General features: G+C 35.9%; 37 protein-coding genes, 1 tRNA gene and 1 pseudogene. 19 read left to right on the top strand and 20 right to left on the bottom strand.

What is annotated here, in order from left to right; all coding sequences use genetic code 11:
- From PKC55_RS16430 to PKC55_RS16415, 4 genes are all read left to right on the top strand, one after another.
- Positions 1–2930, top strand: a 2930-nt coding sequence (locus tag PKC55_RS16430) for a SusC/RagA family TonB-linked outer membrane protein (RefSeq protein WP_324373581.1), incomplete at its 5' end; no start/stop codon positions are given.
- A 12-nt stretch (positions 2931–2942) separates the two neighbouring features.
- A complete protein-coding gene (locus PKC55_RS16425; protein WP_283687731.1) occupies positions 2943–4586 on the top strand; it encodes a RagB/SusD family nutrient uptake outer membrane protein in 1644 nt (547 codons plus the stop codon).
- 128 nt (positions 4587–4714) lie between these two features.
- Positions 4715–7342 carry a glycosyl hydrolase 2 galactose-binding domain-containing protein gene (locus PKC55_RS16420; protein WP_324373580.1) on the top strand — a complete coding sequence of 876 codons (2628 nt, stop codon included), beginning with the start codon at positions 4715–4717 and terminating at the stop codon, positions 7340–7342.
- A gap of 230 nt (positions 7343–7572) precedes the next feature.
- Positions 7573–8493 carry an AraC family transcriptional regulator gene (locus PKC55_RS16415; protein ID WP_291128369.1) on the top strand — a complete coding sequence of 307 codons (921 nt, stop codon included), beginning with the start codon at positions 7573–7575 and terminating at the stop codon, positions 8491–8493.
- 129 nt (positions 8494–8622) lie between these two features.
- Here PKC55_RS16415 and rhaD read toward each other — a convergent pair whose 3' ends face one another.
- The 14 genes from rhaD to prfA form a co-directional block, all read right to left on the bottom strand.
- Positions 8623–9423, bottom strand: a complete 801-nt coding sequence (rhaD, locus tag PKC55_RS16410; RefSeq protein WP_291128370.1) for a rhamnulose-1-phosphate aldolase — start codon at positions 9421–9423, stop codon at positions 8623–8625.
- A 10-nt stretch (positions 9424–9433) separates the two neighbouring features.
- Positions 9434–10462, bottom strand: a complete 1029-nt coding sequence (rhaT, locus tag PKC55_RS16405) for an L-rhamnose/proton symporter RhaT (protein WP_291128372.1) — start codon at positions 10460–10462, stop codon at positions 9434–9436.
- Between the two features lie 33 nt (positions 10463–10495).
- Complete coding sequence (locus PKC55_RS16400) at positions 10496–11755, bottom strand: L-rhamnose isomerase (RefSeq protein WP_291128375.1); 1260 nt, start codon at positions 11753–11755, stop codon at positions 10496–10498.
- A 10-nt stretch (positions 11756–11765) separates the two neighbouring features.
- A complete protein-coding gene (locus PKC55_RS16395) occupies positions 11766–13244 on the bottom strand; it encodes a rhamnulokinase (RefSeq protein ID WP_291128378.1) in 1479 nt (492 codons plus the stop codon).
- Positions 13245–13372: 128 nt separating this feature from the next.
- Complete coding sequence (locus tag PKC55_RS16390; RefSeq protein ID WP_291128381.1) at positions 13373–14053, bottom strand: response regulator; 681 nt, start codon at positions 14051–14053, stop codon at positions 13373–13375.
- Between the two features lie 5 nt (positions 14054–14058).
- Positions 14059–16728, bottom strand: coding sequence for a DUF4118 domain-containing protein (locus tag PKC55_RS16385; protein WP_291128383.1), 2670 nt, complete (start codon positions 16726–16728; stop codon positions 14059–14061).
- Positions 16725–17300 (bottom strand): potassium-transporting ATPase subunit KdpC, encoded by a 576-nt coding sequence (gene kdpC, locus PKC55_RS16380; RefSeq protein WP_283687723.1) that lies wholly within the window; start codon positions 17298–17300, stop codon positions 16725–16727. The genes PKC55_RS16385 and kdpC overlap by 4 nt, the downstream gene beginning before the upstream one ends.
- A 6-nt stretch (positions 17301–17306) precedes the next feature.
- Complete coding sequence (kdpB, locus tag PKC55_RS16375; RefSeq protein ID WP_283687722.1) at positions 17307–19382, bottom strand: potassium-transporting ATPase subunit KdpB; 2076 nt, start codon at positions 19380–19382, stop codon at positions 17307–17309.
- Positions 19383–19395: 13 nt separating this feature from the next.
- A complete protein-coding gene (kdpA, locus tag PKC55_RS16370) occupies positions 19396–21087 on the bottom strand; it encodes a potassium-transporting ATPase subunit KdpA (protein ID WP_291128389.1) in 1692 nt (563 codons plus the stop codon).
- An 11-nt stretch (positions 21088–21098) separates the two neighbouring features.
- Entirely contained in the window at positions 21099–21188 is a 90-nt protein-coding gene (gene kdpF, locus PKC55_RS16365) for a K(+)-transporting ATPase subunit F (RefSeq protein WP_006844131.1), read from the bottom strand.
- A 304-nt stretch (positions 21189–21492) separates the two neighbouring features.
- Positions 21493–23133 carry a RagB/SusD family nutrient uptake outer membrane protein gene (locus PKC55_RS16360; protein ID WP_291128391.1) on the bottom strand — a complete coding sequence of 547 codons (1641 nt, stop codon included), beginning with the start codon at positions 23131–23133 and terminating at the stop codon, positions 21493–21495.
- A gap of 73 nt (positions 23134–23206) precedes the next feature.
- Positions 23207–26350: a SusC/RagA family TonB-linked outer membrane protein gene (locus tag PKC55_RS16355; RefSeq protein WP_414647306.1), complete on the bottom strand. Its 3144-nt coding sequence runs from the start codon at positions 26348–26350 to the stop codon at positions 23207–23209.
- Positions 26351–26853: 503 nt separating this feature from the next.
- Positions 26854–27678, bottom strand: coding sequence for an orotidine-5'-phosphate decarboxylase (gene pyrF, locus PKC55_RS16350; RefSeq protein ID WP_135107302.1), 825 nt, complete (start codon positions 27676–27678; stop codon positions 26854–26856).
- Between the two features lie 56 nt (positions 27679–27734).
- Positions 27735–28820 (bottom strand): peptide chain release factor 1, encoded by a 1086-nt coding sequence (prfA, locus tag PKC55_RS16345; RefSeq protein ID WP_135107300.1) that lies wholly within the window; start codon positions 28818–28820, stop codon positions 27735–27737.
- Positions 28821–29058: 238 nt separating this feature from the next.
- Between prfA and PKC55_RS16340 the strand changes: the two genes are divergently transcribed.
- Entirely contained in the window at positions 29059–29400 is a 342-nt protein-coding gene (locus PKC55_RS16340) for a hypothetical protein (protein ID WP_324373579.1), read from the top strand.
- Between the two features lie 784 nt (positions 29401–30184).
- On the opposite strand, the gene PKC55_RS16335 is transcribed toward PKC55_RS16340, so the two are convergent.
- Complete coding sequence (locus PKC55_RS16335) at positions 30185–31132, bottom strand: M28 family peptidase (RefSeq protein WP_291029853.1); 948 nt, start codon at positions 31130–31132, stop codon at positions 30185–30187.
- Between the two features lie 400 nt (positions 31133–31532).
- Between PKC55_RS16335 and pheS the strand changes: the two genes are divergently transcribed.
- The 4 genes from pheS to PKC55_RS18230 all read left to right on the top strand — a co-directional run bounded on the left by pheS (position 31533) and on the right by PKC55_RS18230 (position 34239).
- Positions 31533–32552 carry a phenylalanine--tRNA ligase subunit alpha gene (pheS, locus tag PKC55_RS16330; RefSeq protein ID WP_291029851.1) on the top strand — a complete coding sequence of 340 codons (1020 nt, stop codon included), beginning with the start codon at positions 31533–31535 and terminating at the stop codon, positions 32550–32552.
- A gap of 185 nt (positions 32553–32737) precedes the next feature.
- Positions 32738–32811, top strand: a tRNA-Arg gene (locus tag PKC55_RS16325).
- A 64-nt stretch (positions 32812–32875) separates the two neighbouring features.
- Positions 32876–33433: an RHS repeat-associated core domain-containing protein gene (locus PKC55_RS16320; RefSeq protein ID WP_291126624.1), complete on the top strand. Its 558-nt coding sequence runs from the start codon at positions 32876–32878 to the stop codon at positions 33431–33433.
- A gap of 497 nt (positions 33434–33930) precedes the next feature.
- Positions 33931–34239, top strand: coding sequence for an RDD family protein (locus PKC55_RS18230; protein ID WP_414647292.1), 309 nt, complete (start codon positions 33931–33933; stop codon positions 34237–34239).
- Positions 34240–34754: 515 nt separating this feature from the next.
- Here PKC55_RS18230 and PKC55_RS16315 read toward each other — a convergent pair.
- Both PKC55_RS16315 and PKC55_RS16310 read right to left on the bottom strand, forming a co-directional pair.
- Positions 34755–34973, bottom strand: a complete 219-nt coding sequence (locus PKC55_RS16315; RefSeq protein WP_524536948.1) for a DNA translocase FtsK — start codon at positions 34971–34973, stop codon at positions 34755–34757.
- Between the two features lie 6 nt (positions 34974–34979).
- Positions 34980–35366 (bottom strand): annotated as a pseudogene (locus tag PKC55_RS16310) (DUF4494 family protein); the annotation flags it as partial.
- Positions 35367–35772: 406 nt separating this feature from the next.
- Here PKC55_RS16310 and PKC55_RS16305 point away from each other — a divergent pair.
- Positions 35773–36261 (top strand): Ivy family c-type lysozyme inhibitor, encoded by a 489-nt coding sequence (locus tag PKC55_RS16305; RefSeq protein ID WP_291126610.1) that lies wholly within the window; start codon positions 35773–35775, stop codon positions 36259–36261.
- A 46-nt stretch (positions 36262–36307) separates the two neighbouring features.
- Here PKC55_RS16305 and PKC55_RS16300 read toward each other — a convergent pair whose 3' ends face one another.
- The 3 genes from PKC55_RS16300 to PKC55_RS16290 all read right to left on the bottom strand — a co-directional run bounded on the left by PKC55_RS16300 (position 36308) and on the right by PKC55_RS16290 (position 37671).
- Positions 36308–36709 (bottom strand): hypothetical protein, encoded by a 402-nt coding sequence (locus PKC55_RS16300; protein WP_283687710.1) that lies wholly within the window; start codon positions 36707–36709, stop codon positions 36308–36310.
- Between the two features lie 336 nt (positions 36710–37045).
- On the bottom strand, positions 37046–37219 hold the full coding sequence (locus PKC55_RS16295) for a hypothetical protein (protein WP_167755472.1): 174 nt from the start codon (positions 37217–37219) through the stop codon (positions 37046–37048).
- 65 nt (positions 37220–37284) lie between these two features.
- Positions 37285–37671 carry a group III truncated hemoglobin gene (locus tag PKC55_RS16290; protein WP_283687708.1) on the bottom strand — a complete coding sequence of 129 codons (387 nt, stop codon included), beginning with the start codon at positions 37669–37671 and terminating at the stop codon, positions 37285–37287.
- 902 nt (positions 37672–38573) lie between these two features.
- Here PKC55_RS16290 and PKC55_RS16285 point away from each other — a divergent pair.
- From PKC55_RS16285 to PKC55_RS16245, 9 genes are all read left to right on the top strand, one after another.
- Positions 38574–41561 (top strand): SusC/RagA family TonB-linked outer membrane protein, encoded by a 2988-nt coding sequence (locus PKC55_RS16285; RefSeq protein WP_324373578.1) that lies wholly within the window; start codon positions 38574–38576, stop codon positions 41559–41561.
- A gap of 19 nt (positions 41562–41580) precedes the next feature.
- The gene (locus PKC55_RS16280) at positions 41581–43098 is read left to right on the top strand and encodes a RagB/SusD family nutrient uptake outer membrane protein (protein ID WP_291126615.1); all 1518 of its coding nucleotides are present in this window, start codon (positions 41581–41583) and stop codon (positions 43096–43098) included.
- Between the two features lie 30 nt (positions 43099–43128).
- Positions 43129–44634 (top strand): endo-1,6-beta-glucanase, encoded by a 1506-nt coding sequence (locus tag PKC55_RS16275; protein WP_291126617.1) that lies wholly within the window; start codon positions 43129–43131, stop codon positions 44632–44634.
- A gap of 22 nt (positions 44635–44656) precedes the next feature.
- Entirely contained in the window at positions 44657–45979 is a 1323-nt protein-coding gene (locus PKC55_RS16270) for a DUF5125 domain-containing protein (protein ID WP_291126619.1), read from the top strand.
- 318 nt (positions 45980–46297) lie between these two features.
- Positions 46298–46825, top strand: a complete 528-nt coding sequence (locus tag PKC55_RS16265; protein ID WP_283687703.1) for an RHS repeat domain-containing protein — start codon at positions 46298–46300, stop codon at positions 46823–46825.
- A 37-nt stretch (positions 46826–46862) separates the two neighbouring features.
- Positions 46863–47369 carry a JAB-like toxin 1 domain-containing protein gene (locus tag PKC55_RS16260; RefSeq protein ID WP_324373582.1) on the top strand — a complete coding sequence of 169 codons (507 nt, stop codon included), beginning with the start codon at positions 46863–46865 and terminating at the stop codon, positions 47367–47369.
- Positions 47370–47387: 18 nt separating this feature from the next.
- Entirely contained in the window at positions 47388–47870 is a 483-nt protein-coding gene (locus PKC55_RS16255) for a hypothetical protein (protein WP_283687702.1), read from the top strand.
- A gap of 322 nt (positions 47871–48192) precedes the next feature.
- Entirely contained in the window at positions 48193–48594 is a 402-nt protein-coding gene (locus PKC55_RS16250; RefSeq protein WP_283687701.1) for a hypothetical protein, read from the top strand.
- A gap of 3 nt (positions 48595–48597) precedes the next feature.
- Complete coding sequence (locus PKC55_RS16245; protein ID WP_291126622.1) at positions 48598–48924, top strand: hypothetical protein; 327 nt, start codon at positions 48598–48600, stop codon at positions 48922–48924.
- The last annotated feature ends 207 nt before the right edge of the window (positions 48925–49131 follow it).

The following is a 49131-nucleotide window of genomic DNA, read 5'->3' as shown; positions in this document are numbered from 1 at the left end:
CTTTGATTGGTGCCAGCGTGTCAGAAAAAGGCACAACAAATGGAACGATGACAGGGGTAGATGGCGATTATAGCTTGACAGTTCCGGCAAATGCTACTCTTGTAATCACTTATGTTGGTTACCATCCACAAGAAGTCGTATTGAAAGGACAAACAATAATGAACTTTACATTAAAGGAAGATTCTCAAGTGCTTGATGAAGTAGTTGTAACAGCATTAGGTATTAAAAAGAAAGAAAAATCTCTAACTTATTCTACTCAAGTTGTCGGAGGTGATGAGCTGACAAGGACTAAGGATCCTAATATGATTACAGCTCTTGCCGGTAAAACTGCAGGAGTTCAAATTAATAGGAGTGCTTCAGGATTAGGAGGTTCAGCCAAAGTTGTTATTAGGGGTAATCGTTCCGCATCAGGAAATAACCAGCCTCTTTATGTAATTGATGGTGTTCCGATGAATAATGCAATTACAGATCAAACTTCTACTTCCATTGGTGGTACTAATGATGCCGGAAATCGTGATGGAGGTGATGGTATATCTAATCTAAATCCAGATGATATTGAATCAATGAATATACTGAAAGGGCCATCAGCCGCAGCTCTCTACGGAAGTCAGGCTGCTAACGGTGTTATCGTTATTACAACAAAGAAAGGAAAAGTGGGACGTACATCGATTAGCTTTAACTCTAATACAACATTTGATAATGCAGCTTATGGTATTCCTGATTTTCAGAATACTTATACCGGAGCAGAAAAGAGTTGGGGAGATAAGATTACAAAAGGTTCAAAGTCCGACTACACGGGGGAATTCTTTAATACTGGAATAACAACCATAAACTCAATTGCTTTAAGTTCTGGGTCGGAAAAAATGCAGACATATTTCTCTTATGCGAATACTTATGGTAAAGGAGTTATTGAGAATAATACTCTGAATAAACACAACTTTAACTTTCGTGAAACAGCAAACTTTTTCGATGATAAACTGACGCTTGACGCTAATATCAATTTATTATATCAAAGGTTAAATAATGGGTCTACACCAGGAGGATATTATATGAATCCATTGGTCGGTCTATACCATTTCCCAAGAGGTGGCGTTCAGGGAGGCGAGTCGTTCGATTATTATAAAAATAATTATCAACGTTTTAACGAAAGTCGCAACCTATATGTACAGAATTGGTATGGTGGATTTTCAGATATGGATCAGAATCCTTATTGGTTAGTGAATAAAACCCCAAGTGAAGATGTTCGATTACGTACTATTGCAAATCTATCTGTAAATTACAAGATAACTAAAGATTTAAATATTCAGGCAAGAGGTACAGCTGATTATATATCAGATAAATATAATCAGAAGATGTATGTAGGGACTCATAACAATCTGGCTGGAGAAAATGGTAGGTATATAACTTACGAAGCAACAATGTTAAGTACTTATGCGGATTTATTAATGACTTATCAGAAAAAATTAAATGATAAATTTTCAGTATCTGCATCCTTAGGTACAAGTGTTACAGATCAACGAAATAAGTCGCTTCGATTAGACTCTCGTCCGAGTACCTTGTTCTTCCCCAATGTATTTACAGTTGCAAACATCGACCTGAATGGAGGTTATATTACAGAAGAGGATTTACATACTCAATCGCAATCTATCTTTTTTGCAGGACAAGTAGGTTTTGCAGATTGTTTATTTCTTGATGTTACAGCTAGAAATGATTGGACTTCCACATTAGCATATACCAAAAGTGTAGATAATGGTTTCTTTTATCCTTCAGTAGGTTTGACATGGGTTATAAATGAAGCTGTTAAGCTACCAGAATTTATTAGTTTTGGAAAAGTCAGAGGTTCTTGGGCTAAAGTAGGAAATGGTTTACCTCCATATATTAGTCATCCAATCAATTCGATAGGAGCTGGTGGGTCTCTAATTCAAAATGGTTATGCCCCATTTACTGAATTGAAACCCGAGATGACAAAATCCTGGGAGTTTGGTACAGAATGGAAATTCTTGAATAACCGAATTGATTTTGATTTTACATTCTACAAAACTAATACAACAAATCAGTTGTTTACGATGCCCGCACCTTCAGGATCAGGTTATTCCTACTATTACATTAATGCAGGAGACATCGAAAATAAAGGTATAGAAATAGTATTAGGAGGTAGTCCGATAATGACGAATGATTTTCTTTGGAAAACTTCAGTAAATTTCGCAAAGAATAGTAATAAGGTTAAAGAACTTGCTGAAGATCTAGATTTCTTTAAGTTTGGAGATCAAAATTCAAATAACTATCAGATGCGTTTATATAAAGGGGGAGCTTTTGGTGATATATATGGTAGAACATTTGCTAGAGACGATAAAGGGAATATCTTGTATAACGATAAAGATCTTCCTTATGCATCAACAGGCGATTTTGAAAAAATAGCAAATAGTGCCCCTAAATTCAATTTAGGTTGGAGTAATACATTCAAATATAAAGACTTCACATTGTATTTCCTTATAGATGGACGTTTTGGAGGCGATGTATTATCAATTACTCAAGCTGATCTTGATCTGTATGGTGTGACTAAAAGGACAGGAGATGACAGAAATATAGGTTATGTAAATTTTGATGGTAAAAAAATTGAAGATGTGAAAGGATTTTATGATGCTGTTGGCGGACGTAGTGGTATTACTGAATATTATGTGGAAAGTGCTACGAATATAAGATTGAGAGAGTTATCTTTTGGCTATAAATTTCCTGCAAAATTATTTGGTAATAAATTTATACGAGGCTGTGAACTTTCATTTGTTGGAAAAAATTTATTCTTTTTTAAAAATAGTGCATCGTATGATCCCGATGCATCTTTATCTACCGGAAATAACTTGCAAGGTATAGATGTTTTTGGCATGCCATCGCTAAGATCATTTGGATTTAATTTAAAATTAGACTTCTAAAATCTAGAAAATATGAAAAAGATATTAAAACATACAATTGTCGGGCTTTTATTATTGGGACTAATCCCGTCCTGTACTGATAATTTTGATGACCTCAATAAAAATAAAATAGGAATAGATGAGGAGCAACTTTCCTATGATTTTAATCAAATAGGAGCTTATTTCCCGGGAATGCAACAAATGATATATTGCAATTTTAACTGGGGTTGGGGAACCGATTGGACTTTTCAGGTGATGCAGAATCTAAACGCGGATATATTTTCTGGCTATCTATGCCCGGCAACAGCCTTTGGTGGTGTTACAAGTGATAACAGAACATATTCCTATAAGCCGGGATGGAGTGATCCTGCTTGGGATTATACATATGCTTATATGATGCCCAGTACCCTTATTGTTAAAAAAGAGTCGGAGAAAGATTATGACTTTTATGGACATTTTGATGCTATCAATAAAATACTAAAGGTAACAGCATTGGCTCGTTTATCTGATATATATGGACCTGTTATCTACTCTACTTATGGAGATTCAAAAACAGGAGGTACATATGATTCTGTTGAAGAACTGTATAAAAATTTCTTTAAAGATCTAGATACAGCTGTTCAAGTACTTAATGCATATGTAAATGCAGAAGAGACTCGTACTGCAAAACCTTTTGCTAAATTTGATATGGCATACGGAGGAGATTATGTTAAATGGATACAATATGCAAATACATTACATCTTCGTTTAGCTATGCGTATTGTTAAAGCTGATCCTAATTTAGCTAAAACAGAAGCAGAGAAAGCTGTAAAAGCGGCATATGGTTTGATAGAAGATAATAGTGGTAATTTTACTATTAGTGGAAAAGGATATTTTCATCCACTTACAGCAATTGCTAAATGGGGAGATACCTCTATAAGTGCTAATGTCGAATCAATTTTATCCGGATATCAAGACCCTCGTTTACAAGCCTATGCTTTACCGGTAAATGCAGGAGAACATATTGGTCAAATAAAAGGAATGCGTCAGGGAATTCATAATTTGGCCGAGAACAAGTATGTACCTGGTGGAGATCCATTGCTTTATAAGATTTCTCCTCCTATTCATATGAATGATAACTCTATGCCTGCAATATTACTGGTTGCCGCAGAAGCAGATTTTCTTCGTGCAGAGGGTGTCTTGAGAGGATGGAATATGGGAGGTGGTACAGCCAAGTCTTATTATGAATCAGGAATAACAAAATCTTTCAGTCAATGGAAAGTTTCTCTTAGCGATTACCTTAATAGTGATAAGCTTCCGGTGGCATTTACGGATCAATTACAACCTGCTACAGAAAGTAGCCCGGCAGTATCTAAAGTTTCTCCAAAATGGGATGATGCTGCAAGTAATGAGATTAAACTAGAAAAAATTATTACTCAAAAATGGATTGCCGGATTTCCTGAGGGATATAATGCTTGGGCTGAATATCGCCGCACAGGCTATCCTAAATTATTCCCTATTACTAATAACACGAGCGGAGGTGCTGTTCCAACAGAAACGGGATTCCGTAGAGTTGAATTCTCTGAATCAGAAGTAAGTGGTAATGCAGAGGGAGTTGCTGATGCAATTAAAAAATTAGGAGGTCCAGATTTACCTATAACTCGTATTTGGTGGGATGTGAACAAAGCCAATTTCTAATCAATTTTAATGTTTTTGGGGATAGAAGAATGCAAGATATAATCTTGCATTCTCTTTCTCAATATTTACAATTTTCTGTATATTTTCATCTACTAAGAAAAACAGATAAATTACTCAAGTCAAATGCCATGATTTACAAAAAACTATTATCAGTATTTATATTACTATGTCTTCTTTTTTCGGCAAACTCTTGCCGTGAACAAGAGGAGAATATACATCAAAAAATTAATCTAGCTACTAACTGGTATATTCAATCGTCTGATAGCATAGAAGGTAAAGGAGACTTTGTATCTAGTTCTCAACAGTCGATAGAGAATTGGTATAGAGCAACAGTTCCATCTACGGTGATGGGTGTTCTTACTGCAAATGGAGTTTTTCCTGATATTTTTGTAGGAGCAAATATTAAAGATATAGATAAAACCCAGTTTGATAAAGCGTTCTGGTATCGTAATGAATTTGCATTGCCTGAGTTGAATAATAATCAGCATGTATCTCTTTGTTTCGATGGAATATCATATTATGCAAATATTTGGTTGAATGGAGAATTAATAGCCTCAAAAGATTCTATATATGGAACATACCGTCATTTCTCTTTTGATGTAACCCCACATGTAAAATCAGATAATAATGTTTTAGCTGTAGAAGTTTTTAGAGCCCGCCCCGGAGATCCTAATACAGGATTTGCCGATTGGAATCCTCGCCCGGCTGACGAAAGTATGGGAATATATAGGGATGTATATCTATCTATAACAGGCAATGTAAGATTGAATAATACATATGTGAAACCTGAGGTAAATACTGAAACGTTAGAGGAAGCGTGGCTTACAATAGAAACTGAAGTTGAAAATCTTACAGATCAGGAAATTTCAGGAGATTTGGTTGGAGAAATAGAATCGAAAGAATTTTCTTATTCGGTTACTTTGGCTCCTTACGAAAAGAAAAAAGTAAAGATAACATCGGTTGAGGCGGCAATGTTACACATCAAAAATCCTCGACTTTGGTGGTGCAATAATATGGGCAGCCCCGAACTTTACAATCTGGACTTAAAATTTAAAACAGATAATACTGTATCAGACAGAGAAGATATAACCTTTGGTATACGTCAAATAGAATCTTATCTGACAAAAGAAGGATATAGAGGTTTTAAACTAAACGGAAAGAACATTTTGCTAAAAGCAGCCGGATGGACAGACGATATATTCCTGCGCGATACTCCTGAGAGTAACGAAATACAGGTGCAGTATGTCAAAGACATGAATATGAACATGATTCGCTTCGAAAGTTTTTGGGGTACAAGCTCTAATATATATGACTTGTGTGATAAATACGGAATAATGGCTGTTGTAGGTTGGAGTTGCCAATGGGAGTGGGAGGCATATTATGGAAAACCATGTGATGAAATGTATGGTTGCATACTCACTGATAAAGAAATCGACCTTATAGCAGAATCCTTCGCCACACAAGTACTATGGTTGCGCAATCATCCGAGTATTATATCTTGGATGCCGGGAAGCGATATGCTTCCTATACCAAAATTGGAAGAAAAATATTTAGCATTCTTGAAAGAATCAGATAACAGAATCTATGTAGGTGCAGCAAAAGAAAGAACAAGCGAACTGTCTGGAAAAACAGGAACTAAAATGGCCGGACCTTATGAGTATGTGGGACCAAACTATTGGTATATTGATACTCTTTATGGCGGTGCATTTGGCTACAATACCGAAACAGGAATAGGAGCACAACTTCCCGTTTTAGAATCGATTAAAAAATTTATACCCGAAGACAAATTGTGGCCGTTAAATGATACTTGGAATTCCCATTGTACGACCTCTACTGCAGCAATGAACTCGTTGAAAGAACTCACAACTGTCATAAATAATAAATACGGACAGGCTAAAAATCTGGAAGATTATCTGATGAAGGCTAATCTTGTCAATTACGATGGCACTCGAGCTATGTTTGAAGCATTTAGAGTAAATATAGGCAAAACCACAGGCATTGTTCAATGGATGCTAAACTCAGCATGGCCATCTTTGTATTGGCAAATGTACGATTATTACAAAGTGCCTACGGCTGCTTATTATTCTGTGAAGAAAGCGAATCTACCGCTTCAGCTAATCTATAATTATGGAAATAATAGTATATATGCCGTTAATGAACAGCTAAAAGATATAAGCGGATACAAGGCTATTGTACAGGTGTTTGATATAAACTCTACCGTTAAAGAGAAAAAAGAAATACCATTAGATATCAGAACAAATACATCTGTCAATATTTTACAACTAGCCCCTCTAAAAGAAAATGTATTTCTTGCTTTAGAAATATTGAATCAGCAAGGTGAGGTGGTCGCTGATAATTTCTATTGCCTATCTTCTAAGCCAGATGAATATTTGTGGGATAAAACCGACTGGGTGCATACTCCTGCTAAAAGTTATGCGGATTTCAAGAGTTTATCTACTTTAAAAACAGTTGAGTTAGATATTCAGACAAACAAGTCAGAAGAGCAGGATAATATAATTTATACTGTAGAGATAAAGAATCCATCAGGTAAAATAGCATTTATGGTAAATCTGAAATTAAAGGATAACAGAGGAGTGATGATTACCCCTGCTTTCTGGTCCGACAATTATATAAGTATATTACCCGGACAAAAGAAAATCCTGGAATGTAAGGTAAATAAAGGCTCTATTAGTAACAATAATATAAAATTGGATATTAAAGGATGGAACAGCCCGTTGTTGGAGGTTAATATTTAAGGCGCAATTGAATGTAAATTGAAAAACCACGATTATTCGAGAGAACCCTAAAAGCTATCAACTTTTAGGGTTTATTTATATACATGGGGTTCTGATACATTAGACAAATTGATATATAGATTGTAAGAAATGATATTTTTACCATTATTCATACTTAAATGTGCCTCAATCTAAATGTTTTGCTTTTAATTTGTACTCATAATCTTTGCCTTATTCTTTTTTGATATTACATGAAAAATTCAATTCATCTGAAATATTTAATAGTGAATGAAAGCGACCAGCTTTGGGGCCTGACAATTAATTCTGTGGGGTATCAGTCTATTACGCCTCAGACGGTATACCCTCCAAGAAATCATCCTACACACTACTTGTTTTCAACAGAAAGGGGGCGTATTCTGGATGAATATCAGTTATTATATATAACAAAAGGAAATGGCAAATTTATTTCTAATAGCATCGAAACAAAAAAATTCCAATCGGTAAAGGACGGAACTATATTTTTACTGTTTCCCGGAGAGTGGCATAATTATATGCCGGACAAGAACACCGGTTGGGACGAATATTGGATTGGTTTTAACGGAATAAATATTCATAACAGGGTTGCTAATGGATTTTTCAATCAAAAGAAACCAATTTTTCAGGTCGGCTTAAACGATCAGATAGTAGCTTTATACAAACAGGCAATTGAAATAGCAGCAGAACAAAAATCAGGGTTTCAACAAATGTTGGCTGGAATAGTCAATCACTTGTTAGGGTTGGCATATTCTTTAGATAAGAATTATTCCTATGAAGGTTCCGAAGTTATAAATCACGTAAACAAAGCAAAAATACTGATTCTTGAAAATTTCAGAGATATAAAACCGAAGGATATTGCAAACGAATTGAATATGAGCTATTCCAGTTTTCGTAAGGTTTTTAAAGAATACACAGGATTTGCACCTTTGCAATATATTCAGGAACTAAAAATACAAAAGTCGAAAGAGCTATTGACAAATACCGCTATTCCTGTGAAAGAAATCGCTTATCTGATGGGATTTGAAAATCAAGAGTATTTTTTTACTGCATTCAAAAAGAAAACAAATATTACTCCCTTAGAGCATAGAAGATTTACTCAGGGAGTATGGGAAGATAAAACGAATAATGGGTTTTAGCCTTCGACCTGTCATAATAATCCTTGTATCATTTTTTTATCCCTTAAAATAGAATCCATCCAGATTTTTCTTTTTCATATTGTTATGTAAGAAAGTCCGGATGGATTCATTATTAGTCTTATAGCTGTATCAAATCTGTATATTAAAAGGTTCTATCAGGCCTTTTATTTGTTCTTTGGTTAATCCCTCAGGTGTGTATCCGCAAGTTTTGGCAAATGCATATATCTGTGCCGATTTCGAAAGTGTGTCAATCAAATCGAACGTATCTGTCAGATTCTCACCCACGGCAAATACTCCATGCTTTTCCCAAATTACAATATCATGTTTATCGAGTACAGGAAGTGTTATCTGCGCTATAGCGGTAGTTCCGGGTACTTCGTAAGGCACAAGACCTATACCTCGAGGTACAACGATAAACGTTTCAGGGTGCATTCCCCATAATAGATCGTTCAAAGCCTCGCTGCTTTTCAGCTCAGGAATGTGAGACAATGCAATAAGGTCTGTTGGATGAGTATGTAATACCAACCTGTTCTTTGATCCTTGTTTCTTGAATGAAGATAAAATAGAAAAATGTGAGGCTAACTCGGATGTCGGTTTTACGTTTTCTACTGCGATAACATCATAAGAGTTGCCATCTTTTGAAACTCTCACGATAGAGCCATTTTTTAATGGGTCTTTTGCCACATCTCGCATTCGTTTTCCTGTTCCTGTTACGTAGAAAAAGTCACCGGACAATTCTATCATATTCTTAGGAAGCTGAAAACTAGACAAAGGCGGTATGTCTTTGTTTTCATCTCCGACAATATCAGTTATATTTATTGAAATATTTCCGGCATTGCGTTCTGCCCATCCTTTTTGCCACAGATAACCCGCAATTTCGGCTACTTCATCAAGCTGTTCTTTCAGCTTATCGTTAATATTAAAAATCATTTTCTATTATTTAAAGTTGTGGATAAATTATCGAAAATATCAAAATCGCTAGTCCTGTTACAAGTATTACAATCGTCTTTTTCTTTACACCTTGCCATTCTTTGAGTATGATACCCCAAATATTACTAAACAAGACATTGAGCGACATCAGGATGCTCCACGAAAAAGCCATCATAACACTTCCCGGCTCGAAGAAGCTTTGTCCTACTCCTAATCCGAAAAACTGAGAATACCATAATAGCCCTGCCAATGCGCAGAATAGAAGATTATTAATCCAGTTGGATGCTGCGATTGTCGTATAATCTTTGAAACTCTTATTCTTATAGTTTTGGAACAAGCAGTAACATGCATTTGTAACAAATCCTCCAATAGTGACAAGTAATATAATGGGGTTCAAAGTCAACAAGCTTTCTGAGCCCAATGAGAGGATGTGAGCCTTAATAGGTGCCCCGGCTTCGAGTCCTAGATTGAAGCAGGCACTCATTACTCCGGCTAATATTGCAATGAGTAAACCTTTCTTTAAGGCAAAATCTTTTACAGCTTTTTTCTTTTCATCCTCACTCATGTTGCTCGACTTCAATGCACCGGCATACCCGATAACGGCTATCCCTGCAATGGCAATACTCACTCCGGTAAGTAGAACCAATCCTTCGCCACTAAACAGATCTTGCCCTTTGAGCAAAGCCGGAATTAACGTTCCGAATGCCGAACATGTACCCAAAGCGAGAGACTGCCCTAAAGCAATTCCCAGATAACGCATACTCAGACCAAATGTTAAACCTCCAATTCCCCAAAGAATTCCATAGCCGACAGATTTATAAACAGCGACGCTTTCCTGTAAATAAACATCGAAAAGGGACAGCCCGTCCGGCATCGCCAGGAGTGCTCCGACAAAAGGAAAAACAAACCAAGCAAAAATACCTTGTATCAGCCAAAAACACTCCCATGACCAATTTTTTACTTTATTGATCGGAACATAAGAACTGGACTGCCCCAAGCTCCCTATTGCAATTATAACCAAACCTATTATTGTATTCATACTAAGAATGCTTTTTTCGCTTTACAGATATTTTCATATCCTTTTAGCTGTTACATCTTTTTCATATTGTTGTACTTCCCTAATATAGTTTTCTCCTACAGCGATGTTATTCTTGAGACAGAAATAGTCCCAAACAGCATTCCAAGGCAGAGCTTTAGCTTCTTCAAGAAGTGCAAGACGTTCAAAATATTGTCCGTTGGCTTCGTAGTCCCGTAATGTTGCTATTGGCTCAAGCAAAGCTTGTAATAGAGCTTTTTGTGTGGCTCGTATGCCGATGACGTATGCGCCTATACGGTTGATAGATGCATCGAAGAAATCGAGACCTATATGTACACGATTCAATGCATCTGCCCGGATAATTTCTTTTGCCAGTTCGATAACATCATCATTCAGTATAACTACATGATCCGAATCCCAGCGAATAGGACGACTTACGTGTAGCATTATCTCGGGAGTATATAATAGTAATGATGAGATTTTGTCTGCCACATTTTCGGAAAGATGGAAGTGACCTGTATCTAATGTTACTATTTTTTGTTTCTTTGCTCCATAACCCAGGTAGAAATCATGAGAGCCTACTGTATAACTTTCCAGTGCAATACCAAAAAGTTTAGATTCTAGACAATCTTTCATATTGAGATATTCTGTCGCAAAGATCTCATCTAATGATTGTTCCAATATCTGACGATATTTGTAGCGGTTTACTGTCAGGTCTTTCATACCATCATGTATCCACAAGTTCATTATACACGGATCGTTTTGGAACTTACCCATTTCCTCAGCCACAGCACGACAACGCTTTGTATGTTCAATCCAGAAGTCGCGAATAGCTTTGTCAGGATTCGCAAGTGTTAAATCTCCGCTTTTAGGATGACCGAATGAGGTAGAGTTGAAATCCAGTTTTAAAGAATTTTCTGTAGCCCATTGCATCCAACCCGTAAAATGAGAAGGTTCGACCTGATCTCTGTCTACTGCTTTATTGCCAAATTCGCCATATATCTCATGTAAGTTTAAACGATGGTTTCCTCCTACTAGGGTTAATACTTTTTCAATATCGGAACGTAACTCGTCAATATTACGAGCTTTACCGGGATAATTTCCCGTAGCCTGAATACCGCCGCCTCCTACATTTGTCAGATTCTCAAACCCCGTTACATCGTCAGCCTGCCAACAGTGAATAGAGATTGCAACATCTTGTAATGTCTTAATTGCAGCTTCTACATCAACGCCTATTTCCGAATAGCGTTCTTTTGCTATTTCAAAAGACTTTAATACTAATTCATTTTTTTTCATGGTCACTTCTTTATTTTTCTATTAATTTCAAAAATTTTTCGTAAGCGTTATTCCACAATTCAGTGTCTTGTGGTTCATAAGATTCAAGGGTAAATGACTCGTTGATTATAGTTCTTATTTCTTTAAGAGACTTTACCAAGCCCAATCCTTTCGCTTGCATCATTATATTTCCTATGGCTGTAGCTTCGTATGGGCCCGCCACAACGGGAAGACCTGTTGCATTAGCTGTAAACTGGTTTAATAATTTATTTTGTGAGCCGCCACCTATAATATGCAGAACTTCGATAGTGTGAGGAGATAATTCACAAAGGCAACTTAATACATATTTATATTTTAAAGCAAGGCTTTCAAAAATACAACGTATAAATTCAGCATCTTCTTTTGGTGTACTTTGTCCGGTGTCGGTACAGAATTTTATAATAGATTCTATCATACTCTCCGGATTAGCAAAGACGGCATCGTCCGGATCAACAAAGCATTGAAAGCCTTTTGCTGTTTTTGCCATTTTTATAATCTCATCGTAAATGTAGGTGCGCCCTAGCTGTTCCCATTCTTTGCGGCATTGCTCCAGCAGCCACATGCCTGTGATGTTTTTTAGAAAACGAATTGTACCTTCAACCCCACCTTCGTTTGTGAAGTTCATTTTATATGATTGCTCATTTATAATGGGCTCATCTACTTCTATGCCCATCAACGACCATGTGCCGGAACTTATATATGCAAATTTTTTATTCTTTGCAGGTATTGAAACAATGGCAGACGCAGTGTCATGACCTGCTACTGCAATTATCGGAATTGGATTTAATCCACACTCTTTAGCTATTGAGTCTCGAAGCAATCCGACTACTTTCCCCGGTTTTATTAGCGGAGGAATGACAGAGGGATGTACTTCAATCGCTTCTAGTAGTTTATTTTCTATCTTTTTTGTTAACGGATTAAGAAACTGAGACGTAGAAGCTATAGTATATTCGCAGGCTTTGTTTCCACTCAAAAGATAAGACAATGCATCGGGAAGAAACAATATCTCTTTTGCAGATTGTAATGCCGCCGATTTTTCCATCTTGGCAGCATACAGTTGGAATAGACTGTTAAAGTTCATGATTTGTATTCCGGTAAGCTTATATACTTCTTCTTTGGGGATGAGTTTGAAGTATTTTTCAGGACTTCTTTCTGTATATGGATCTCGGTAAGAACGAGGAAGATTCAATATTGTTCCGTCTTCGGCCACATAGACAAAGTCGACTCCCCATGTATCTATGCCTATTGCATTAATTGCTATATCCAAAGATGCTGCTGCTCGCATGCCTTCCTTTATGGAGTTGTATATAGAATATATATTCCAGTAGTACTTTCCTTGTATCTGTAATATATCATTGCCAAACCGGGTCAACTCTCGCAATTCCAATTTTCCATTATCAAACGTTCCGAGTATAGAACGTCCGCTAGTTGCTCCCAAGTCAAAAGCTAAAAAGTTGAAAGTGTTATTCATGTTTTAAAATTTCTATTCATCACAAAAGTAGATTATAGAAATTTCAAAAAATTACACAATATGATTTTGATATTTTACAATATGATTTAAATAATGAATAGTGGTAGTTGTAAAGGCGGGGCTTATATTTATAACCCGAACCGATATCCTATACCTGATTCGGTAACTAATAGAGTAGGTTTAGTGGGATTATCTTCTATCTTTTTTCTCAATTGGGCAACAAACACACGCAGATATTGGGTTTGCTCTACATAACCATATCCCCATACTTCTTTGAGGATATACTGATGGGTGAGTACACATCCTTGATTTTTAACAAATAAACTTAGTAATGAGAATTCCGTTGGCGTTAGGTCTAATAATTCATCTTTTTTCTTCGCAATGTGGTTTGCTACATCAACAGAGAGGTCTCCGATCTGAAATATAGGAGTGTCGTTTGCTGTTTGTCCCTGTCTTAGTGATGCTCGTATGCGGGCAAGCAGTTCTCCTGTTCTAAAAGGTTTTGTGAGGTAATCATTTGCTCCCTTATCGAGAGCATGTACAATATCTTCTTCCGAATTGCGTACAGATAAAATAATTATTGGCTTATAGAACCACTCTCTCAGATTTTTCAACACATCTATTCCGTCGATATCAGGCAAGCCCAAATCGAGGATAATAAGTGAGGGTTGGTATGAAGCCGCCATCAGAAGACCCTCTTTACCCGTGCTTGCTTCTATCGTTTTGTATCCGCTTGCCGAAAGAGTTATTTCCAACAGGCGGCGTATTTGAGTTTCGTCGTCTACAATCAGAATTGTATCTGTATTCATCCTGCTTATTCGTTTATGTAAGATATTTTTGTCGGTATTTTTATTGTGAAACGTGCCCCTCCATTCTGCCTGTTTTCTACACTTATTGTTCCTTTATGAGCTTCCACAAATCCTTTAGCAATAGATAGCCCCAAGCCTAATCCCCCTGTTGTTTTATGTTCCGTTTTGAAGAATTTATTGAAAACAAAAGGTAGTGTGTCAGGAGGAAAACCGGGTCCCCGATCCATTTCCTGAATAATCAGATATTCATTATCATAGAAAGATTTTAATCGGATTGATGTTCCAGGGGTTGAGTATTTACACGAATTGTAAACCAAATTATGCAATACCTGTTCCATTAACCCGAAATCGAGTTTGACTAAAGGCATTGTTTGCGGGACAACAATATCCAAGCGGTAAGGTTTCAGTTCGTCTCGTAGATTATCTGTTACTTTGTTAAACAGATCATTCATGTCGCACCAATCGGTATGCAATGTTATCTTCCCTGTTTCGAGACGCGATATATTCAATAGATTCTCTACCAGACGGTTCAGTCGTCCCGATGCTGTTAGTATTTCATTGTATAGCTCCTTCCGTACTTTTTCGGGATGTGAGTCGGCTAGGAGAGTGTCCGATGCTCCCATAATTGTAGCAATCGGAATCCTTAGCTCATGCGATATAGAGTTGAACAGTGTTTTGTACAACTTATCTGATTCGTCAAGCAGATTTGCTTTTTTTGCTTGTTGAGCAAGATCATGATGCTCTAACGTATTCGATATCTGTGTAAGGAATGTATCCCAAAATAGCTCAGTCTCTCCGTTAAATTTCTTTTTAGGTTTTATCGCAACAACTCCCGCTTTCGTTTTCATGCCTTTCAGAGGATAGAAAGTATATTCACTTAAAGAAAGAGTGTCAGTGTATTTTCCTGCCTTTTTCGAATGTTTGAAAACCCATTGTGCAATACTATATTCCGATTCCGTAAAGTCTCCCGGCTTCGCATTTTGTTGTTTTTTCTTTAATCTGCCTTCTCCATCTTGAAGGAGAAAATATGCATCTACGCCAAAATAGTTGTTTATATCTTCTTTAGAAACCTCTAAAATTTTTTTCGTATTTTCTGCATTTGCAAGTTGTTTCGTCAGGTGAAACAAAGCGTTTGTCTTCTCGGCTCTCTTGCGTGTCAATCGTTCCTGCTTCCTTACTTTGGCTGTTAGTGTTCCCGTCACTAATGCTACCGCAAAGAACATACAGAAAGCAAGTAAATCCTCGGGTTGAGTTATCTTTAATGTATATTGGGGTGTTATGAAAAAGAAATCCCATGCTACTGCGCTTACAGCCGAAGCCATCATGATAGGACCTAAGCGGAAAAACATGGATAGGATGAGGATTACAAATAGCAGAATAAAAGATATCGACTGATAGCCGGTCTCCCTAACAATAGGCAAGCAAAGCAAAACAGTAGCCAATACGGCTAGAAAAGCTATGATGTAATGTTTGTATGAGGATGAAAAATCCGGATAAGAAACTAACTTTCTTTTATATTGTTTTGCTTCAAACCCCGGTTCTATAACGTAAATGTCTATTTCTCCACTTTCTTTCAGTAACCGATTTACAAAGTTGTCACGTGAAAATAGTGATGAAAAGAAACTCTGTTTGCCCGATTTACCAATAATAATATGCGTAATGTTTTCTTTATGTGCAATGTCCAGTGTTGTGGAAACAAGATCGCTTCCTGAGGTTATTATTACTTCTGCACCAAACTCTCGGGCAAGATCAATATTTTTAGACAATTGTTCTTGTTGCTCTTCATTTAATACCTGTGTGTTTTCCACATGCAGAGCGACGAGGTCGGCACCCATCGTATATGATAAATTTTTTGCCCATCGTATCAGCTTGGCAGAAGATTTACTTGGCCCTACAAGAACCAGCAGATGCAACCCCGACTTCCACGGACCAGCTATTTGTTTCTGCTGCATGTAAGATTTAAGCTGTTTATCTACCCTGTCGGCAACAAGGCGAAGCGACATCTCACGCAATGCTGTTATATTCCCTTTCCTGAAAAAGTTTTTTGCGGCTTCTCTCGATTCCGGTAATCCGTATATCTTGCCTTCTGCCAAACGGTCGAGAAGAACATTTGGGGTAATGTCTATCAACTCCACATCATCCGCCATTTCAAACAGCTCGTCCGGAATGGTCTCTTTAACGGTTACCCCTGTTATCTGAGCTACTGTATCGTTTCTACTCTCCAGATGTTGGATATTGACAGTAGTATATACATTTATACCATTGTCGAGTAACTCTTGTATATCCTGATAACGTTTTGCATGGCGGCTTCCTTCTGCATTGGTATGTGCAAGCTCATCTACCAAAACCAGATAAGGATGTCTCAAAATAATGGCATCCAAATCCATCTCCTCAAGAGATGTTCCTTTATATTCTATTTTTGTACGGGGGATAATTTCGAGACCTTCTAATAGGGCGCTTGTTTCCGGTCGGTTGTGAGACTCTATATATCCTACCACCACATCAACTCCTTTCGACAAATCTATATGTGCCGTTTGTAGCATCGAATAGGTTTTGCCTACACCGGGTGACATTCCGAAAAATATCTTCAACTTCCCACGTTTCTTGGTTTCCTCTTCCTGATTTATCGAAGTTAAAAGCTTATCAGGATCAGGACGATTTTCTTCCATTTTCATTTCAACTTATCCAGTTCCAAATTTAGCATAAAAACATTTACTCTCTTGCATCCGAATATACCAAATTGAGGTGACTCTGTCAGTTTATCTACCAACATATTTAGTTTTTGTTTTTGTCCTTCCGAAAACCCTCGGGCTTCAGATATACGTTGTATTTGTATCTTTGCTGCCTCGGGCGAGATATGCGGATCTAATCCACTAGCTGAAGCGAATAACAAATCTGCCGGGACGATGGTTTCATTAGATAATTTATTCTTTGTTGTGATGTCTGTTTTTCGCAATTGCACAAGTTCGTATAGCTTCTTACTTGTCAGGCTGAGGTTCGAACCTCCCGATGCCAGCGTATTATAATCTGTCGCTGATGGTCGGGGATTGAAATAGATCACTGTATCTGTTTTTTGACCAATTAGTTCACTACCTCGCAATATACCGTTGACTTCAATTAATGATCCATTTGCCTTTGACGGAAAAGTTAATTGAGCAATTCCGGTTATGAACAAAGGATAAATAACGCCTAAAAGTAGAGTCATTATTCCCAATATTTTTAATGATATAATTAATTGACTTTTCATTTTTGTTCAGAATATTTGTAATAACATATCTATTAGTTTGATTCCAATAAATGGTGTTGCAATACCACCAAGCCCATAAATACAAAGATTACGTAGCAAAGACTTGGATGGTGATTCAGCTCTGTATTTTACTCCTTTCAGAGCCAGAGGTATCAGAAATATAATTATAAGAGCATTGAATATAATTGCACTTAAAATTGCATTTTCGGGAGAAGACAAACTCATAATATTCAATACAGATAAAGCTCCTCTACCTGATATTCCGGCATATAATGTAACACCTATTGCCGGAATGATTGCAAAATATTTTGCTACATCATTGGCTATACTGAATGTGGTTAACGCTCCGCGGGTCATAAGCAATTGTTTACCTACTTCGACTACCTCTATCAGCTTAGTCGGGTTGCTATCCAGATCGACCATATTTCCGGCTTCCCGTGCAGCCTGTGTGCCGCTACTCATAGCTATGCCAACATCCGATTGGGCAAGAGCAGGAGCATCATTTGTGCCATCACCGATCATTCCCACCAGATGACCGTTGGATTGCTCTTCTCTTATCTTTCTAAGTTTATCTTCCGGCTTTGCTTCAGCCAAAAAATCATCTACTCCGGCTTCTGCTGCAATGGCGGCAGCGGTTAACGGGTTATCTCCGGTAATCATCACTGTTTTTATTCCCATTTTTCGTAATTGGGTAAAGCGTTCTTTAATCCCCCCTTTCACAATGTCCTTCAGGTGTATAATACCTAACACCTTGTTATCCCTTGCTACTATCAGAGGAGTGGCTCCCTGTTGTGACAACTCATCTGACTCCTGTTTTATATCTTCAGGGAAGAAGCCGTTATTATTAAAAACGAAAGAACGTATCGCATCTACAGAGCCTTTTCTTATTTTTTGTATCTTGCCATCAACAGTTATATCTACACCACTCATTCGGGTTTGTGCGGTGAAAGGGATAAATTCCGCTTCTATTCCCGCAAGGTCACGCCCCCGAATATTAAACTTCTCTTTAGCCAAAATGACAATCGAACGACCTTCGGGTGTTTCATCACTCAGAGAAGATAGTTGTGCCACATTGGCTATTTCATTTAGGCTTACACCTTCGGCGGGAATAAAATTGGTCGCCATACGATTTCCCAAAGTGATTGTTCCTGTTTTATCTAGCAACAACACATCCACATCACCTGCGGCTTCTATTGCACGTCCGCTAGTCGCTATTACATTATGCTTCATAAGTCTGTCCATACCACTTATACCAATTGCGCTCAGCAATCCTCCGATAGTGGTAGGAATGAGACAGACCAAAAGGGCAATTAGTACGGGCAAGCTCAAATTGTTTGATTGCGGTAGCCCTGATTCATGTAGACTATAACCGAAAAAAGAAGGTAGTGTGGCCACTGCAAGAAGAAAAACAATAGAAAGTCCCGAAAGTAAAATAGTCAAGGCAATCTCGTTTGGTGTTTTCTGCCGTTTCGCTCCTTCCACTAATGCGATCATCCTGTCGATAAATGTATTTCCGGCATCGGAAGTTATTCTAATAATAATCTTATCGCTTAATACCTTTGTTCCTCCCGTTACTGCATTTCGGTCACCTCCGCTTTCTCTGATTACAGGAGCTGATTCTCCTGTTATTGCCGACTCATCTACGGTTGCTATTCCTTCTATCACTTCGCCATCGGATGGAATAATATCTCCGGTTTCGCAGATTACAACATCATTTTTTTTCAAATTTTCGGCAGCTACAATTTCTTCCCTTCCATCTTTCAGAAGGCGGGCTTTAGTCCGGGAACGATTGGCTTTCAGACTCTCAGCCTGAGCTTTGCCTCTTCCTTCGGCAATAGCTTCCGAGAAATTAGCGAATAAAACAGTTATCCATAACCATATTGCTATTTGTAAGTTGAAAGTAGAGAATACTCCGTCTATCGTTCCTTTCAAAACAATGATGGTTGTAAGTAAAGCTCCGATAGCAACAATAAAGATAACCGGATTTTTGATTAATAAATTCGGATTTAATTTGATAAAGGACATTTTGATAGCCTCTATCAATATCTTTTTATCTAAGAAACTATTATTTTGACTTTTCATTATTCTGTTGTTTTTAAAATAGAACTCCGTTTTGCATTAGGATATGGTCTACTATTGGCCCTAACGATAAAGCAGGGAAGAATGTCAGACCTCCAACGATGATAATAATTGATATAAGTAATCCAACAAACAATAGATTATCAGTTCGGAACGTCCCTTGAGACACCGGGATGATTTTCTTTTCAGCAAGACTTCCTGCTATCGCAAGCACAGGAATGATAATACCGAACCGTCCGATAAGCATTCCCAAAGCTATTAGGAGATTATAGAAAATGGTAGATGCATTGAGTCCGGCAAAGGCACTACCATTATTGCCTGCGGCAGAAGTAAAGGCATACAGTATTTCTGATAATCCGTGCGAACCGCCATTATTCAGGCTCGACAGTCCTTGCGGAATAGAACATGCAATAGCTGAAAATAATAGAATAACAATAGAAGGGCTAAGTATTGCTATAAGAGCCATTTTCACTTCAAAAGCTTCTATTTTTTTACCCAAATACTCAGGAGTACGGCCAACCATAAGGCCTGCGATAAATACAGTGAGTATAATAAATATGACAATACCGTATAAACCTGCACCAGCTCCGCCATAAATGACTTCGCCCAATATCATATTTATCATGGCTACCATTCCCGAAAGAGGAGTGAGGCTGTCATGCATAGCATTAACCGATCCATTGGATGCAGCAGTTGTGACTGTTGACCACAGCACACTATTTGTTATTCCAAAACGGGTTTCTTTCCCTTCCATATAAGCCATATTGTGCCAAACGTCCGATTGGTGAAATTCGGAATATAAAGAGACAAAAAGGCCTGCTCCCAATAAAATAAACATAGCTGCAAATATCGCCCAGCCTTGTTTTTGTGATTTCACCATTTTTCCGTAAGTGTATGTCAAAGCCGCAGGGATAAGCAAAATGGATAAAAGTTGCAGAAAGTTGGAAAAAGGTGTTGGGTTTTCAAACGGATGGGCACTATTTGTCCCGAAGAAGCCTCCTCCATTAGTTCCCAACTGTTTGATCGCAATTTGAGATGCTGCGGGACCTTGTGGTATAACTTGTGTATTTCCTTGCAGGGTTGTGACATGGGTGTAACTATCAAAATTCTGGATTACTCCTTGTCCGGCCAATAAGACTGCAAGTAGGATGGATAAAGGCAGTAAGATATAGAGTGTAGAACGGGTAATATCTACCCAAAAATTACCAAGGACATCTGTTGTCTTCCCTTTTATTCCACGTATTAGTGCAGTCAAAACAGCAATCCCTGTTGCTGCGCTTAAGAAGTTTTGCACTGTAAGTCCTATCATTTGGCTGAAATAGCTCAGCCCTGTTTCGCCTGAGTATGATTGCCAATTGGTATTGGTTATAAAGCTCACCGAAGTGTTAAATGCAGTATGCCAATTCATATTACCTGTCTGCTGAGGATTTAATGGTAGCCATTGCTGAGTAACTAATACTAAGAATAAGAAGATAAATCCTATCAGGTTAAATAGTAACAATGCCATGGTGTATTTCTTCCAATTCATTGATAGGTTTGTATCTACTCCGCATATTTTGTATATTAACTTCTCTGGTTTGCTAAATATCGGAGTTAATATATTTTTCTCTCCATTTAATACTTTGGCCATAAATGAACCCAATATAGGTGTCAACGCTATAAGCAAAAATAGAAAAAGGAAGATTTGTATATAATCATTGATTTCCATATCAATTATCATTAAAATTTTTCGGGTTTTATTAATACATAAATGAGATATCCTAGAATGAGGATAGCTATAATTGCTCCGATGATATAAGTTATTTCCATATTTTATATTCTTTTTAAGTACGATACAAAGCTATAGTGAAAGTTGTAAGGATTTTGTAAAGAAAATAGATGCGGCATAAAGATTTTATAAAGATTTTGCCGAGTCTTGTGAAGTTCCTATAAGGTCGTTGGGTAGGGTAGAGTAGAGGTGTTTCCGAATTGAGTTTCGGATTTAAAATAAAACAAGACAATAGTCGAAAATATTATTTTCTCGTATTGTCTTGCTTGTTAAATTATTGAAGAGCTTGTTTTTCGATAATATCTAATAAATGTCAATCGATAATATTGCTCTTGTTCAAAAAGATCATTGATATCCTTTATTCTGTGTCAGCTTACCATTCGATTTGGTAACTTGAACTGCCGGATAAGGAAATACCATCATATAATCCTGATATGGATTCTTTATCTTATAATCTTGATAGTCTGCGATTTCAAATGTTGATTCAGGGTTCGCGCGATTAGCATATTTACGTACACGTGGATGAGAATTCAACTCTTTGTTAGCTAAAGCCTTAATAGTGGCATTTGAAGAGCGATTCCAGCGTTTCAAATCGAATAGGTGGTCTGTGAATTCAAAGGCCAGCTCACAACGACGCTCATGATACAAATCAGCCATTGTTGGTGTATGATCGAGAAGGGCAAGATTTGATCTTTGACGTACCGCATCAATATCCTTTTTGGCTTTATCCGCCTGATTGGTCATCAGATAAGCCTCGGCACGGAATAGAAGCATTTCGGCAAAGCGGATAAGTGGAAAATTGATACGGGCAGTAGGCCAGTCTCCACTTGTATTCACATAACCGGCTTCAGACGCATTTGCATATTTGAACGGATCCATGTATTTATTGATCATAAACCCGGCTTCTATATCTGATGTTGAGTAGAATTTGCGAGTTGTACCCCAGAACTCGAACTCCTGATTGTATTCAAGGATAGAACGTTTCAGACGATCGTTTCCTACTCCATCTTTCAACATTTCTTCGTAAATATCGTATGATGGTTTGTTCTGTCCCCAACCATTAAAGATACCCCAACCTTTGTTTTCGAGAACAACTCCGGGAAACTCACTGCCACCACCGTTTGCTCCACCATCCGAAGGAATAGACCAGATATATTCACTATTCCAGAATTTAGAAAAATCGGAAGAAAATACTTCGGCGAATGTAGGAGCTAGTGCACGTCCGTAATTTGTTTCCAACGAATTTACCATATCTATTACATTCTTCCATTGAGTTTCGTCCCATGTTGCCCAATAAGCATAAACCTTAGCTTTGTAAGCCACTGCAGCAGCCTGATGTGCACGACCTTTGTCTTCGTCGGCGTATGCCTCAAATTTTGGAAGATAAGTGATTGCTTTGTCCATATCCTCAATAATGTACTTGTAGTTGTCTACAACAGATGCTTGTTGCGGAGGGATAGAGTTATCATAACCGCTCGGAAAATCTTCGTAGCGAACAAATGGTGCTCCCTGTTCGTTGGTACCATATCTGTATGCCATAACGAAGTGAGACATTCCACGCATAAAATATGCTTCACCCAGGCTTCGTGTTTCGATACTGCTTAGGGTTGTACTCTTTTGTTTTTTCAATAGCTCCTGAATTACCCAGTTGGAATAAGCAATATTTTCATAAAATAGAGTGAAGTTATTGTTCAAAGGGCTTTCGTCTCCCGTATAAGCAAAAGTAGCCAGTGTAGGAAAACCACGTGTACGTCCCCAAACGATGTCGCATGCAGCGCCTTGTTCCCAAAACAGGTCACGACCATATGATGTTTCTCTGTGAAGAGGTTTATATAAAGCTGTTATTGCATCTATAGCCTGCTGGTCGTTCTTAAAGTAAGAAGTGGTAGTAGGATTCCCTTCCGATTGAACATCCAAAAAGTCGGAACAGGAACTAAAAGCCAGAACAAATAAGACTAATGCAATTATAATTTTTTTGCTATCCATATACGTTGATTATTAATGCAAATCTGTAATTAGAATGATCTGCCGGTTTATTTAATTAGTATTGAATATTATTTTAATATGTAAGTTTTACTCCTAAAGATAGAACTCTGGATACCGGGTATTTAATTGCATCCCATCCTCCTGTTTCAGGGTCCATTCCTGAGTAGTTGGTGAATGTATACAAATTCTCTCCACTCACATAAACAGACATATTGCTGTTGCGTTGGGCAAGGTGAGATGATTTGCGTAGTATGCTGCTCAAGTCATAAGAAATAGTCAAGTTCTTGAAGCGCACATACGAAGCATCTTCCAAATACCAATCTGACGCAGTAGCAAAGTTACCGTTAGGGTCTGATTTTGATAAACGAGGTATATTTGATGATGTGTTTGTCGGACTCCATGCATTCAATATTTCGTTTGAGCGGTTAAAGTTGCCTTCAACATCACTCAAAGTCATGTATTTACCTACGTATAACGATTGTGCACCTCCTACACCCTGAAACATAGCACTCAATGATACTTTCTTGTAAGTGAAGCCCAATGTTAAAGCAAATGTTGTTTTAGGTATTGCACTTCCACAATATTGACGGTCGGCAGTGTTGATTACTCCATCATTATTATAGTCTACAAACTTCAAGTCTCCCGCTACAGCATTTGGTTGAATACGTTTTCCGTCTTTATCTACATACGCTGCAGCTTCTGCATCGCTTTGGAAAATTCCGTCTGTCTTTATTAAGAAATAAGAATTCAAAGGCTGTCCTTGCGCAGTTTGATACAAATAAGGAAGATTCCGGAATGTAGTATTATCTGTCCATACCCCCGGTGTTCCGTCTGCATTTTTCACACCTATATCAGATACCCAGTTTCTCAAAGTCGAGAAGTTGCCTGACACGAAGTAAGACATATCTTTGTTGATATGGTCAGCCCAGTTGGCCTGTATTTCAAATCCTCTATTACGCACTTCTCCCTGATTGACTTTCATCGCTTGTAACCCCATTGTTGTAGGCCAATCCATCGATTGAGTTTGAATCAGGTTGAAGGTTCTTTTGTCAAAATAATCGAGTGATAGGGCTAAGCGATCTCTAAACATACTGACATCTAAACCAAAGTCGGTTTGTTCAGACGTTTCCCATGTTAGGTCGGGATTAATAGCCAGATTTTTATATACGCTTGTACCCCATTTGCCGCCAGCAGTCACTCCATATTGCCCTGAATTGTTATCTGTGTTTTCCTCTTTTGTGAGGATTAGTGATTTGTAATTCATAATTACCGATGATATATTACCTACACGTCCCCATGATGCTCGTACCTTGAGTAGGCTTAGAAGATCTGTTTTCTTAAAGAACTTTTCGCTCGAAATTTTCCAGGCCAGTGTTGTTGCAGGAAAATCACCGTAATTGTTTTCTTTTGGTAAACGTCCGGCATAGTCGCGACGCCACGATCCGGTTACAAAGTATCTATCGTCGTAAGAATAAGCTAACCGTGATATAAGCGAGACATTCGCATCGGGGCCATTCAGATAATCTTTAGCTGTTGTAGATCCTGCAAAAGCAAGATATTGTAAGAAATCCGATTCGTCGGCAAATCCAGTTCCTGATACACTAAATCCACGTTGGTCGTAGTGATCGGCAGTAGTAGACAGGAGTCCACTTACCGAATGTTTGCCAAATATTCCGTCATAAGTTAGTGTGTTTTCTGTTTTCCACTGATCCGAGCGATAAGTAGATTCGTTCAGGGTATTTGACATGTTTGGTTTACCTACTTCATCACGGATAGGTGTGAAATTCTTATAGTAATTACTTGCCAAATTATATGAAAAGCGGCTGGTAAACTTTAGTCCATCTATTATGTTCGCAATTTCAAGAGTTGTATTTGTCCATGTATTGCTTGTTTTGTTGTAATTATTATCAGCAAGTAGTAAGCGAACAGGGTTAATGGCGTCTCCGTGAATATCAGCAAAGTTTGAACCATATTTTGCAATATAAGCAGGGTCTTCAGTCGTAACTCCACCATAAGATCCGTCTAAAGGATTATAGACTGTAGCACTACGAGGCATATATAGTGCAGAAAGTATAGCTCCCGAATAAGCGCTTCCTGTATCAATTCCTCGACTTTGTGTATTTTTCCAAACAAAATCTTCAGAAATTGTTACCCACTTATTCAGCTTCATACTTGCATTGTAGCGGAAATTTATTGATTTGTTGAAAGTATTGATCAATGTTCCCTGATCGTTGTCATAAGAAAATGATATACGGTTTTTAAAGCTTTCCGTTCCTACATTCAATGCTACATTGTGACGTTGATATGGGGCTGTTCTGAAAATTTCATCCATCCAATCGGTTCGTGTGGTCCCTACATATGGGTTGCGGCTAATATCCCAACCAATAGGTAATGTGAGACCTGCATTACTGTAAGAGGTTTTACGCATTTCTATTTGCTGTTCTGCCGTTAAAGATTGAAGGAGATTAGTAGCCTGACGTGTACCGAATATACCTTCATACGAAAGAGATGGTTCGCCTTTTTTTGCTTTTTTTGTGGTAACCAAAACCACTCCACCTGCTCCCGATTGAGCTCCGTAAATGGCAGCTGATGCAGCATCCTTAAGCACAACAATAGATTCAATGTCATTCATTGAAGCGATAGGCATTCCCGGAACGCCATCTACTACCCAAAGTACGTTGTCTCCGTTTTGAGATCCTTGTCCACGAATTACGATATTAGGAGTAGAAGTAGGGTCTCCACCATTTGAGCTAATGGTTACGCCGGCCAATTGACCTTGAAGCATATTCTCGGTAGAGCTTACGGGACGAACGGTTAATTCATCAGCATTACTGATAACACCTACCGCAGCAGATAAATCCTGTTTGCGAGCATTGCTTCCATAACCTAGTACTACAACCTGATCTAGCGACTGGGCATTTTCAGTAAGGGTTACGTTAATAATTCCAGCATCAGCAACACGCTCCACTGTTTCATATCCAATGAATGAATAGCGTATAATAGACTGTTTGTTAGGAACGTCTAATGTATACTTCCCATCCAAGTCTGTAATTGTACCTATGGTTGTCCCTTTTACAGACACACTCACACCCACTAAGGGTAATCCTTCTGAGGATACAGTTCCTTTTACTTGCGTACTTTGTGCCCATACGCTCTGCGAGGAAATGGACATAAAAGTAAGAAACATGAAAATTTTAAATAAATACTTCTTTAACATAAATTTTGCTTTATATTTAAATTATCTCAAATTGCAGAGGCAAAAATAGATGTTAAGCCAAAAGAGATAGACAATATTATATTAAGTATTTATTAATTATTTCTTACAGAATATAAAGGTAAATTTCATTGTTATCTACCCCTTTAAAGGCGATTTTATCTATCTGCCTGTTTAGGTTAACGTGCTGAAAATATTAAAATGAATATTATATGAGTTAGTCTTCAATTATTCTGAATTTCATTATTGAAATTTGCTACAAAGGAATGGAAAAATTGTATCTTTTTTATAAAAAAATATAATTTTTTTTTAGTTTCAGTTTGTTAATTTTTTAGTCGGCTTATTTTTCTGTTCAATTGCCTCTTAAGTATCTAAATAGAAAAACTCCGAAGCCGTTCCTGTAAACAACTTCGGAGTTCTATTATTTGTATGTCTATATATTACTATATTTATTTCTTTGAGATAAAGATTAGAGACGCTTTGATATATAGACGTAAATAAAATGATCAAATTAATTTTGCTAAATATGTCGCCATTTCTTCTTGCACTTTTTTCGCTTCGGCTGTAGCGGCAAAAGCAAAATCTACAGAATTGTCTGCATAAATTATCGCACGGGAAGAATTTACGAGTAATCCACATTGCGAATTCATACCATATTTTACGACATCGGCAAGGCTTCCTCCTTGTGCACCTACACCCGGAACAAGTAAGAAATGATTAGGTGCATACTTCCGAATATCAGCGAACATTTCTCCTTGTGTAGCTCCCACTACATACATCAATTGCTCGTCAGTTGCCCATTCCTGAGATTTTTTGAGTACCTTTTCGAAAAGACGCTCGCCGTTCTTGTCTTCTGTCAACTGGAAATCATAAGAACCCTTGTTAGACGTAAGGGCTAATAGAATAACCCATTTGTTGGCATATTTAATAAAAGGCTTCACGCTATCTTCTCCCATATAAGGAGCTACGGTGATAGCACTGGCTTTCAGGTCTTCGAATGCAGACATGGCGTACATCTCCGATGTATTGCCTATGTCTCCTCGTTTAGCGTCTAGTATAATAAACTGATCAGGATATCTCAGGCGAATATATTCTATCGTTTTGTGTAAAGCCACGATCCCTTTTACACCTTGGCTTTCATAGAATGCAGCATTGGGTTTGTAAGCGACACAATATTTTGCAGTCGCATCTATTATTGCTGTGTTGAAAGCATAGATAGGATCTTCTTCATCTAATAAAAAAGAAGGGATTTTATTTATATCGGTATCTAACCCCACGCAGAGGAAAGATTTTTTTCTTTTAATATTCTCAAATAATTCTTGCTTTGTCATATTTGTATCTTCAAAATTAGAGTCGCTTTTGTCTTATTTCTAACCCTTTTTATTTTTTACATTTCGCTTTCTTTAAGCCTTTCGGTATTTTCCGCAATTATCAATTGATCTATAATTGGCTGGATTTCTCCATCCATTACTGCCGATAAGTTATATAAGGTTAGATTGATTCTGTGATCAGTCATTCTTCCTTGCGGATAATTGTATGTTCTAATCTTAGCCGAGCGGTCACCTGTCGATACCATTGTCTTACGTTTCGAAGCGATTGCATCCATATATTTAGATAGCTCTATATCATAAAGCTTTGTTCTCAACATTTGCATAGCAAGCTCTCTATTTGCTAATTGAGATCTTGATTGCTGGCATACAACGACCAGACCTGACGGCTTGTGCGTTAGCTGTACTTTGGTTTCAACCTTATTTACATTCTGTCCTCCCGCACCACTCGAACGGGCTGTCTGCATTTCAACATCAGCAGGGTTTATCTCCACGTCAACCTCTTCTGCTTCGGGTAATACGGCAACAGTAGCAGCAGAGGTATGTACTCGCCCTTGAGTTTCGGTTGCAGGGACACGTTGAACGCGATGCACTCCCGATTCGTATTTTAAAATGCCGTATACGCCTTCGCCAGTTACAGTAAATATAATTTCTTTGAATCCCCCGGAAGTTCCCTCGGTAACGCTTGTAATCTCTGTTTTCCAGCCTTTTACTTCACAGTATTTCTGATACATACGATAAAGGTCTCCCGCAAAAATAGCCGCTTCGTCGCCACCTGTTCCTCCGCGTATTTCCATGATTGCATTTTTGCTGTCTTGAGGATCGGCCGGAACCAAAAGAAACTTTATTTCTTCTTCCAACTTAGGCATACGTTCATTTGCAGCATCCATTTCCTCTTTTGCAATTTCTCTTAATTCAGAGTCATTTTCGTTTTCAAGGATATCTTTTGCTTCGTCTATGGTGGCTAGTAGTTGTTTATATTCTCTACGTGCTATATCTATTTTCTCTAAATCGCGATATTCTTTATTCAGTTTGACGTATCTTTTCATATCGGCAATTACGGCAGGGTCTGTAATAAGTTTGCCTATTTCTTCAAAGCGGATATTCAGTGCATCAAGTCTTTCTAATAATGACGAATGGGCCATATCTTAATCTATCTTATATTTAATTTGAGGCAAAGGTACTGAAAAAGGTGTCTAGATTATTACTAAGAGATGGAAAATTTGATTAAGAAATAGCAATTGAGTATCTCTGAATGGAGGCTTTGTTAGTCAATTTTTTAAGGTTTGTATAGTTGTAAGTATATAAAAAAGCAAAGAGACCGAATCCGGTCTCTTTAAAGTTTGACGCATCACTGCATTAAGTGCAGCTAAAAGAACAAATGTGGCAGACCGCATTCCGATGCGCGTGTATGCTTCAACAGAGCTTATAACGGATCTTTTTAACCGTTTTGTTTATAATGTGCCAACATTGGAGCTGGCTGAGGTAATGACCTTTGTTGATCCTGTTTATATTAAGTGGGCTATTGAGCAAATTTTAGGTTGGATGCCCGAAAATAAATGTAAACATCTCTATCATATACACGGAACCGAAGATCAGATTTTCTCTTATGAACATATACGAAATGCATTTCCTGTGGAGGGTGGGGATCACCTGATGGTGGTAAAAAAAGCTGATGCGATAAGTACTATTCTTAGTGGTATTCTTTTGATTAAAGAAAATTAGACTTTCAGAAATCGTGCTAGAGTATATTTACGGCAACTGAATCCTAATTCTTTCTATTGGGATGGTCAATACAATTAATAACAACATCGGCATGACTAGTTTGTAAGGATTTTAATCATTGGATTGCAAATTGGAAGGGATGATGGGTTATTTAATTATTATTCAAAATCAATCTGAGTATCAAGCTCCCGAATCCCCAAAACCATAAAAAGATAACTGTTAGAAGGCTTATAAATGCCCATATCCATTTCTTTTTAGTTGTAAACTTCTCAAAATATTTAAAATAATCTAAATATCTATCTTTGTAGTCTATCAGAAAATAAGCAAAAATATATGAAGGAACACCTAACAGCAAGAGTAAATTATCATCGTTTATATTTATTGCAATATTAACTTCTTGCAAACAAATTAAAACAGAATTTATGGACCCAATATAAATAGATATACTAGAGCATAAAAATGCATACCAGCAAGAGTTATCTTTATTCCATTCTTTTTATTTTCCGAGACCTCTTTTACTGCTTTAATGACTTCTTCTCCTTTTTTATTGTTTTTAAATAAGAAATGATTTATCGGATAGACCGATATTTCATTTATTAATAACCCTAATTTATAAAGATTGAAATATATCAAATTACAAAATTTTATCATAATCATATCAGATTGTTTTTTTTTACTGGTACTTCCCTTTTAGAGATCATTAAGAGTCCGCAGAACGACTTCTAATCGATGTCTCCAGATCTCTTTATATTCGTCTCCTATGTATGCACTGGTAAATTCTCCACTATTTTTTCTTTTTCACAGATGTAGGTTTGTCGATGTTGATAATCGCATAGTAAATGGCGTCAATAACTCCTGCCATTCGTTTAAAATCCAAACGATCCATTTTGTCTCCCGATTTATGATAATTGTGATTGCGATAGAATGCACTATTGGTAATCATCATAGCATCAAAACCGAGTGCCCAATAATTTCGATGATCTGAAAAATCTACCCCTTTTATCATTCCGGGACTTGTCAGACTTTTAGTTTTAATCGTTTTTGCATTGTAAAATTGTTTGGAGAAATCTTTTACAAATTGTCCATGTCCTATTTTCTTCGTTAAGAGTATAAAGTCACCCTTATTGCCATAAAAAAGCTTCATCGGAGCAAAAGGATAACTCTGTGAATCTTCAGCGTCATTGAAGAATCCGATCATTTCTACGGCCACCATCCCATAAACGGGAGTATTGGATTTTTTCAGTTCACTGGCATGGATATAGCTACCCATAGATTGAGTACCAAAGAAGGGTGGTTCTTCGAGGGTATATGCAACTAGTTCTATGGGGCGTATTAAGTTTGATCGACTAAATAACCGAGTCAATTCCAGTATAGCAGTTACACCAGATGCATTATCGTCAGCACCTTCTTGTTCTCCGCAAACATCGTAGTGAGCACCGATTACTACCAACGCTTTTTGTTGTTTTGTTCCAAACCGACAAATAACATTCTTATAATTAATATTGTCTACAGTGTACGTTTGATAATATGTTGTATCTGCATATTGGCTAAATTCTGTGAATATATAGTCTGCCACCTTGTTGAGTGTTACAGTATCCTCAAAGTTGCGAAATCCTTCTGTTTTGGTAATAGCAGTCAGATGTTTTTGTATACGCTCTATATCAGACTGAGCATGCAGATTATGTGTGACAAATAAAAGAATGGATATTATAAAAATGTATATAAGCTTCATTTTTGTGATCTGTAGTTTAATTATGACAAATATAGTTTAATATTCAAGATTTTCTATTTGTTTTATTTCTTATAGGCTAAATTATCTAGTATTAAGAGATTTGTTATTGTTTATAAATAAATTAAAGTGACAATTTAAAATATTACGGATAGCTGTTACTTTTGTTACTTTTTGATGTTTATGTATTTGATATAGTGTTGTTTGTATTCTGTCTGATTTTGCGAGAAATTATAACCTTTTTGGATTTAACGGATACGTGAGATTGTGAAAATCTAGTTTTGTAAAGATGATGAAAAGTTGGGGTAGCTTCTGTGTTAAAATGATTGATAATAAAAAGAAAAGTGTATTTTTGTATTCCAAAGTGAAAAACTTATAAAAGTATAATTCATTATTGAAGTTTATGATTGATAGAATAAATAAGCTGTTGGCAGAGATTGAGGGACTGAAAGCTTCTAAAGCAGATGAGATAGAGGTTTTGCGTATTAAGTATCTTAGTAAGAAAGGTGAAGTATCGGCTTTGATGAACGATTTTCGCACTGTAGCTGCAGAACAGAAACGGGAGGTAGGCATAAAACTAAATGAACTAAAAGAAAAGGCTCAGGAGCGAATAAATCAGTTGAAAGAATCTTTAGAAAATTCTCAGACTGTGGATGAGGCAATCGACCTTACTCGTACTGCTGCGCCTATCGAGCTTGGTACTCGCCATCCGCTATCAATTGTAAGAAAAGAAATTTGTGATATTTTCCGCCGTTTAGGTTTTTCTATAGCCGAAGGTCCTGAGATAGAGGATGACTGGCATGTTTTCTCTTCTCTTAACTTTGCGGAAGATCATCCGGCTCGTGATATGCAGGATACGTTCTTTATTGCACGAAGCCCTGAAATTGTATTGCGTACACATACTTCTTCTGTCCAGACCCGAGTGATGGAGAAGCAGCAACCACCGATACGCATTATTTGTCCCGGCCGAGTGTATCGTAACGAAGCTATTTCGTATCGTGCGCACTGTTTCTTTCATCAGGTTGAGGCATTGTATATAGACAAGAATGTGTCTTTTGCTGATCTAAAACAAGCTTTGTTATTCGTTGCGAAAGAGTTGTTTGGTGCAGATACCAAGATACGTTTGCGTCCTTCATATTTTCCTTTCACAGAGCCTAGTGCTGAGATGGATATTTCATGTAATATTTGTGGCGGAAAAGGCTGCCCATTCTGTAAGCACACCGGTTGGGTAGAGATATTAGGATGTGGTATGGTAGACCCGAATGTGTTGGAAAACTGTGGTATAGATAGTAAAGTATATACGGGATATGCTCTCGGAATGGGAGTGGAGCGTATTACAAATCTTAAATATAGAGTTAAGGATCTTCGTATGTTCTCCGAGAATGATCAACGTTTTCTTGATCAGTTTGAGAGTGCATATTAAGATTTACTTATCGTAGATGCTGAGCGAAGCATTTTATGTATTTTATTTTGTATTTATAAGCATCTTTAAAACAATATTATAGCTTGCTTTTGGCTTCAATAATCACTTTTGAGGAGAAAATACTTTAGAATATATTTGCATAATAAACAAAACTATTTTACCTTTGCATCGCATTTAAGGAAAACGGCTACGTAGCTCAACTGAATAGAGCATCTGACTACGGATCAGAAGGTTGCAGGTTTGAATCCTGCCGTGGTCACTTTTGTGAAGTGGATAAGCGTGTAAATCAATGGTTTACACGCTTATCTTTTTAGGTACTTAGGATAGTACTCTATGATTATTCGGCAAGATATTATGAAAGCGCAGTGGGAAGGTTTACAAGTATCGATCCACATGCAGAAAAGTATTATAGTATATCTCCGTATGCGTATTGCTACAATAATCCTCTAAAATACATTGATCCTAATGGGAACGATGGAATATTAGGGATACTTAGAACGCTTTATAATATTGCTAAAGATATCAAGAATGAAGCTATTGAAGCAAGAGTAACGGTTGGTCTGCAAGCAGGAGGTACTGCGAAAATAGTTAGTTCTAATGTGGGGGCAGAAGCAAATCTTATATCTACAGATGTAGCAGGGTATAGTAATGGAGAACTATTTTATCCCGGAAAAATCGGTGAGGTAAAAAAGGTTGATAAAGAGTTTGTTAAGCAGGGTATTGGCGCCGGTATTGAGGTGTTTAGCTTTAATATGTCAGATATAGAGATAGAAAGAAGATCAGAAAACGGAATGGTTAATGAAGAAAAAATTAGTGTTGGTATTGGACCTTTTTCTATTGAAGATATCGAAACAAAACCAATCAATAGAAACGGAGAATAGACAGGTACGTCTGAGAAAAAACAGAGATTAAAGCGGCAGACATTGGTTTTAAAGCATCATTTTTCGTTGGAGTGGAAGTCAAATTGGATATCAATGAGGTTGGGAAAATATTAGGACGTCATTTAGTAACTAATGAAAGAAAATGATAACAAGTAAAATTCAAGTTTATTCATTGTTTTTGGCAGGGATAATATGTGCTATCGGCTTTATTATCGGAATGATCTCTGCTGACCTGGAGTTAACAATAACATATTTAATTTTTTGCGTAATATTTACGGCTACTGGAGTTTTTTATAAAAAAGAATATAAGTCATGATTAAAAAAGATGTTACTTTTTCAAAAAGATTAATTTCTCTATTAGTGGATGGTTCAGTTATAATAGGTATATATATACCTCTCATATTCATATTATTTATAGTAGGTTTAGGTAACAACTTGATATTTAGAATTCTATTACTGTCTATAATATATTCCTTATTTTTATGTAAAGACATTTTATTTCAACTGGACAAAGTATTGGCAAAAGAATACTTAAACTGAAAGTAAGAGATCTAAATGGCAGAGGGATATCTTCATTTAGATTAGTTTTAAGAAACTTTTTTGTTATAATTTGGCCAGTTGAAATTATAATGTGTTTAATAAATCTACAGAGAAGACTAGGAGATATTCTTATAGGAACAGAGATTGCATATGATAACACGAAGAGTACATTTATTGCTAAAAAAAAAATTCTTTATTTCTTTCACTATTGTAATGACCTTATGTTTTCTACTTTTTTATTCCATATTTTATATACTCATCCCTAAAAACATAATACAACTTCTTTATTCTTAACTATTCACCCTTCGGGATATGTGAGAAGATATTGATGTAGGATTCTTAATCCGCTATATAATTCAATCCTGCCCGTGTTATCATTGGCAGGATTAGTTATTCTACACTCCGTATCTCAAACTCAATATATTCTTTTCCTTTCTTTACTATCTCTGTTTCAACAATAGCCTTTCTTATAAGCTTGTCGTTGAAGCCGTATTTCTTGCTTAAGATGTCTTGAGTCGGTTTTACCGAGTTATCCCCATCAGAAAGGGAGTTGCTAAATCCGAATTTGAAGTGTATCTCATAGGGCGGTTCGGGTATTTTTATTTTAGGAAGAAGCCAGAGTAAAGTACTTTCGTATTGCTTATATTTTTCTATCTTATATCGTCTGCCTTTCCATGCTTCGTTAACTGAGAGGTTTCATGTCGATGCGTACTATTTTATATTTAAAATATAAGGACGATTAATAAAAGCCTCTTTCCATTACGAACTCTCTTTGCTTGTTTTAAGTCATACCCACAGCATTATAGATAATCTCTCTTGGTGATGCTCCATTGAAAGAGCCAACAACTCCTTTGTGCTCCAATTCGTCCATTAATCGTTCTGCGCGATCATAACCGATAGAAAATTGTCGTTGCAGCATGGAGGTTGTTGCTGTATTTTTTTCGATAACTAAGGCTTTGGATTGTTCGAATAATGGATCTTCATATTCATCCTTAAAAATATCAGGTTCTTGTATCGGCTTTTCGACTTTTTTACGGTCATAAGGAAATATATCCATGATTGCCGTCTCTGATAAACTTGCTATTTCATAGTCAGCAAGAGTACCCGACATCCCTTTTTCGACAACTTCCAAAGCTTCTTTTAAAGAGCTAGCCTGTGCTAACATTGTAACTGTCGTTTTCTTTTCCGAGCCACTTTTCTCGTCCAGAGTAACGAAATATATCTTTGTTTTGAAGTAGCGATCGCCATTCTCATTCAGAAACATTTCCGATAGTCTGGCTCGTTTAATATCGGAGATTGTAAACTCACCACTAATATAGAGTCTTATTTCTTCTATTATTCTGGATTCCGCTTCTGTAAAAGAAAGGGTATCGACTAAATATGGTTCAGTCACTAGGGAAGCACTTACAATTAATGTTGTAGGTGTTTTTTTGTTTGTGGAAGGTCTGGTTTAGGTCGTTGCGCAAGCAAAGTTAAACAGAGAGTTAAACCAGTTTAACCAATGAATACAACAGTTAATGTGATGCTCTATAAATCAAAAACTTTATAAAGTGAGGAGTCTCATATTAGAATGGACTTGAAATGCCCATGATGATACACCAAGTAGTATGACTATACTAGCTGAATTTTTCGAATAGATAACTGAATATATTAAAAGCGATTCGAATGTATCCGGAATATTTAGTTGGTAAGAATGAAGTAGTTTATAAATTGTTAAGGAGTTGTAATTTTTGTTTTTTTATTTCACTTGGATTTTTTCTGTTTATATTTTTAGCTTTTAATCTTTAATTTATATAATTATGAAACCAATATTATTTATGGCAATATCCTTAACATTGTCTTTAGGAGCCTCCTCCTGCAAGAAGCAACAGTCATCCAATCAAATCTCAGAAAATAAGGACTCAATTACTTCCGCTATTTCTGGTAATGCAGTTCAAGAAATTAAGATTTTAGACCCGAATAATATCATCGTGAAAAATGAAGGAAAATATCCTTTAGAGGTGAAAATTTTTGAAGACAAATTATTTAATGATAGGCTAAAGACTATAACCGGCTCTGAATATGATGCTATTATTAAGAATTTTAATGTTGAAACTCCAATAGTTTCAGAGAGTGGTATTTATAAATTTTCTGGATGCAAACAACATGATTGCCTTAGTTTTCAGACTATAATTTATTACGATGCTAAAACGGATAACATAAATGTAATTATCAACAAAAATGATAAAGTTTCATCTTTTAGTGAAAAAGGAAAAATTGATATTTCAGAAACACTCAGTAAAAAATAAGATATCAAACAATATTAAAAAATCCGAACAATTCTGCTCGGATTTTTTATTTCGGTTTAATAAAAATCGCATCTCCGTTTGATCTTAGTTCGTAGACATAATACTTCCTTTTATAATACCCCTCCCTAATAAATCTTATTTCGATAGCATCTTTTTTTACTTGAATACCGTCAATATTTTCATACTTAAAAATGTCGAGACATATTCCACCCAATAAATATTTACCTTCAATAATATCTAAAGGGATATTATTTTCCAATATATCAATTAAGGTTTGAGAATCTGGAAACTCTTCCTCATTTGAAGCAGCTATTGAATATATCTGTTTAGAGGTATCTATTCCTATTGCAAAAGGATAAAACTCTCCTGCTTCTTTCAGGAAAATAGCTGCTAATTTCTTTATCTCTTCGCAGATTAATTCTTCGTACTCGTCGTTCTGTGATTCCATAGTTAGACTTTTTTACAAAAAAAATAAAAAACAATTTCATTTATGTTACAATAAAGCAGGTTCTTAAACTTAAAATAAAACCAATCTAAATACTTTTATTTCTTTCAAGGACAAAAAGCTAGTGTCTCGTGACGAATAAGAAAGGCAACCATAACGGTTGCCTTTTGTTTTATTACTCTGGAAGTTTTCTTTTCCTGATTAATGATGCTCTATAACGAAGAATACTTATTGTAGGGAATATTAAGTCTGATTGTATAAATAGATGTTCTTCTGTAAAATTTGAAAAATTAAATTACATCTATCAGAAAAGTAACACCATGTCCCCAAAAGCATGACTTAAAACATTATAATTAGTTTCCAGTTTATATGTCTGTTCTCATGCATAGGCATTCTATTTCCTCGAGATATAGACATTGTAACAGATTCTGCTATTCCCATAGCTCTCCATACACCACTTTTAGGACATTTATCACCTGTTCGGGCACTCATACCCAGACGTGGTTTCATCATAATTATTTTCTATTTAATTTATAAAGTACAAATATAGAGATTAATTTTTATACAATATTTGCATGTTATTTATTTGCCTTGTCACGTATATACGCTAATTTATCCTGGAATATATCAGCTATCTTATATGCACGGTTTTTAGCCTCATTAGCAATTGGCCCAACGAAAAGACTGTCCACTGTCTCTGTGAAAAGGTCTAGCCATCGGTCAAAATGTTCTTTGTCTATAGGCAATTGTGCGTGTGGAGGGAATGGAAATCCCGCATAAGTCTTTTCCCCTAACAGTATTCCTTGCCAGAAAGAGTATAATTTAGCAAGATGTTCCGGCCAATGGTTTTGTATTTTATCATTGAAGATAGGGCCAATTAAATTATCTCTTCTGACCTTACCATAAAAAATATCAACCATTTTCTTTATGTCTTTAATATCTTCTATATCTTTAGTTGGTGTCATATCTATTTCTCTTTAATAAAAACAAAATGTTTTCATCAAAGATAGGTATTTATTCCAAATTCTATTTTATAAATGTTTTGACGTCCTCTTTGAGGAGTTCGGTAACTTATTTATTAATCTTCAGATTTGAATAAGAAGTATTAATCGGAAGGGGTTTGTATTCATTCAAAATAGTCAATCCAGTCAATATTATCATTGGCAGGATTATTTATCTATATATGACTTAAGGGTAGAAAAAAGGTGACAGAGAAATATATACAAAAAGCTGTTACTTTTGTATCTTTTTTAGTTCAGTCAGCCTTAGCTATAAAAATAGACGGCCTAAGTCTGATTTCAGAATACTCTTTGTTTTCAGCTTTATTTTTAAAAGAGTGATACAGTACGACTAAAGCTTGTGGCCTACTCAGTCAGATATTATTAGAATTCGGCTGTTTTTTGTACGAGGAGGTGTAAATGTTCAAAACTGATATTGTTTAAATCTAATTATAGTAATGTATAACAGCTAAATTTTGTCAATTGTAAATACTCTACCTCGTGGGAAATACTTATAACTATCGAGTGAAATTTAAAAATAGAGTTGATATTTTAAAAAGCAAGGTTGAATATAGCTTCAATAAAATAGAATAATAATAATGATGTAGTACATATTTTTACTACTTTTTTTATATCTTTTTTTGTTTTAATAATTTGTTTGTCAGTGCATTGTGTTTTTGTTTAACTACTTTTATACTCACCAGAATTTATGCCATATATCTGATTGGATACCTTTGAATCAATTGATTTTCTATTCACATATAGTTTATTCTTAATAGATATATTATAAGATAAAGAGTAAACTAACAGTGAAACGAAATTTCTAATACTAAAACACTAAAATTTTAATAACCATGATTAAGAGTCTCATGTCTAAGAAAAGATGTAGTAGTAAAAAGCAACCATTCTACTGGTTTTTCTTCTTTTTAGTTTGCTTAAGTCCACTTCTTGGTGTTGCTCAAAACAAAGAGCTGACAATAACAGGAACAGTAGTAGATGAATTTAATGTACCCCTACAAGCTGTCAGCGTTGTAATTAAAGGGACAACCCGAGGTGTGCTAACCGATCTTGATGGTATGTATACATTAAATGCTAATCAAAAAGACATTTTAGTATTTTCTCAACTTGGAATGACTACAGAAGAAGTCTCTGTTGGAGAACAGACTACTATTAATGTAAAATTATCAGAAAAAGTTAATAATCTCGAAGAACTAGTTGTAATTGGTTATGGAACCGCAAAGCGTAAAGATGTTACTACATCCATATCAACCGTATCTACTAAAGATTTAGATCAACGACCAATTACATCTGCAGGACAAGCTATACAAGGAAAGGTAGCAGGAGTATCTGTTATAGAGCCTAGTGGAGCTCCTGGTGGTGAATTATCTATTCGTGTACGTGGAACAACTTCATTTAATGGAAGTAACGATCCTCTTTATGTTGTAGATGGGGTGCCTGTCGATAAGATCGATTTTCTTGCGCCAAATGATATCACGAGTATGCAGATAATGAAAGATGCTTCGGCTGCAGCTATATATGGTTCACGAGCAGCTAATGGAGTTGTATTAATTACTACTAAAAGTGGTCAAAAAGGAGAACCTAAAATAACATTCAATGCGCAATATGGTTTTGATAAAGTAATCAATAATATAAAGGTTCTGAATACAGAACAATATGTTGAGTTGCAAAGAGAGTTAGGAAATGTATTGCCAGATGGGCTTAAAGACCAAACTGATTGGTTTAAGGAAGCGTATCAAACAGGTAGTACACAAAGTTATCAAGTGTCGGTCTCTGATGGAACTGACAGATTGAAATATTTTTTATCAGCGGGCTACCTTGATCAAAAAGGAACATTAAATGCTGCATTTTATAAACGTTACAATATTAGAGCAAATATCGAAAATGATGTTCGTAAATGGCTGAAGGTTACAGCAAATATTTCTTATTCAGATCGGTCTAAAAATGACCTAATTACAGGACAAGGATCTAATCGTGGAGGGGTTGTCCTCTCTGTAATAAACACACCAACTTATGCTCCTGTTTGGGATCCTAATAACCCTAAACAGTACTATGACGACTTTAATGGTGCAAATATAACTCATCCATTAGAGAATATGGAGAGAAGCAAAAATGATAAACAACGAGAAGATCGTCTAATTCTATCAGGAAGTGCGTTGATTACTTTCATGCCTGAGCTAAATTTTAAGTCAACTATTAGTCTTGATAGAAGAAATGGTTTAAATACAGCATTTCTAGACCCGATAACTACAAGTTGGGGACGTCAACAAAATGGTACAGGTAAAGATGAAAGAAATAGAAATTCTATAATAACCTTTGATAACATACTTACTTATAGTAAGCGTTTTAACAAACATAGCCTAGAGACAATGTTAGGGACTTCGTATACTGAATCCGAGTATCTTAATAGTTGGATCAATGGATCCCATTATAGGTCTTCTGACATCCAGACGTTAAATGTAGCTAATAAAATCGCATGGGATAATACTGGAAGTGCAGGATCAGAATGGGGTATGATGTCGTATTTTGGCCGTGTCGCTTATAACTATAATAGTAAATATTTATTAACTGTAAATGTTCGTAGAGATGCTTCTTCTAGATTACATCCAGATAGTCGATGGGGTACATTTCCGTCTACTTCTGCAGCATGGAGGATCTCTTCTGAAGAATTTATGAAAAACTTTGAATGGTTAGATGATCTCAAAATTCGAGCAGGATGGGGTAAGACTGGTAATCAGTCTGGTATTCATGATTATGCTTATTTACAGCGATATAGAGTACAACGTTTACCGTGGTTTGAAGATAAATATATAAATGCTGTACCAATCTTAATTCAAGATAACTTAAGAGCTAAAGATCTTAAATGGGAAACTACAACACAAAGCAATGTTGGCATTGATTTTACAGGTTTCGGAAGTCGCTTGAATGTAACTCTTGATTATTATCACAAGAAAACTACAGATATGTTGATGAATGTAACTATGCCAAGTACAGGAGCAAGTTCCATTGATAAAATACAACGTAATGAGGGCGAAATGAAAAATAGTGGCTTTGAAGTTGCTGTTAATTCTAGAAATATACAAGGGCAATTCTCTTGGGATACAGACTTTAATATTTCATTTAATAAAAATAAATTGACTAAACTCCAAACTAAGCCTTTGTACGATGATGGCAAAACTAGTGATCATGTAAATGCTAGTGTTGTTTACAACAGACCGGGGAAAGCCTTAGGTAGTTTTTGGGGATATATAAGTGATGGTGTAAATCCTGAAACCGGAGAGCTTATGTATAGAGACTTAGACGGAAATGGAAAAGTTAGCCCGGGAGACCAAACATATATCGGAGATCCTAATCCAGATTTTACATTTGGTTTGACAAATAATTTTTCTTACAAAAATTTCTCTTTAAGCATTTTTATTCAGGGATCTTACGGAAATGATATTTACAATGCGTCTCGTATGGAAACAGAAGGAATGTATGATGATAAAAATCAGACTACCGTTGTTTTAAACAGATGGAGAATCCCTGGACAAATAACGGATGTTCCTAAAGCTCGATTTGATATGAAAAATTCTACGTATTTCATTGAGGACGGTAGTTATTTGCGTGTGAAGAGTGTTTCTCTATCATATAATATAAAAAATAATGTTTTGACGAAACTAGGTATCAGTCGTTTACAGCCCTATTTTACAGCAAATAACTTACTGACTTGGACTAATTATTCTGGAATGGACCCTGAAGTTAATCAATGGGGAAATAGCGGAGCCGTTCAAGGTATAGATTGGGGTACTTATCCTCATAGCAAATCATATGTATTTGGTGTTAATCTAGAATTCTAACAAATAAATCGAAGTAATTATGATACTCAAAAATATATTAAAATTTATCGTAGGTGGAATTATCGTTCTTGCACCCACATCATGCTCGCTCGATCATGATCCAATATCAGATTATTCTGATGTGACAGAAGGTTTCAATCAGGGCGGAAAAGAAGTCGTATTCAAAGATAAAGCAGCTGTTGAAACTCAATTAAGGGCTCTCTATAACGAATTGAAGGATCAGGAATGGTATATCGATAAAATATTGCTTACAGATAGCCACTCCGATAATGCTTATGCTGGAGCTTTTAATGCCGAAGTATTGCCATTTGAAGACAACTCTATAGATGGTACAAATACAGTATTGAGTAGAGACTGGAATCGCTACTTGAAGCAAGTAGGGATGGCAAACAAGTTGATAATATACGCAGATAGTGTTGGGGATAAATCTTTGACCGATACAGAAATTAAAGAATATCAAGCACAAGGAATGATATTTCGATCATTAATATTGTTTGACATGGTACGTATGTGGGGAAATATACCATTGGTGACAGTTATAGCACCGGATATCACCTCTGAAAATTTTGAAGAAGTGTACCCATTATATTTTCCTCCTCAGACTCCAGAAATAGATGTATATAAGAAATTAGAATCAGATCTATTATTTGCGACTCAACATGCACCCAACAATAACAATGCAGACAAAACTTTGATGACTAAAACTGTCGCTAGATCTTTATTAGCAAAGGTATATGCAGAAAAACCAATAAGAGATTATGACAAGGTAGTTCAGTATTGCGATGAGGTTGCTACAGATGGAATAGACTTAGTTGATGATTATACTCTTTTGTTTGGGATGAATAATGAGGTTACAGACATTAAGGCTCGTAATACAAAAGAGTCTATATTGGAGGCTCATTTTGTTGCAGGAGGAGGCAATTGGTGTTACATGATGTTTGGACGAGATTTGCTCAATTGGGATGCAAATTTTACATGGAATAAATGGGTAACACCTTCAAGAGATCTAATAAAACTTTATGAAATACAGAATGATGTTAAACGCTATAAGGAATCTATCGTATATTACGAATGTGGATGGTCTCTTTATTATCCTAAAGATAATTATCCTTTCATGTACAAATGTCGTTCATCTCAAAGTAGTATCATTCATTTGCGCTATGCAGATATATTACTACTCAAAGCAGAAGCTTTGTTATTAAAATCTTCACCGGATCTAAATGGTGCCGCCAATATTATTAATACTATCAGAAAAAGAGCTCAATTGCCAAATTTATCTAATGACGATAAATCAAGTAAAGATAAACTATTTGAAGCTCTGATGAAAGAACGTAGAATGGAGTTGGCATTTGAGGGCCAACGTTGGTTTGATTTGATTCGCTTAGACTTAGTTGAAAGCGTTATGAATAATGTTTTTGTAAAGGATAGTGGGCGAACTCCTATAAAATGGAGTTTTACAAAAAACTCTCAAAGGTTGCCGATTCCATTATCTGTGATTGATAATAACCCCAATATAGTCCAAAATGAAGGGTATTAAAAGTTATATCATACAAATAGAAAAACAAGAATGAATATACTGAAATATACTTTTACTCTATTCTTATCCACTATAGTCCTTTTTTCTTGTAGTGGGAGTAGAATAAGTAATAAGGATGAGATAGATGATATAGCTGTAAATGATAAAGTGGTGACTGTATATGTCACCACTAATACACGATCTTTAGAATTTGTAAAACAAGAGATTCCGTTTAGCGAAAAGACAGATAATATGTCTCCTCTAACAATTAACTTGATAGCGAATCAAACATATCAGATAATGGATGGTTTTGGCGCTGCCATAACTGGATCTACGGCCTATAATTTGCTGCAAATGCAAAAGCTTGATCGTGATAAATTTCTGAATGAAACATTTTCAGAGAAAGGTGGCGCTGGGTATAGCTATGTCAGAATAGCTATCGGCTGTTCTGATTTTTCACTCAGTGAATATACTTGTTGTGATAAAGAGGGGCTCGAAAACTTTGCTTTGCAGAGTGAGGAATTAGAATATGTAATACCTATACTCAAGGAAATATTAACAATCAACCCTAATATAAAAGTAATGGGTTCTCCTTGGACTGCACCTCTTTGGATGAAAGTTAATAATTTGAAGGACTTGAGAGCTTATAACTCATGGACAAGTGGTCAACTAAATCCAAAATATTATCAGGATTATGCTGTCTATTTTGTGAAGTGGATAAAAGCAATGCAAGATCATGGTATTAAAATATACTCAATAACTCCTCAAAATGAGCCTTTAAACAGAGGTAATTCCGCTTCTATGTTTATGGGCTGGAAAGAACAGAATGAGTTTGTAAAAACAGCTTTAGGCCCTCAATTTAAAAACGCGGGAGTAACAACAAAGATATATTTGTATGATCATAATTATGACTATGACAGGGGTAAAGATGATACTAAAGATCAAACTCAGTTTCCTTTAAAGATTTATAAAGATGTTGAAACTTCTCAATATGTTGCAGGTGCAGCATATCATAATTATGGAGGAAGTAAAGATGAGCTTCTAGATATCCATCATGCAAATCCGGAGAAAGAACTTATATTTACAGAGACTTCAATTGGGACATGGAATGATGGTCACAATTTTCAGAAACGTTTGATAGATGATATGGAGGAAATAGCATTAGGCACTATAAATAATTGGTGTAAAGCTGTGATTGTATGGAATCTGATGCTGGATACAGAGCGAGGTCCATTTAGACCTGGTGGGTGTGACGTATGTTATGGGGCGGTTGATCTCAATAAAGTAGATTATAAAACAATTACTCGTAATTCTCATTATTTCATAATATCTCACCTTTCTTCTGTAGTTAAACCCGAAGCTCTACGCATAGGTACCTCTGGATATAAAGATATGGAGCTAATTCATTCAGCATTTAAGAATACTGATGGCAGTTATGCCCTTGTTATACTAAATAAATCTAGTAAGTTGAAAAAAATAAATGTCTATGATGGAACAAAGAGCTTTACACATGAAATTCCAGCTCAATCGGTTGTTTCTTATCGTTGGTTTAATTAATAATTATAATATCTTAAAAATTATGAAAATATTTATATATATATCTTTACTCTCTGTAGCATTATTTTTATCGTGCTCGGACGATGATAGCGACAAAAAAACTGGGAATCCCACTATGAATATTCAAACAGAGTTTTCTAATGCAATGTTCGGAGATAGTCTACCTTTTAAAGTAAATGTATCAGATGATGTACCTCTTTCTACACTTAAGGTTAAGCTTTATTATGGAGAAAAGATCGTATCAGATGTAGTCATTAGAACTAAAACAGAGGGAGAGTACTCGGGTAAGATATTTGTACCATTTTTGAAAGAAATTCCTGATGGTATAGCTAAGCTTGAGTTTGTTTTACAGAATATAAATTTTACAACTACTGATAAAACATACGAACTTCTTCTTATCAGACCTCAATACCCTTACTTAACTTTTGTGACCAAAGACAAGGAGTACCGAATGGAACGCATCGGTGAAAATCGTTATGCATTGACTACGAATCTTCCCCAAAAGATTAAAGGTTTTATTAAGAGTCCGACTGTTACTTCTATAGGTAATTCTATAAATTTTGGATGGGAGGATAATGGGATATCTCAAGGATCAACTAATGATATTACATTCTCTAATCTTACATCTGGCGAGTATACAATCTTATTCAACACTTTCGATTATACGGCAGCCCCATTTATTGTCGCTTATGCAATAAATGGTACTGAAATGGAAAAAATTGACGATGATAACTTTAAGATAGATTTACAGTTAACCAAAGGACAGGAAGTTAAGGTTGATGGTATCGATGGCTTTGACGAATGGTGGGTAGATCAAGACTTTTTCTCTAAAAATGATGACAAGCTTATATTCAATGCTATCGATGGTAAATACCGTATAAGTGCAGACTTTTCCTTAAAATACTTGAAGGTAGAAGTGATGGATGGTGAAAATCTGGCAAGTTTAAAAGCTGATGGGACTGGCACAATATGGCTTATTGGTGATAGTCAAGGAAAACCTTCATTGAAAAATACAGGATGGGATCCCCAAAAAGGTGTATGTATGGTTCCTATGGGAAATGGTATATTTCAAATAACTTTTGTTGCAGGAGAGACTATAATCGCAGACAGAGTTAATTTTGTATTTTTCCATACAAAAGATTGGGCTCCATCATTCGGCCCAGAGACACTTACAGTGAATAGTGAAGTCTTTATTATAGGACAAGGACAATCAGTAAATGGGGTAGATAAAGGTAATATTGCATTAGCTCCGGGTAAAACGCTAACTAAAGGTAAAGCATATAAATTTGTTATAGATGTTTCGCAGGGAATCGATAAAGCCACACTCATGGTTACAGAGAAGTGATATTACCCATTAAAGGTTAATTATATATAAAAGCAGATTGCAACTTTTTTTAAGTTGTAATCTGCTTTTATATATAATTAGCTTTAGAATATACAAAGAGTTTATTGCCTGCCTAATATTATTAAGAGTGTTAAAGATTAAGTAATGTATATACAATAATTATAAATGTGAAATAAAATTTCTAATACATGATAATTCAACCTTTCTGTGAGTTTCATTATTCTTAGGATTATTTATCTATAATGATCTTAAGGGAATAAACAAGGTGACAGAAAAATATATACAAATAGCTGTTACTTTTACATACGCTTCGCTCCTGTGATCGTTGGTTGTCACTTTTTCGTTAAGTTTGTTCTTAGCTATAGAGATAGCATACTGGTTGACGGAGGATATATAGAAGGAGGAGTTTATCATTACTATATGACAGACCATTTGGGTAACAACCGTGTGGTGGTGAATGCAAGCGGTACGGTAACCCAAAGAAATCATTACTATCCGTTCGGAACAGCTTTTGCAGAGAATACTGTAGATGAACACAAGAAACAGCCGTACAAATACAATGGCAAGGAGCTGGATCAGATGCACGGATTGAACCTGTATGATTATTCGGCAAGGTATTATGAAAGTGCAGTGGGAAGGTTTACAACAGTTGATCCGTTAGCAGAGAAATATTATTCAATATCTCCATATGTCTATGTAGCAAATAATCCACTGAAATATATAGATCCAGATGGTATGGATATTTATTTAATAGGAGAAGATGGTAAGATTACTCTTGCTTTGAAAACGGAAGATAAACATGATCAGTTAGTTGCAACAAAAAAGATCAATATGGGTATACTATGATTACCAACAGGTCGCTAAATGTAGATGATAAAGAAATATTACCTGCATTTGTTGGAAAAATGATTTTTCTTTTGTAACAACGTCTAATGTAAACGATGCATTTAATGTATTTAAGTTTGCCTCAGATAATTCAGATGTAGAATGGGGATTAGACGGCTATCAATCCACAAAAGGAGGAAACCGTTACGTGCTTAGAACAAGTTTTTCGGACGAAGCTGTTGGTTATAGGCATGGCTTATATGGAGATGAAGATATGATTTTTAATATGCATACGCATCCTGGTGGAGATGATACAAAAATGGCATCAGGGCAAATTTCACCGTTCGGATATGAAGGAGGGGATATGTCTAACTTAGCAAAAAGATATAATAATGCCAAGAGTGTAAATAAAAAATATCCTACTGCATACCCTAAACATTTTATTTATCATAAAAATAGCCAAAGTCTAATTTATTTTAATGATAAAACAACGAGTAAATTGCTAGGGCCGATTAAAAGTACGACTCAACTTAGAAAAACTGTATTAGGATATAAAAATTGGTAAGATAATTAATAGTAAGTAATGAAAAAGAAAATAATATTCTTAGTGTTAATACTTTTAATCTTTATTTCTTGTATAGAAAAGAATAATAGAAAAAAAGACTTGACTAATATAATGAATAAATCTCTTACTGACAAGATAGAAGAAGTTATTGAGGAACAGAAAATTAAGTATAAATATCCTATGAAAGGAAAAAGAATAGTAACTATATCATTTGATAACTTCTCAAATTGTTTGATAAAAATCAGTACTGATTTTTATTATGATGCAGACAGAATTGATGGTTATACCTTTTTTGACGGTTATTTAATAGTCTTTTACAATGCACATAGTATCTGCAGTAAAGATATGCTTAATATTAACGCTTTAACAATATTTAAAGATTCTATTGCTGGATATAAAGATTATTCTCAATTAAATATGGACTATGAGATTATAACAAAAACATATAAAATAATAAATAAAGATAGTTTAATTCCCATACACAGAATTCAGTGCCGATAGGCAGTACTTCCTCGTCCCTTCGGATTTGCTCGAAGATTAATAGTAATCAGTATATTTATTTGATATAAACTAATCCTGCCAATATTATCATTGGCTGGATTAGTTATCTATATATGACTTAAGGGAATAAAAAGGTGACAGAGAAATATATGCAAAAAGCTGTTACTTTTACATACGCTTCGCTCCTGTGATCGTTGGTTGTCACTTTTTCATTAAGTTTGTTATTAGCTATAGAGATAGCCAGTGATTGACGGAGGATCTATAGAAGGAGGAGTTTATCATTACTATATGACTGACCATTTGGGTAACAACCTCCTTTCTTTTGGGATATAGTGCTCAATTAAATCTTGGATATATACCAAGTGATGGTGTATTTATAAATTTAACGGGAGGCTTTGTTTTTGGAATTGATTTCTCTCATGGTATCAGTGGAGTTGTTGGAAATTACGTTGGAGATGCAGTTCCAACAGCTGAAACTTTAAAAGGGCCAGCATGGGCACTAGATGGAGGTGCAGGCGGCTTAACTATAGGAACGAGTAAAGATGTAGTTCAATCAAATCCTGTTGAAATAGGTCAGACTGGTAGTTATAAATATGACGAAAAAGCAGGAACAAATTGGAATATGAGAAGTATAGGATATTCTGTTGGATCAAAAACTCTTTTTTCTGGGAGCGTAAAAAGAACATATACAACATCTCCTTTGTATTTACATAAAACAAAATAAATAATGAAGATTAAAAAATATTGTTTTGTTGTTATAATATTTTTTTTATGTATAGCAGGTAGTAATAAGGAATATAGACAAGCATGTATTAACGAGGACTACACAGGACTTATTACAAAGATTTACAAAGATTCTTGGAACCATGATGTGTATACATTTGAAATAACAACAAAAGATAAGGGTACAATTCAAGTTATTGCAGAGTTCTATTCGAAGTCTTGGGCTTTTGCATCTCCTTATGACTCTATTATTAAACATAAAGGTGATAGTTATATAACTATTAAGAAAAAAACAGGGGTATCAAGGCAATTTGAAACTAGATTTAAATAAACGGAGAGGAGTATATATAAGTTTCTTATATGTTAGATTATTATTATTATTATTATTATTATTATTATTCGCCACTTTCGTCCCTTCGGATTTGAAATCCGAAGACTTATAATTAAGGATTTCCAATCCACTATAATTCAATCCTGTCAATGTCATCATTGGCAGGATTATTTATCTATATATGACTTAAGGGTAGAAAAAAGGTGA

Source organism: Dysgonomonas sp., from assembly GCF_035323175.1.
GTDB lineage: Bacteria > Bacteroidota > Bacteroidia > Bacteroidales > Dysgonomonadaceae > Dysgonomonas.
This window is presented reverse-complemented; position numbering and strand designations above follow the sequence as displayed.

Excerpts from the sequence above, each read along its gene's own strand:
- pyrF (WP_135107302.1), bottom strand. The coding sequence starts at position 27,678 with ATGACAAAGCAAGAATTATTTGAGAATATTAAAAGAAAAAAATCTTTC.
- rhaT (WP_291128372.1), bottom strand. The coding sequence starts at position 10,462 with ATGAATACAATAATAGGTTTGGTTATAATTGCAATAGGGAGCTTGGGG.
- PKC55_RS16385 (WP_291128383.1), bottom strand. The coding sequence starts at position 16,728 with ATGAAAATGGAAGAAAATCGTCCTGATCCTGATAAGCTTTTAACTTCG.
- kdpA (WP_291128389.1), bottom strand. The coding sequence starts at position 21,087 with ATGGAAATCAATGATTATATACAAATCTTCCTTTTTCTATTTTTGCTT.
- kdpC (WP_283687723.1), bottom strand. The coding sequence starts at position 17,300 with ATGAAAAGTCAATTAATTATATCATTAAAAATATTGGGAATAATGACT.
- PKC55_RS16390 (WP_291128381.1), bottom strand. The coding sequence starts at position 14,053 with ATGAATACAGATACAATTCTGATTGTAGACGACGAAACTCAAATACGC.
- PKC55_RS16400 (WP_291128375.1), bottom strand. The coding sequence starts at position 11,755 with ATGAAAAAAAATGAATTAGTATTAAAGTCTTTTGAAATAGCAAAAGAA.
- pheS (WP_291029851.1), top strand. The coding sequence starts at position 31,533 with ATGATTGATAGAATAAATAAGCTGTTGGCAGAGATTGAGGGACTGAAA.
- PKC55_RS16290 (WP_283687708.1), bottom strand. The coding sequence starts at position 37,671 with ATGACACCAACTAAAGATATAGAAGATATTAAAGACATAAAGAAAATG.
- PKC55_RS16360 (WP_291128391.1), bottom strand. The coding sequence starts at position 23,133 with ATGGATAGCAAAAAAATTATAATTGCATTAGTCTTATTTGTTCTGGCT.
- PKC55_RS16395 (WP_291128378.1), bottom strand. The coding sequence starts at position 13,244 with ATGAATAACACTTTCAACTTTTTAGCTTTTGACTTGGGAGCAACTAGC.
- PKC55_RS16295 (WP_167755472.1), bottom strand. The coding sequence starts at position 37,219 with ATGATGAAACCACGTCTGGGTATGAGTGCCCGAACAGGTGATAAATGT.
- prfA (WP_135107300.1), bottom strand. The coding sequence starts at position 28,820 with ATGGCCCATTCGTCATTATTAGAAAGACTTGATGCACTGAATATCCGC.
- PKC55_RS16335 (WP_291029853.1), bottom strand. The coding sequence starts at position 31,132 with ATGAAGCTTATATACATTTTTATAATATCCATTCTTTTATTTGTCACA.
- PKC55_RS16425 (WP_283687731.1), top strand. The coding sequence starts at position 2,943 with ATGAAAAAGATATTAAAACATACAATTGTCGGGCTTTTATTATTGGGA.
- PKC55_RS16415 (WP_291128369.1), top strand. The coding sequence starts at position 7,573 with ATGAAAAATTCAATTCATCTGAAATATTTAATAGTGAATGAAAGCGAC.
- PKC55_RS16280 (WP_291126615.1), top strand. The coding sequence starts at position 41,581 with ATGATACTCAAAAATATATTAAAATTTATCGTAGGTGGAATTATCGTT.
- kdpF (WP_006844131.1), bottom strand. The coding sequence starts at position 21,188 with ATGGAAATAACTTATATCATCGGAGCAATTATAGCTATCCTCATTCTA.
- PKC55_RS16275 (WP_291126617.1), top strand. The coding sequence starts at position 43,129 with ATGAATATACTGAAATATACTTTTACTCTATTCTTATCCACTATAGTC.
- PKC55_RS16355 (WP_414647306.1), bottom strand. The coding sequence starts at position 26,350 with ATGTTAAAGAAGTATTTATTTAAAATTTTCATGTTTCTTACTTTTATG.
- PKC55_RS16270 (WP_291126619.1), top strand. The coding sequence starts at position 44,657 with ATGAAAATATTTATATATATATCTTTACTCTCTGTAGCATTATTTTTA.
- PKC55_RS16245 (WP_291126622.1), top strand. The coding sequence starts at position 48,598 with ATGAAGATTAAAAAATATTGTTTTGTTGTTATAATATTTTTTTTATGT.
- rhaD (WP_291128370.1), bottom strand. The coding sequence starts at position 9,423 with ATGATTTTTAATATTAACGATAAGCTGAAAGAACAGCTTGATGAAGTA.
- kdpB (WP_283687722.1), bottom strand. The coding sequence starts at position 19,382 with ATGAAAAGTCAAAATAATAGTTTCTTAGATAAAAAGATATTGATAGAG.
- PKC55_RS16285 (WP_324373578.1), top strand. The coding sequence starts at position 38,574 with ATGTCTAAGAAAAGATGTAGTAGTAAAAAGCAACCATTCTACTGGTTT.
- PKC55_RS16420 (WP_324373580.1), top strand. The coding sequence starts at position 4,715 with ATGATTTACAAAAAACTATTATCAGTATTTATATTACTATGTCTTCTT.
- PKC55_RS16255 (WP_283687702.1), top strand. The coding sequence starts at position 47,388 with ATGAAAAAGAAAATAATATTCTTAGTGTTAATACTTTTAATCTTTATT.
- PKC55_RS16305 (WP_291126610.1), top strand. The coding sequence starts at position 35,773 with ATGAAACCAATATTATTTATGGCAATATCCTTAACATTGTCTTTAGGA.
- PKC55_RS16300 (WP_283687710.1), bottom strand. The coding sequence starts at position 36,709 with ATGGAATCACAGAACGACGAGTACGAAGAATTAATCTGCGAAGAGATA.